Genomic DNA, 56086 nt, shown 5'->3' with positions numbered 1-56086 from the left:
TGCGGGGAGGAAGGCCCCATTGACAGGGCTACACGCGCTGGAAAGCACGTCCTTGGTCACAACTGGACGGCTACCGCTGACGTTCCACGCGAAAGCGTACTTGAGAACCGAGGAAACGCGCAACCTGAATATCCCCTTCGGGGAATCCTCGCCCTTTAGGGCGGGGAGGATGTCAACGTTGTTCTAGATTCTACGTCTGGGAGAGTCCGGACAAACCGTCAAACGCATTCCTGACCAGAGCCGGCAACAGATTTACTTTGTAAGCGTTGTAAGGATTGACCACGGTGTACCGAAAAAGGATGCTCGTGCGGCAGCGGGTATCCGAAAAAGGAAGCTGGCCATCGCCCCAGCGCGTTCAGGGTGAGAAAAGCACCCGAGTGGTGCGGTGATGGTAGAGCCAACGACGACGACGGAAACAAGCCAATGTCGAAAGCAGACAAGAGAATACCAGTAACCAAGGAACGATGGGAAGAACTGAACGAACTGAAATCGGCAGGCGAGACGTACGACGACCTGCTCGAAACGCTGATCCAGCAGCACAACCGGCGACAGCTCGCACAGAAGGCTCGGTCCGTCCGAGAGGCCGACTCCGAGGAGCTGACGCCGCTCGATGAGCTATAACATCCTACTGGGCGACGACACTCGGGACTACCTGAGCGTCCTCGATGAGAAGAGCCAGCGGATAGTGAAGGAGAATCTCCGGAAACTCCAAGACGACCCGTACCCGCGTCCAGGTGCTGGGTCGGGAGATCGGGAGAAGTTGGTCGTCGATGGCGAGGAGCTCTACCGACTCCACATCGGCCGGACCCACACGGCCTTCTACGACATCCTCGAAGAGGAGCAGGAAGTCCGCGTGGTCGAGATCCCGGACATCGACGAGGCCCACCGCCGGTACGGCTACGATTGACCAACACCGATTCTGGATCCGCGAACAGCAGCCAGCGTTACTGCTGTTCTGCTCAGGATACTGAATAGCAGTTCTAAAGACGGATGGTGCCGGGGCAGTGATTCGCGCGCTGGGGCACCGAGCCGAGACAGTCCAAGACGCGCTCGGTACCGCCTGGGACCGAGGCCGGCGGTACCTGTTGGACGCTCCTGCGCCGTCGGGGAGGCCCTACTGATGCGGGTCGCCGACCGCTACCTCGGCCATCGTGAGATGCCCGACATCGCCGCGCGGCTGTCCGACGCCGGCCCACTCCGGGTCGTGCTCTCCGACACCGACCGACGGCGGTCGCGGGTCCGGACCGAGACCGTCGACGGCGCCGACCTCGGGATCGTCGTTCCGGGGGAACTCGGCGACGTGCTCGAAACCGAAGACGGCGCGCTCGTCGTGGTGGAGTTGGCGGCAGTCGACGCGCTGGTCGTGGACTTCGGGGACGCGGACGTCGACGCGACCGCCGCCCTCGCGTTCGGCCACGCGGCCGGGAACCGACACTGGGATATGGCTGTCCGCGGCGACGAGGCGCTGTTCCCGGTGCCCGACACCCGCGACCGGATGCTGGATGCGCTGGCGGGTGAGGTCCCGGACGGCGTGACGACGCGGTTCGAGCAGGTCCCGCCGACGACCTTCGGGGACGCCCCAGCAGACCACAAGCACACCCCCGAGGAGAGAGCACACGACCACACGCACGGCGGGGGAGCGCACCAACACGGACACAGCCACGAGGAGAGAGCACACGACCACGGGAACCGAGCCACCGGGGAGGCGCCCGATGAGTGACAGCGCGACGCTCGAAGCGTTCCGGCTCGCGGACTCGTTTCTGCCCGTGGGGACGAACTCGCTGTCCTACGGGATTGAGCAGTTCGTCCAGGACGGGCGGGTTGAGGGGGTCGACGACCTTCGGGCGCTTGTGGCGACGTACCTCCGGAACCAGTTCGGGACGGCCGATCTGGTCGCGCTCCGGGCCGCACACGCCGCCGCCACCGAGGGCGACGTCGACGGGGTGTGTGACGCCGACCGCCGGCTTGTGGCGGTGACACTGGCCGCGGAGTTCCGGGAGAGCGCCGAACAGTCGGGGTCGCGCCTGCTGTCGCTCCAGCGCGACCTCGGAACCGGGCCGCTCGTGGAACGGTACGCCGAGCGCGTCGCGGACGGCGACGCCCCGGGTCACCACGCGGCGGTAGTGGGCGCCGTCGCCGGCAGCGCCGGCATCGACGAGCGAACGGCGTGTCTGGTGTGCTGCCACGGGTTCGTAACCGGGGTCCTCGGCGCCGCCCAGCGGATCATGTCCCTCGGTCACACCGACACCCAGCGGGAGCTCGACGACCTGCAGTCGGTGATCCGCGACGCGGTCGACGACAGCGCGGCGCGGACGATCGACCGGATGACGTCGTTCACACCGCTCGTTGACGTGCTCTCGGCGGACCACGAGCGCGCTGACCGCCGGCTGTTCCTGAGTTGATCGGCCGTCCGAGAGGAGCAGGGAGCCGTTCGCTCACCGCTCAACGACCAACAGCGCCACCCGCTCCAGAACCAACGCCTCCAGGTCGCCGTCGACCACGTCGAGTTCGACGTCGCCGATATCGAAGTACGCCCGGACGCGCTCGGGGTCGTAGTCGCCGAGTGTAGGTTCAACCGCGTCGAGGACCTGCGACCGGACCGCCTCGGCGGCGTCGGCTTCGGTGCGGTCGGCCGCCGCACCGTCGACTCCGAGTCCGGCATCGACGAGCACGACCACCCGGTTGCGTCCCTCCGAGACCCCGAGTTCCAAGGCGTCGGTGATCTGCCGGCGGCCCGCGGCGTACAGCAGGATCTCGACCGCGCGGTCCCGGGCGACGGTCCCGCCGCGCTCGGTCGCGCGGTCGGCCAATTCGACGGCGCGCTCTATGTGACGACGACTCGCCACGTACCGCGCGTCGAACGCCTGAATCGTGGTTCCGGTCTCCGACGCGACCCCGTCAACCTCGGCGACGAACGCGTCGACGTCGTCAACGTCGATCACGCCCTCGACCAGCCTCACCCGAAATCACCCAGGCTGGCCTGTTCGTCCGGGTCCTCGGGCGCACCGGGATCGGCGTCGCCCCCACTCGCGCGGCCGTCGGCCGACTCCGACGCGCTGTCGGACCCGGCGGTCGAGTTCGGGCCGGCGCCGCTCGCCGTCGCGACGCCCTCCATCGACGGGTCCTGCCGCCCGACGTTCTCGAGGATCTTCGCCGCGGTCTTCCGCCGGCCGCGGAGCGCGCGGAGCACAACCGACTTGTCGGCGTCGCGGAGGTCCGCGCGGGTCTCGATCCCGGCCTCGAAGAGCCGGCGGGCGCGCTTCCGGCCGACCCCGCGGACTCCCGCGAGCTCCAAGAGGTCGTCGCGGACGCCATACTCGACCCGCTTTTTCGCCTCCCGGACCGGGATCGGTGAGAGGTCGAGTTCGCCGGCGAGCCGTTCGGCCGCACCGAGCAGCCACTCGGCGGTGTCGACCTTCCCGCGAATGTCGCCGGGGCCGACACCGTACCGTTCTGTGATCCGATCCTCGTCGACCTCGCCGACCCAGTCTTCAAGGAGCGTCGCGGTCTTGAGCGCCGACAGCCACTCCTCGAACCGGACGTCCTCGTATTCGGAGGGCGTCCGCCCGAGGAGTTCGGACTCCCGCTCGTAGCAGAGATCGGTGAACCGCTCGCGGTCGCCGGACTTGAGGTACAGCTGGTACATATCCGGGGTCCGGGAGACGAGGTGGAACAGCCCGAGCGCGGTGGGGTAGGTGGGGGCGTCGGCGGAGGGTGTCGCGGGAGCATCGTCGGGGTCGTCGGCGTCGCCGCCGGGCGTCGGAGCGGGGGCGTCACCGGTCGACGCCAACTCGCTTGCCCGCTGGAAGCCGGCGGCGGGGGTACCGTTCGTCGCCGCCGGGTCCGTCTCGGCCGCGGCGCGGTCGGCGTCACTGCTCGCGTCGCCGTTCCCACCGCCGAGCGCGCGGACTGCCTCCGCGCGGTTGGCGTCGGCCCACTCCAGACCGTCGATGATCTCCGCGGCCGTCATCGGGTCGAGGTAGAGCCGCGAGACGGTGTGGCCCACGCTCGTCGCCGACAGCGATCCGTCGTCGCGGTCGAGAAAGCCGTTGCGGTCGAGGTACGCCAGCACGTCGTCGGTGACGGCCTCCAGTCGACCGGACTCGTCGGTCTGGGTGGCGTACAGGGTGCGATCGAGGAACTCCAAGAGCCCCTCGCGGGTGCGGGCAAACCCGGATGCGACCGTCGCGAGCACGTGGGTCCGGAGCGCGGGTTCGGCCGCGAGTTTCGACCGGACGGGCTCGGGGTCGGCCCACACGTACCGCTCGAATAACTCATCTCTCGTCTCGGCGTTCTTCGCGAGCAACACGGCCTCGCCGTAGGGGTCCAGCCCCGGCCGGCCCGCCCGCCCCATCATCTGGTGGACCTCGAGCACGTCCAGCGGCTTCATGCCGCCGTACTCGCCGTCGTACCGCCGCCAGTCACGGACGATCACCCGGCGGCTCGGGGTGTTGACCCCCGCCGCGAGTGTCGGCGTCGCCGACACGCATTTCACGAGGCGGTCGCGGAACGCCTCCTCGACCAGGGAGCGGTGCTCGGGTGCGAGGCCGGCGTGGTGAAACGCCGCGCCCTCGGCAACGCAGTCGGCGAGGGTGTCGCTGGTCTCGGTGTCGGAGACGTCGCGGATCGCCGCCGCGAGGTCGGCGAGTTGTCCACGCTCGTCGCGGGTGAGGTGGGTATCGGTGACCTCGCGGAGGCGTTTGGCCGACGCTTCGGCGTTCCGCCGGGAGTTGACGAAGACAAGCGAGGAGCCCTGGTCGTCGGCGGGGTCGTGCGTCGGGGCGTCGGAGCCGTCGGTGTCGGCCGACTCGGACGCGTCCCCGTCTCCCGCGAGCGCGTCGTCGACGAGCGCAGCGGTCGGGCGACCGCCGGAACTGACGGGCACCTCCCGCTGGCTGCCGTCGTCGAAGGTGACGGCGTTGCCGTAGTGGACCCCCGTCTTGAGGTCGATCGGCCGCCACTCGGCGTCGACGAGTTCGGCATCGAGCCACTCCGCGATGACGTCGGCGTTGTCGACGGTCGCCGACAGCGCGACCACCTGGAGCCCGGGATTGAGCGTGCGGAGTTTGCCGAGCGTGACTTCGAGGGTGGGGCCGCGACCCGCGTCGTCGACCAGGTGGACCTCGTCGGCGACCACGCAGGTCAGGTCGTCGATCCACGCCGCGCCGTTGCGAACCAAGGAGTCGACCTTCTCGGAGGTCGCGACCACAATGTCGCGGGCGGCCAGCCACTCGCCGTCGGCGTCGTAGTTGCCGGTGGAGACGCCCACGTCGAAGCCGAGTTCCTCCCACCGCTCGAATTCGGATTTCTTCTCGGACGCGAGCGCGCGGAGGGGGACGATATAGAGCGCCGTTCCTCCTCTGGCGACGCTCGACAGCATCGCGAGCTCCGCGATCAGTGTCTTTCCGGAAGCGGTCGGCACCGATGCCACGAGGCTCTCACCGCGGGTGACGCCCGCCTCGACGGCGGCGGCCTGCGGCGGGTAGAGGTCGTCGACGCCCCCCTCGCGCAGGCGCTCTGCGACCCCCTCGGGCAGTTCTGGGACCTCCTCCGGATGCATTGGTTGTGAGTAGGTCGTCCCCGGATTTAAACCGTCGGAGACCGGATCGGTCGCGAGTCGGTGAGCGGTGGTCGCGGTCGCACGGAGCGTCACCCGACGTGCCAACGGGGTCGGCTCAGTCGATCGTGTACGCCGTCGCGGTGTCCCCACCGAGCAGCAACACGCCGTCCGCGACGGCGATGTCGTCGCCGTTGACGGGCTTCGTCGATCGATGCACCAACGACCCGTCCTCGCGGTCGTGGGCCGTCAGTCCGATGTCCGTGTCCCCGACCCAGACGTGTGAGCCGGTCGTCTCGATCGCGGCGACGGCGTTCGTGATGCTGACTTCCCACCGTGTCTCGCCGGATTGGCGTTCGAGCGCGTACACGGTCCCGTCCCGGGTTCCGACAACCACAAGCGAGTTGTCGATCACAGGGGTGGTGTACACGCGATCGAAGTCCGCCTTCGACCAGGAGACGCCGTTGTCCCCGACTGGGTGTGCGTCGAACCCCCCTGGCCACGCCGTAAACAGCGTTTCCCCGTGGATCCGGGCCAGGGATTCGAGCCTGCCCGTCCCGGCGAGCCAGTTGTACGCCGCGATCGGTTCCCCCGTATCAGCCGCGAGGACCTGGACGGTGTCCGGCAGCCCGACGTACACGTCACCGTCGTAACTGTCGAGATATCTGACGTACGAGGGTGGAAGCACCGACTCGTCGACCTGCCACCGCACCTCGCCCGTCTCGACGTCGACGCCGTAGACGAGCGGATCCCGCTCGTCCCCGAGTCCGTAGTCCGAGACGGCGAGAACCGCGGTGCCGTCCACCACCGTCGCGCCCACAGCCTGGTTGTGTGTTCCGTCCGACGGCGCGGCGACGACCCACGCTTCCTCCCCGTCGTACCGCCGGTACGCGTGGAAGTGGGCGCCGTCGTCCTCGTGGTCCCCGTCCGGAGTGTAGCCGAAGATCACGTACCTGCGGTCGGCCGCGAACGCGTCGGCACCCAGGTTCTCGTCCACACCGTCGTGGGTCGTATCGGCCGACCACCGCACACCGTCACCGTGGGACGCCTCGGCAGCGTAATTGTAGTCGTTGTAGTAGAACGTTCCCTCCCGCGTCCAAACGTTGTCGACGCCGTTGTCGTCGGTCCAAACCTCGGTCAGCGTTACCGCTCCGGGTCCGTCGCTCGTCGGCGCCGCCTCTGACGTGGTCGCAGTCGACGGGTCTTGCAGCGTCTCGGATGCCGGCGGTGTTCCGGACGCCTGCGGCGTCGAGTCGCCCCCGTCCACCAGCCGGAGGCAACCGCCAGTCCCGGTGAGCCCGCCGCCGAGCAGAGCGAGAGCAGCTCGTCGTTTCACACGTTTCGGTTCGATGAATGACACATATATCTTGCGCAGAACGACCGTCGTGGTCCGAACGTGTGTGGCGCACCGCGCCGATCTGAGAGGGCGTCGGGAACACCGTCGACGCGACCGCTGATCGGGGAGCCGTCGTTCGATGCAGCCACGCCGTCGGCCGGGGCGGTCGACTCCTGCCGGGAGCCGTTCGCCGGATGGCGTCGCCACCGCTATGTGCCCGGTCGCCGAAGGGGGGGTATGCGAATCCGTTTCGACCGAGACACCTGCATCGGGATGTTCCAGTGCGTCGAGGAGTGGGACGCCTTCGAGCGGAACATGGACGCCGGCAAAGCCGATCTCGACGGGGCAACGGAGGTCGACCCCGAGGTATTCGAGGTCGAAGTCCCCGACGGCGCGGAACTCGACGCGGAGTTCGCGGCGCGGGCCTGCCCGGTGGACGCGATCGAACTCTACGACGACGACGGCGATCGGGTCGTGTAGCGCCGGGGTGACGCCGGAGCACCCGTCGCCGGTTCATCGTGTTTGGATCGGCCGCCTCCCGGATGCGGGGAACTAGCACAATCGTTATGGTCTCCGGTGAAAACCTTACGGCCGAAGGAGACATGAACGACCGAAACCACGAGCGGCCCCTCTCGGAGTGGGCGGCACTGACGGGCGCGTCGCTACCGGACTCCGTGGAGGACCGCACCGACGGGTCGGCGGGGTTCGAGACGCGGGCGGAACCGGACACCGCGGAGTCGTTCGACCGCAAGTTCGGCGACGGGGGCAGGTAGCGCGCTCGGAACACCGGACTCGCGGCCCGGGTCGTTCCGCGCTGAGTCCGGCGCCCCGCCGTAGCCGTCCCGATACGGCTGGTTTCACTTCCACCGTCGTCGGCGAACCCTTAACAGCGATGCCGCCCAATCGAGCGTGATGGCGGCCACCGACGACCCCGTGTACGTCGACCACCCGTTCTTGAACCCCGGGTTCATCGAGCGTCGGACGTACCAGACCCGACTCGCAGACGCCGCACGGGAATCTCACACGCTGGTCTGTCTCCCGACGGGGCTGGGCAAGACCACGGTGAGCCTGCTCGTGACCGCCGACCGGCTCGATTCGGTCGGCGGGACGGTGCTGTTTCTCGCCCCGACGAAGCCGCTGGTCCAGCAGCACGCGGAGTTCTATCGGGAGGCTCTCGACATCCCCGACGAGGAGATCGTGGTGTTCACCGGCGAGATCCGCCCGGAGGACCGCGCCGATCGGTGGACCGACGCGCGGATCGTGATCGCAACGCCGCAGGTCGTCGAGAACGACCTGGTGGGCAGCCGGATCTCCCTCTCGGACGTCACCCACCTCACGTTCGACGAATGCCACCGCGCGACCGGCGAGTACGCCTACGTCTACATCGCCGAGCGGTACCACGACGACGCAGACGACCCGCTGGTGACCGGGATGAGCGCCTCTCCCGGCGGTGACAAGGAGTCGATCCTCACGGTCTGTCGGAACCTCGGACTCGCCGAAGTCGAGGTGATGACCGAAGGCGACGCCGACGTGGCCGAGTACACCCACGACACTGCCGTGGAGTGGGAGCGGATCGAACTCCCCGAGGAGATTCTGGGGATCCGCGACGCGCTGAACGAGGTCATCACAGACCGGTTGCAGAAGCTGAAGTCGCTGGGCGTGACCAACACCACCCAGCCCGACGTCTCCCAGAAGCAGCTCAACCGGATGCGGGGGAAGCTTCAAGAGCTGATCGACGCCGACAAATCGGACGGGTACAAGGGGATGTCGACCCACGCGGAGGTGATGAAGCTCCGGCGGGCGGTGGAACTCGTCGAAACCCAATCTGTAGAATCGGTCCGGCGGTATTTCGAGCGCCAGCGCAACGCCGCCCGTTCCTCGGGGGCGTCGAAGGCGAGCCAGCGGCTCGTGGCCGAACCCCGGGTTCGAGAAGCGATGCGGCTGACCGAATCGTTCGACGGCACCCACCCCAAATTCTCCCGGGCCCGGATCTTGCTGGCCCAGACTCTGGGGATCGAGGGCGGCGACCGCGTGATTGTCTTCACCGAGTCCCGCGACACCGCCGAGGCCCTCACCGATTTCCTCTCTGCGTCGTTCGACACTCACCGGTTCGTCGGCCAGGGCGACAAGGAGACCTCCGAGGGCATGACCCAGACCGAACAGCAGGACACCCTCGACGCGTTCCGGAACGGGGAGTTCGAGGTGCTGGTGTCGACCTCGGTCGCGGAGGAGGGACTGGACGTGCCGGAGGTGGATCTGGTGCTCTTCTTCGAGCCGGTGCCGACCGCGATCCGGTCGATCCAGCGGAAGGGCCGAACCGGCCGGCAGGCGGACGGCCGGGTCGTGGTCCTGTTGGCGGAGGACACCCGCGACGAGGCGTACTACTGGATCTCCAAGCGCCGGGAGGACGAAATGGAGTCGGAGCTCCGGGAGCTGAAAGGCGTCGCCGGCGAGGTCGAGTCCGAACTCACCCCCCCGCAGGCGGCGCTGAACGCGTACGACGGCGCAGCGGCTGCGGGCGGAAAACATACCGCGTCGAAGCCGGAATCCGACGCTGACGCGGCCGCGACGGGCGCGGACGGGTCGAGCGACGACGAGGCCGACACGGCGGCAGCGAGCAACGGCCAGTCGGGGCTGGCGGAGTTCGGCGCGACCGACGCGGAAGTCGAGCGAGCCGAAGACGAGGGGGACGCGACCGCAGACGGCGACGCGACGGACGCGGACGGCGGCGGCGACGCCGAGGCAGCGCGCGAAGACGGGAACGGCGCTGAGGGCGACGACACCGACGACGGGAGCGTCGTTGCGACCGCCGGCGACGACGGCGAGGAGACCGAGATCGTCGTCGACCAGCGGGAACTCGACGCCGCGATCGCAAAGGACCTCTCGAAGCGCGAGGGGATCCGGACGCGACTGGAGACCCTCGCGGTCGGCGATTACGTCCTTTCGGATCGGGTCGCCGTCGAGCGGAAGTCGGTGGCGGACTTCCTCGACACCCTACTGGGCGGCGACCGGTCGCTGTTCGAGCAGATCGGCGACCTCTCGCGGGCGTACGCCCGGCCGATACTGGTTCTTGAGGGCGAGGGGCTCTACGAGGAGCGGAACGTCCACCCCGACGCGGTCCGCGGGGCGCTGGCGTCGCTGGCGGTGGACTTCGACGTGAGCGTGCTCCAGACCGGCGGCGAAGCCGAAACCGGGGAACTGCTCCGAACGATCGCGTCGCGGGAGCAGTCCGAGCGCGACCGGACCGTGAGCGTCCACGGTGAGAAGAGCGCGAAGACCCGCTCCGAACAACAGGAGTACGTGGTCTCTTCGATCGCCGACATCGGCCCCGTGACCGCCCAGTCGTTACTGCGGGCGTTCGGCAGCGTCGAACACGTGATGTGCGCGCAGAAAGCCGACCTCCGCGAGGTCGACGGCGTTGGCGAGGTGACCGCTTCGCGGATCCGGGAGGTCGTCGGGAGCGAGTACAAGGGCGCAGACCCCGAGTAGTCGCGGCCGGTCAGTTGGACGAGTGGAGGGGTGCCCCGGGATCGGGACTGGCCGCGATGACGCCGTCCCGGGTGATCTTGACCTCATACCGGTCGTAGTCGAACCGGACCTCTGAGACACCGCGGGCGGGAGAGTCCGGTTCCAGCGCGTTGAGTACGGCGTCGACCGCGACGTGGTCGTAGAGCACCGTTCCGTCCTCCGGGCCGAGCCCCGCGAGGGCGTCAGTGAGCCGGGTCAAGAGCCCATCGCCCGTCTCCCACCCGTCGTCGTCAAGTACCGCCCAGGAGCCGACGGCACCGGTCCCGGAGTTAATGGCTTCGGACATATATCCACGGTTGTGCATTATGTATGAAAAAAGTATCGCGCAAAATACCAGTCTTGATAGTTGCCGGCGTTTCGACGCGGGAGATCAAGACGAGTGTCGCGCGAGGCAACGCCGTGAGTACCGGTCCCGAGACACCATCGTTAAATACCACTCGGTGTAATAACCCGGTAATGAGACGGCGAAGCTTCCTTCGGGCCGCGGGTGCCGGCGGTGTCGCCGGGTTGGCCGGATGTACCGGCGGTGGCGGCGGCAGCGGCAGCGGCAGCGACAGTGGGAGCACCGAAACCGCGACGCCGACGGCGGAGGACACGGCGGTCGCGACGGCGACCGGGACAACGGCGTCGAGCACGCCGGAGCTCGTGGTCGCGACGTACGGGACGTTCGTCGACGCCCCCTCTACGAGCCCCGGTCGGTGGATCAAAGAGACCTTCGAGTCGGAGTTCGACGCGACGCTCACCTTCGAGACGCCGGACAGCGAGATCAACTACTACATCGAACGGGCGAACCGCGGAATCGACATCGACGCCGACGTCTACGCCGGGGTTCGCGTGCGGGATCTGATCCGGATCGACGAACAACTCGACGGCGGGCTGTTCACCACGGTTGAGGGGGTTCCGGGCCAGGAGAACGTCAAGTCCGACATCCAGTTCGACCCGAGCGGGCGTGTCGTCCCTTTCGCAACCGGATACGTCAGCCTGGTCTACGACAGGACACAGGGGGCGTACGGGGACTACTCGGCCCCAGAGACGTTCGAGGGGCTGCTGGAATCGGAGTACGAGGGCGACCTCCTCGCGCAGAACCCCGCATCGAGCACGACCGGGCGGCTGTTCCTGTTGCACACGATCCAAGAGTTCGGGCCGGACGGCTACCTGGACTACTGGGCGGACCTGCAAGACAACGGCGCCCGGGTGCTCGGCAGCTGGTCCGATTCCTACGGCGCGTATCAGGAGGAGCAGGCCCCGATGGTCGTGTCGTACTCGACGGACCAGGTGTACGCCGCGCGGTCCGATGAGAACCTCGATCAGCACCAGATCCGCTTCCTGAACGACCAGGGGTACGCGGACGCCGAAGGGATGGCGATGTTCGAGGGCACCGACACCCCCGACCTCGCCCGGTCGTTCGCCGAGTTCATGCTCCGTCCCGAGGTGCAGGGCGAGATCGCACAGCAGTGGGTTTCGTTCCCGGCGACGACGACCGCCGACCTCCCCGATTCGTTCGCAACCTACGCCCAGGAGCCACCCGAAGGGGTTGCATTCAATTACGAGATACTCCGAGACAACCTGAGTGAGTGGACGCGGGAGTGGGAACGGCAGTTCGCCAGCAAGTGACCCGATGGCGGGGTGGATCGGAGCGCCGGCGTCCGATTCGTCGACGCTCGGGGTGACACCGCTGTGAGGGCCGTTCCGCCCGATCCGGTCGCCCGGATCCGACGGCGGCTCCCCGGGACCGTCTCGGCCGCCGGGTCATGGGTCGAACGGCACGCCCTCGGCCTCGTCGCAGCGGCGACCGCAGCGATCCTGCTTGTGGTGTTCTACTTCCCGGTCGCGACCGTCTTCGTCGAGGCGGTCGTGGTCGACGGACGGGTTACGGCCGCCCCCCTGGTCGACGTGCTGACGTCGGAGTTCTACCTGGTCGACATCCTCTGGTTCACCGCCTACCAGGCGCTGCTATCGACGGTCGCGTCGGTGGTGCTGGGGTTGCCGGCGGCCTGGATCCTTGCGCGCTTCGAGTTTCCGGGGCGGGAGGCGCTCCGCTCGCTCACGATCCTGCCGTTCGTGATGCCGTCGATCATGGTCGCAATCGGGTTCGTCGCGACGTTCGGGCGGAATGGCACCCTCAACACCGTCTTGAGGGCGCTGGGGCTACCGACCGTGGAGCTACTCTTCACCCTCCCCGCGATCGTGATCGCCCACGCGTTCTACAACGCCCCGCTTGTGGCGCGGGTGACGACGGCGGCGTGGGAGAGTGTCGACGCCTCCGCGATCGAGACCGCACGGAGTTTGGGCGCGTCGCCGACGCGGGCGTTCTACGACGTGGTGGTCCCGCAGTTGCGCCCTGCGGTCGCGATCGGGGCGACCCTGACCTTCGTGTTCACGTTCGCGTCGTTCCCCATCGTGCTCGCGCTCGGGGGCTTCCAACTCGCGACCGTGGAGGTGTTCATCTACTCGCGGATCCAGAGCCTGGCGTACTCGGAGGCGGCCGCCCTCGCCGCCGTCGAGACCGTGATCTCGCTCGGGCTGACCTACCTCTACCTCCGGTACGAGGGCCGACAGCGCGGCGACAGCCAGGGCGCGAACCCGGAGTCCCGACGGAGGCTGTGGCCGTCGTCGTGGACGCTCCGTGAGGTCGGCATCCGGACGGTCATCGTCGGGTACGGCGTCGTCATCCTCGCGGTGTTCGTCGTCCCGGTCGCGTCGATGGTGCTGACCAGCGTCACCGGAGGGGGCGGGCTGACCCTCGAGCACTACCTGTTCCTTGTCGAGCGCCAGCAGACCGGGGCCTCGTATCAGGTCCGGCCGCTGCCCGCGGTCCGGAACTCGCTGCTGTTCGGTGCCGGGACGCTGCTGGTCGCGGTGCCGATGGGGGTCGTACTTGCGGTGTTGACCACGCGGAGGTTCAGGGGACGGGCCGCGATCGACGCCCTGACTATGGCGCCGCTTGCGGTCTCGGGGATCGTCGTCGGCCTCGGGCTGCTCCGGGGGCTCGTCTTCGGGGTCGAGGTTCTCGGGACGAGAATCCGGGTGACCGGCGCCGTCGCCGTCGTCGCCGCCCACGCCGTCGGCGCGTACCCCTTCGTGACCCGGAGCGTGGCGCCGCTGCTCGGGAACCTCGACGCCCGACTCGTGGAGTCGGCGCGGAGCCTCGGTGCGACCCGAGTGCGGGCACTCGTGGATATCGAACTTCCGCTCGTGGCCGCCGGGGTCGTCGCGGGCGCGGCGTTCGCCTTCGCGATCTCCATCGGGGAGTTCGACTCCACGATTGTCCTCGCGGAGGGGTCTTCGAGCTACACTATGCCGGTGGCTGTCGAACGGTACCTCGGCCGGCGGCTCGGCCCCGCGACCGCGATGGGGTGTCTCCTGCTCGCGGTCACGAGCTTGAGTTTCGTCGTGATCGAGCGCTTCGGCGGCCGGTACGGCGGACGGGGAGGGTTCTGAGGATGCGTCTCACAATCGACAACGTCCGGAAGGAGTACGGCGGCACCGTCGCACTCGGGTCTGGAGCGGACGGAGATGCGGCGAGAACGGAGAACGGCGGGGACGCACCCGCCGGAATCGACCTCGAGGTGGCCGACGGAGAGTTTTTCACCTTGGTGGGTCCGTCGGGGTGCGGGAAGACCACCACACTCCGGCTGGTCGCCGGGTTCGACTCGGCGACTCGGGGCGACGTGCGGTTCGACGGGCGGGCGATGGCGGGAGTGCCACCCGAAGACCGGGGCGTCGGGGTGGTGTTCCAGAACTACGCGCTGTTCCCACACCTCTCGGTCGCGGAGAACGTGGCCTACGGCCTCCGGTTCACCGACCCGCCCGGCGGAGAGACGAGAGACAAACGGGTGGCGTCGCTCCTGGAGCTCGTCGACCTTCCCGACGCTGGGCCGCGGGATCCGGGGGCGTTGTCTGGCGGGCAGCGCCAGCGGGTGGCGCTTGCGCGGGCGCTGGCTCCGGGGCCGGACCTCCTGCTGCTCGACGAGCCTATGAGCGCGCTCGACGCCAGACTCCGGGAACGGCTCCGGCTCCAGATCAAGCGGATCCAGTCGACGCTGGGGATCACGACCCTCTATGTCACCCACGATCAAGAGGAGGCGCTCGCGGTTTCCGACCGGGTCGCGGTGATGTCCGACGGTGCAGTCGAGCAGGTCGGACCCCCCCAGGCGGTGTACCGACGGCCGGAGACCCGGTTCGTCGCGGAGTTCGTCGGCGACAACAACGTGTTTGAGGGACGAGTGGAGTCGAGCCGGACGGGAGACGAACCAGACGGTTCGGACGATCCAGTAGGCGATTCCGGGCGATCTCCACTCGAAACAGCGGGGGTTCGGTCGGGGAGCGGAAGCGACCCGGCACCGGGGGCGGGGGGCGGCGGGGGTCGGGACCGCACCAGCGAGGACCGGGACCGTACCGTGTTCGTCGACGTGGACGGAACGACGGTACCGGTGCAGACGAGTCGGCGGATCCGGCCGGACGCGAGGGTGACGTTCTGCGTCCGCCCCGAGCGGATGTGGGCCCTCGAAAGCGGGGGCGACGGAACCGGCGCCGGTGTCGGCTCGGCGGAGGGTGGAAGCGACGCGACGGTCGCGCTCGACGCGACGGTGTCGAACGCCGAGTTCCTCGGAGAGTCGACGCGGACGTATCTCCGGTGGAAGGGTCGCGAACTGACGGTCCGGACGGCGGACCCGCTGTCGGGCGACGTGCGGGTCGGGTTCGACGGGGGCGATGCCCACGTGATCGGGGTGGCGTCGGGAGGGGCCTCGGCGTTCGAGTCGGGCCGAGATTGACGCCCGTCCGCGGTCGACCACGTGGGTGTGCATCCCGATATCGGCGTCAGCGGGTGGAGACGGGAGTCCGGGCGGCGTCAGCGGGTGGAGACGGGAGTCCGGGCGGCGTCAGCGGGTGGAGACGGGAGTCCGGGCGGCGTCAGCGGGTGGAGACGGGAGTCCGGGCGGCGTCGGTCGGGTGTCGAGCGCGGAGTTGGCGCCGCAGTCCGTCGCTGTTGCGGGGCTGTTCGCCCGACTCGGTCAGGACCTGGCCGGCCCCGTCCGCGCTCAGGCGGTACTCCCGTTCGAACTCCCGGCACGAACGGATGACCGTCCGGTCGTCAGGGCCGTCGGAGTCCGGGTGCGTGGATGTGGTGTCGTCCGACATACGGGTCACCGCCGGGGTTCGACCGTCAGGTCGGTGGCGATCCAGCCATCGCGGTTCGCGGACTCGACAAAGACCGACCGCCCGGGGCAGGTCTCACAGACCACGACGTCGGGAGCGTCGTCGAGTGTCGAGTCCGTTCGGCCGCCCAGGGAGGGGTGTGTGCCAGTGCTCATCGCGATTATTTAGGGTGGCCTAAATTGAAAAATGTGTGGGTTTCGCACCGGAGCCGGCACCGGGTGACGAAACTTAAATACCACCGGCGACGAGGGTGGATACCGAATGCCGGACGCCGACATCGACCGCTCGACGGTCACGGTGCTCGATCTGTTCTGCGGCGGTGGCGGGCTCTCGGAGGGGTTTCTCCAGGCCGGCTACGACGTCGTCGCCGGGGTTGATGTCAGCGAGGACTTTCTCGCGACCCACAGCCACAACCACGACGACGCGCTCGCGATCCGAGCGGACCTCTCGCAGGTCGGCCCCGAGGAGTTCTTCGACACTCACCCGGTCGATCCCGAGACCATCGACGTGGTGATCGGCGGCCCGCCGTGTAAGGGGTTCAGCATCGCAGGCCACCGCGACCCCGACGACGAGCGGAACTACCTCGTCGGGAGTTTCATCGACTACGTTGCGTTCGTCCGGCCCGACGCGTTCGTTATGGAGAACGTCCCCGGAATCAAGTCGATGGCGGGCGGCGACACCCTTCGGTCGATCCTGGAGGGGTTTCGGCAGGCGGGCTACGAGAAACCAGCCTACGAGACGCTGAACGCCGCGGACTACGGCGTCCCTCAGAACCGCCGGCGCGTGATCTTCCAGGGCCGCCGCGACGGGTCGCTGCCGACCTACCCCGACCGGACCCACGGCCCCGCCGAGCAGACCACGCTGACGGGCGAGCGGCTGAAACCCCACGTGACTGTCGGGGAGGCGCTCGCCGGCCGGGACGTGGAGTCGCTCCCGAATCACGAGGTCACCGACCACTCCTCGGACATAGTCGAGCGGATCGCCGGCGTCGACCCCGGCGAGAGCTTGTATGAGAGCTACGGCGACAGTTGGCGCCGGCTCCCGTCGGATGAACCCGCGATCACGATCAAGGAGAACCACAACGCGCCGTTCATCCACCCCGAGGCCGACCGGGTGGGCACGGTCCGGGAGTGTGCGATTCTCCAGTCGTTCCCCGACGACTACGTCTTCCAGGGGCCCAAAAGCACGCAGTTGAAAGTCGTCGGCAACGCGGTTCCGCCGGGGCTCTCGAACGCCGTCGCGGAGGCGCTCGCGGACGACCTCGCGGCGATGCGGGAGGCGGCCGTCGCCGACGGAGAGTGACCCGCGTCACTCCGTTGGCTCCGTCAACGACCCGGTAGTTCAGTTCGGACAAGCACAGAGGTATGGATGGCACCATCGTTCGGGATCCGACCCACAGCGGCGGTGCCCCGGCGAGAGGCTACTCCCGCCGAATCACGTTGTGACTCTCCAGCAACGTCCCCAGTCGCGGCATCGACGCCACCACCGCGTCGCAGGCGGGGCGGACCGCGTCTTTCGGGAGGTAGCCGATCGACAGTCCGGCGACCTCCAGCATCGGGAGGTCGTTGGCGCCGTCGCCGACCGCGATGGATCGAGGGAGCGGGACGTCGAGGTCGTCGGCGAGCGATGCGAGCGCGTCGTCTTTGGTGCCCGTGATGAGCGCCCCCTCAACGCCGCCGGTGAGCCGGCCGTTCTCGGTCGGCAGTCGGTTGGCGACGATGGTGTCGACCGCGACATCCTCGTGCTCCAGTGCGCGCTCTACCCCGCGCTCGAACCCGCCGGTCAGGATCGCGACGTGGTGGCCGGCGTCGCGGAGTCGTTCGATCACGTCGGCGGCGCCGGGGCGCAGCCGCACCTTGTCGAAGGCGGCGTCGGCCTCGGACTCGTCGAGTCCCGCCAGCAGCGACGCCCGCTCGCGGAGGCTCTCGGCGTAAGAGAGCTCGTCGTTCATCGCGCGCTCTGTGATGTCGGCCATCCGGCCGGCGACGCCGGTTCGTTCGCCGAGGAGGACGGTCATCTCCGAGTCCGAGAGCGTCCCGTCGAAGTCGAACGCCACAAGTCGCATACGAGGGGGTGGTCGGCGGAGGGTTTCAAACCACCTATCCCGACCACGCGAGTCGCTAACAGGCCACAGGTGGCCGTATACGCCGAGGAAGAAATGTTTAACCACGGACCACGGAAGGTGAACATGTGAAGGTGGTTATTACTGACCCGATTGACGACGCGGGGATCGAACGCCTCCGCAAGTCGGGTCACGACGTCGAGACGGCCTACGACCTGACCGGCGAGTCGCTGCGGTCGGCGGTCGGCGACGCCAACGCCTTGATCGTGCGCTCCGGAACCGAGGTCACCGACGGGTTGTTTGAGGCCGCTCCGGACCTAGTCATCGTCGGCCGGGCGGGGATCGGCGTTGACAACATCGACATCGACGCCGCTACCGACCACGGTGTCATCGTCGCGAACGCGCCCGAGGGCAACGTCCGGGCGGCCGCCGAGCACACCGTCGCGATGGCGTTCGCCGCCGCGCGGTCGATTCCGCAGGCTCACGCCCGGTTGAAGGCCGGTGAGTGGGCAAAATCCGACTACCTTGGAACCGAACTCAACGGCAAGATCCTCGGGATCGTTGGGCTCGGTCGTGTCGGCCAAGAGGTCGCCAAACGGCTCGACGGGCTCGGGATGGATCTGGTCGCCTATGACCCCTACATCAGCCAGGAGCGCGCCGGCCGGCTGGGCGCGGAGCTCGTTGAGCTGGATGCGTGTCTCGAGTCGGCGGACTTTCTGACCGTCCACACGCCGCTCACGCCCGAAACCGAGAACATGATCTCGACCGACGAACTCGACCTGATGGGTGGGGGGTTCGTGATCAACTGCGCCCGGGGTGGCGTCGTTGACGAGGACGCCCTCGCAGCGGCGGTCGAACGCGGCACGCTCGACGGGGCGGCGATCGACGTCTTCGCCGAGGAGCCGGTCTCGCCGGATAGCCCGCTTGTCGACGTCGACGAGGTCATCGTGACCCCGCACTTGGGGGCGTCGACGGAGGCTGCCCAGGAGAACGTTGCGACCTCGATCGCCGACCAAGTCGACGCCGCGTTCGCGGGTGAGCCGGTTATGAACGCGCTGAACGCCCCCTCGGTCGACGAGAGCGCGTTCCCGCGGATCCGGCCGTATATCGGGCTCGCCGAAACGGCGGGCATCATCGCCGCACAGCTGCTCGATGGCCGGATCTCCGAGATCGAGGTGGCCTACGAGGGCGAGATCGCCGACGAGGAGGTCGACCTCGTGACCGCCTCGGGGCTAAAGGGCGTCTTCGAGCCGCTGGAGTGGCAGGTAAACGCGGTCAACGCCCCACAGATCGCGACGGACCGCGGGATCGACGTCACCGAGTCCAAGCGCCTCCAGTCCGACGACTTCCAAAGTGTCGTGACCGTCCGGGTCGGCAACGACGACGACTCCTTGGAGGTCTCGGGCACGCTGTTTGCGGGCGGGGACCCGCGGATCGTCCGGATCGGCGGCTACCGGGTCGACGCGGTTCCGCACGGGAAGATGCTGGTCGCGCGCAACGCCGACAAGCCCGGCGTTTTGGGCTTCATCGGGTCAGTACTGGGCGATCACGACATCAACATCTCGGGCATGTTCAACTCCCGCCGTGACGAACCCGGCGGGGAGGCGCTCACCGTCTACAACCTCGACGACCCCGTCCCCGACTCGGCGGTGGAGACAATCCTCGACGACGACCGCATGATCGACGTGCGGTATCTCACGCTGAACGGCGACGAGTAGCGAGCGGCGGTCGCGGATCGCTGGGAGCGTCGGCGGGTGCGCCGTCGTCGCGCTGTCCGTCCTGGGTCGCCATCGCGGCGTCCGCCTGCGAGTCCCGCGGCTCCTCGTACTCACACAAGCGACACACCCACGGATCGGCCTCCGTGTGCATCAGCGAGCCACACTCGTCGCAAAGTTTCAGATGCGCCAGAAGTACACGGCTGTCGGATATCTATTGGTTCCCGATCCGTCACGGATTCCACCCGACGGGTCGTACCGATCGGACCGCGGTAGACGGAGCGAGCGGGTCAGGGTCGGTGTGGCGCGTCCGAAGGCAGACACGCCTACTCCGCGCCGATGTGTTCGAGCACCGCAGCAGTGTCGTTCGGGACCGGTTCGGGCTTGTTACCCGCCTCGTAGGCGGCTTCGGGATCCTTCAGGAGGTGGCCGGTGGTGAGACACACCACGTCCTCGTCGGCGTCGACGACGCCCTTGTCGCGGAGCTTCTTCAGCCCGGCAATCGAGGTGGCCGAGGCGGGCTCGACACCGATGCCCTCCTTCGCGAGGTCGCGCTGGGCCTCGGTGATCGCGTCGTCTTCGACCGCCACGGCGGTGCCGCCGGTGCCGCGGATTCCGGGGAGGGCCTTCGGCGCGTTGACGGGGTTGCCGATCCGGATTGCGGTCGCGATGGTCTCGACCTCGTCCCACCGCTCGGTGTCCGCCCACCCGTGTTCGATCGCCTCGACCATCGGCGCCGACCCCGCGGCCTGTGCGCCCGTGAGCTTCGGGACCTCCGCGGGGTCTAAGGCGCCCGACTGGACGAGTTCGCGGAACGCCTTGTACAGCGCGGAGGTGTTGCCCGCGTTGCCGACGGGCAGGACGATCCGGTCGGGGAACCGGCCGTAGTCGTCGCGGAACTGTTCGAGTATCTCGATGCCGATCGTCTTCTGGCCCTCCAGCCGGAACGGGTTCAGCGAATTGAGGAGGTAGACCTCGCCCTGCTGGGCGAGGTCCTGGACGATGTCGAGACACGAATCGAAGTTGCCATCGACCTCCAGGATCCGGGCGTCGTGAAGCGCGGCTTGGGCGACCTTCCCGGCGGCGACCTTCCCGGCAGGCAGGAGCACCAGGGTCTGCATCCCGCCGCGGGCGCCGTACGCCGCCAGCGCCGCGGAGGTGTTCCCGGTCGAGGCACACGCCAGCCGGCCGACGCCGAGTTTTTGGGCGACCCGGACGCCGACGGTCATCCCGCGGTCTTTGAACGACCCGGTTGGGTTCATACCCTCGTGTTTGATCCGGAGGCTCCGGACGCCGGCCGACTCCCGGAGCCGCGGAGCCCGGTGCAGCGGCGTGTCGCCCTCCGGGAGAGAAACCCCCTCGTCGAACGGGAGCGCGGCGTGGTACCGCCAGACGCCGCGGCCCTGTCCGTGGAAGTCCTCAAAGGTCGGTGGGTCGGCGTAGCGGACTTCGAGCAGGTTGCCGTCCGCGCCGGTGTACCGGATCTCGTCGAAGGGGGCGTAGGTCTCGCCCGTCTCGATGTCGGCGAGCCAGACGCCGTCCTCGGCGACGTCGGGCGCGTCGGGGGTCGGCGCGGTGAGTTCGAGGCTCATTGTGGGAAATGTGGCGTTGGGCGGTGAAAAACCGGGCGGTTCGAGTACGGGCCCGCGGGGGCCGGCCAGTGTAGACCCCGTGGCCTCACGACGCCGCCTCCTCGCCATAGTCGTCGATACTCCGGTGAACGCGTTCGACCCACTCGTCTAAGGCGTCGTGGAGCATCGATTTCGCCTCCGGGAGCTCGGTGCCGGTGTACTGGTAGATGTATCCGCCCGAGTCGAGCAACCGGCGCTCACGTTCGGCCAGTCCCTTCTCTATCAGCGTTGTCAACGACCGGTTGATGTTGCTCCGATCACGGTCCAGCACGTCTGCGAGTTCCGCGACGGTGCTCCCTGGGTGGTCCAGCAGGGTGAGGTACGTCCGGCTCTCGTGGGTCTTGATGCCGAACACACACGAGAGGACCTGCTGGAACCTCGGGTCCTCGGCGTCGAGGAGGTCGCTCATCTCCGGCGTGTCGCTCATACCCGGGTATCGCCCCCCGGACGACAAAAATCCGCGGGCGGCGGCAGTTCCGGGCGGTCGGATCCCACGGACGCGAACGCGGTCGTCGCGTTGCCGGGCTACGCCTCGCGGGCATACCCCATCCGCTCGATACACCCGATCATACCCTCGGGATCGGGGTGTTTGTGGAGCGTCGTCGGGGTGTCGCAGTAGTACGTCTCGCCGTCGTGACGAAGCGAAACCTCGTGGGTCCCACCCAGGAGTTCCGCCTCAACCACGATGCGGCGCCCGTCACGGAGCGTCTCGACGATCTCCGCTGCGGTCAGCTCACCCGATTCGACCCGGAGTGGCGTGGGCATACCCGCCGGTTCGTTGCCGATGAGTATGATACTGTTGTGTGTCGGAGGGCAAGCGGGTGCCACTGTGCGTGGCCGAGTCCTCGTGAGCGGTGAGCGGTAGCCGACCGCAGTGCGCCGTCTCAGTTCGTCGTCGACCGGGACCGGTCGTCGGATTCCGGGGGTTCGACGCCCTCTGCGGCCTCCGCGGTCCCGGTCTGTTTTTTCGTGTCGACGTGCCACCGCGTCACCGTGTCGTCGAACTCGCCGAGACGGGTGCTGACCTCGTCTTTGAGGTCGTCGTCGTTGATGTTCACCTCGAAAATGAACGCAACGCCACCTTCTCCGCGGGTTGACTTCTGGATGTTGGCGCTCACGAGTTCGTTGTCGAAGTAGTACGGGGCGATCTGGGTCATCACCCGCTGGTAGACCGTGTTCTCGACGCGGCGGAGCGCTCGGCGGCCGGCCGAGTCGGCGGCGCGGGCGACGTACCCCAGCGACTCCGACCACCGCTCGACCGCCTCGTCGCTGTCGCCGTTCTCGACGTGCTCATACGACTCCGAGAGGCGCTCGCCCGCGGTCTGGAGGTCCTCATCGGGTCCTTTCCCCGCCTTTTCGCCTTCGCCCTCGGCGACGCTGGCCTGCTCGGCGGTCTTCTCGCCCACGTCCTCCCGGAGGCGTTCGTGCGACTTTGGCCGCCACTCGTCCCATTCCTCGAATGCGTCGCTGTCGACATCGGCGTCGCGGAGCGCGCGGGTGATCCGTTCGCCGTGCTCGACAACGTCACCCCACGCGCCCCGAATTTTGAACCCGGAGACACTCTCTTCCATCGTCTCAGGAAACGTACGAACGGCGGAATATAAAGATCTACCCCGAGTGTCGGCGTCACACAAAGGCGTGACTCGGTGGGGGTGGTGTCGGCGTGGAACCGACGACGAAAGAGCGTTGACCGCACCCGGGAGGCTTTTACTCCGACCCGGAATGTAATCCGGTATGGGATACGACGTAGTGGACAGCCAAGCGGTGCGCCCTGCGGATGGTCGGCCGTGTGAACTCCGCCGGCTGACCGCGGCGACCGACCTGTCGGACCTCGCGGTCAACCGCTACCGCGCGGAACCGGGCGAACAGCTCCCTCTGAACTACCACTACCACGACGAGCAGGAGGAGGCGTTCTACGTCCTCAGCGGGACGCTCGCTGTGGAGACACCCGGCGGGACACACGTCGTTCCGTCGGGGTCGGTGTTCGCCGCGACGCCGGAGTCGCCCCACCGGGCGCACAACCCCGCCGACGCCGACGCGGCGGTCGAGGTGCTGGCGGTCGGCACACCCACCGACGACGCCGTCCATCAGTACGAGCCGGCTGCCGACGGGCCCGACAGCGGCGGCGACGGGGGTGCCTGACGATGCCCATCGAGGATCGTGACGACGCGTACCTCATCACCCACGCGCTGGCGAAAGACACCCTTTCGCGGCTCCGCGACACCGACACCGAGCAGGTGGCGTTCCGGAAGGGGCTGGTGAAACTCGGCCGGATCTGCGGCTACGAGATCATCGACGGAGCCATGGAGACCGAGTATGTGGCCGTGGAGACGCCGCTCACCGAAACCACCGGCGAGCGCGTCCGCGGACTGGGGAACGTCGTCATTATCAACGTGCTCCGCGCGGCGACGCCGTTCGTGGAGGGGCTGCTGAAGGCGTTCCCCCGCGCGAAACAGGGCGTCATCTCGGCCGGCCGGGACGAGAGGGCTGGAATGGACGACGACGGCGGGTTCCCGATCACCATCGACTACGTGAAGCTCCCGGAGATCTCCCCCGAGGACACTGTGATCGTGGCAGATCCGATGCTCGCGACTGGATCGACGATGACGGCGGTCCTCGATCACGTGCTCGGCTCCTCGGACGTCGACCCCACCGACGTATTCGTGTTGTCGGCGGTCTCGGCGCCGGACGGGCTGCTCCGGGTGGACAAGGAGTTCCCGCAAGCGGACCTCCTGACGGTCGCGATCGACGAGTACCTCGACGACGACGGCTACATCGTCCCCGGGTTGGGCGACGCCGGGGATCGGGCGTTCGGGACGAAGTAGTCAGGCACCGGACACGAACACCTTTGATGACGCGTGACACACGGAGACGTATGGCCGGAACCGAGCCCTGCGACGGCTGCGGCACGCCAACGGAAGACCCGCTCGCGCGGACGGTCCAGCTCCGGGTCGACCGCTCGGAGGTCGACAGCCAGCGGCTGTGTCCCGAGTGTTTCGCCGATTGGATCGAGGAGTACCGGACGCGGATGCAGCCCGGAGCAAAGAAACCAACAGTCGACACCGACGCGGACATCATCGTCGACTGATCCGGGAACCCGGGCGGATGGATCCTCCGAGTCACCCGGGTTGGGAGGTCGGGGTCAGACCGCGACCGGGGCCCGATACCGACGGTCGGTGTTCTCGTAGATCGCGACGTACGGCTCCCCGGTGTCGTCGGCGGGGCACGCCGACGTGCGCTCGACCGCGACGGTCTCACCGGTGGCGTTGGCGGCGTTGAGGTACAGATGGGGCGGGTAAGTTTTCGAGGAGAATCCCAGGACGTGGCCGTTGTATCCGTCGTCGACGTTCAGGTTCGCTCTGACCGGCGGGCGTTCCGTCGCCCCCGGTTCGGCGGGACGGTGATCTCGCTCCAGTCACCCGCAGCGCAGGCCTCGTAGTGTGGGGTGTCGACCCGCTCGGGCAGCGGGGTCGGGTTGGTGACCACGACCGAGGCGGCGACGGGGTTCTGTCGTGCGTTGTCGGTGACCTCGATCCGGGTCTCGGGGCTGAGTTCGTACGCGAGGCCGCCGGTGACCACGTCAACGACGAGAATCGCGATTGCAACTGTCGTGAGCACACCGAAGAGCGCGGTCGCGGTTCGACCGGAAACCGGCCGGTTCGCGTTGTCGAGGCGAGCCCGAAGCCCGAACAGCGCGGCCGCGATCCCGAGGAAGCCGAGCACCGCCGCCCCGCTACCGAGGTCAAGGGTGTTCACGACGTCGACGAAGACGCCGACTATCGAGACCACGACGACGCCGTAGCCGAGGAAGGTCTGCTGGCGGTCGTGGGTGCGCTGGGTGATCGCGACGACCCGGACAGGAACGCCACGACGACCGCAAACTCCGTGACCGGGGAGTGGCCGAGATCAACGTTGAAAACGAACACCAACACGGCGACGGTCGTGAGCACCGCTACCGCGGTGTTGAACAGCGTCTCGGAGTCGATGTCGACTATGCGCTCGGGTTCGGCAGCCACCCGCAAATATCCGGGGGAGGAACAAAGCGACACGCTGGTCTCGTTCCGAACCGCAACCGCGTCAGCGTTCGATCGTCGCCCGGCCGCTGGTGGCGCTCCGGATCCGGTCACGGATCTCCGCGGCTTCGTCGACTGCGACCCGGACCGCGAAGGAGACATCGGCCTCGTAGGCCGACTCGAACTCGGTGTCGGCGCTCTCCAGCAACCCGCGGACAACCCCGGAGTCGTCGTAGGTGACTGTCACCTCGAAGCGTTCGTGGGGGACCGCCTCAACCACGCCCGCGTCGTCGACAGCGTTTGTGATGGCTCTGGCGTACGCGCGGGCCAGGCCGCCGACGCCGAGGTTGGTCCCGCCGTAGTACCGGACCACGACCCCCGCAACGTTCCGGAGGTCCCGCTGGACCAGGACGTTCAGCGCCGGGTTGCCCGCCGACCCCGTCGGCTCGCCGTCGTCCGACTGGTACTCCCGGAGCATCGGCGAACCTCGCTCGGATCCGGTTGTTGTCGCGACCCCGCCCGCTTTGATCCCGCCCGTTCCGCTGCCGTCGGCCGGGACCCGATATGCGGGCACATGATGGGTCGCATCGGGGTGTTGCGACCGGACCGATTCCAGGAGTGATTCGGCGTCGTCGGGGCCGGTCGCGGGGGCGACGTAACCGATGAATTCGGACCCGCGGACCTCGAACGCCGCCTCACCCGGGGCGTCGACGGTCCGGAAGGAGGTTGGAGAGTCTGGGTTCGTAGGTGGGTCGCTCACAACCGGTGGTAGTCGACGGAGCGGTCAAAAGGGTTCGCGTCGCGGTGGGTCCGGAGTCCGTCCCCGCGGTTACGGAAGTGCGAGGAGAACGCCCTGCGCTTCGGGGCGGGGATGAATCCGACACTCGATAACGCAATCCGCTGACGATAGCACGGCCTGATATTCAAACAGAGAGTCCCATAGCGTATCCGTTACATTAGTAACGGTCACGTGACCGTCACCGCGAAGTTCCGCGATCCCCCCTCCCCCTCTCACGGAGACAAGGGTGGCAACACGCCTCTCGGTTCTACAAATAATCAAGATGAGTGCCTCAGGGCTTGACCCCGAGGCGATTTATCGGTCGATCGTGGTCAGCGACCGGAGGATGTCGCCGTACGCCGGCCGGGTGATCAAGACTCCCACCACTACGCCGAGGATGGTGAAGATCGCAAAGCCCTGGAGGTCGCCGAGCGACAGGATCGCGAGCGGCGACATAGCGATGATGGTGGTCGCGGCCGCGGCGCCGATCACCCAGAACGCCTTCCGGAACCGCGATTGGAACACCCGCCTGGAGTTGATCTTACCCTCCGCCATCACTTCGTCGGCGATGATGATGAGGTCGTCCACCCCAGTCCCGATGACGGCGATGAACCCCGCGATCACCGACAGATCGAGTGGGTAACCGATCCCCGCCGCAAACCCGAGCAGGATCACGACCTCCGAGAGCGCGGTCACAACCATCGGCGCGGCGACCTTGATGTCCCTGTATCGGACGAACACCGTGGCGCTGACCGCGAGCACCGCGATGATCCCGGTGATGAGCGAGTTGGTCCGGAAATCCGACCCCTGGCTCGGAGAGATGAACGACGTCGTCCCGCCGCTCTCCTCGGAGAAGTCGAGTTGTGCCGGGAGCGCGCCGGCGCGGAGGTTGATCGAGACCTCCTGAGCCTCCGAGACGTTTGTGGTCTGCAGCTGGAACACGGGGCTATCAGCCCACCCACCGGTCCGCAGGTTCTCCGCGAGGCCAGGGCTCATGCCGAAGGCGTTGGTCACCTCGCCGTTGACCACGAGCAGCAGACACGGCTCGGTGCTGCTCGGATCGACCTGGTAGGTACACCGCGTGCCGCCCTGCTGTGCGAGCCCTGAATCGCGCATCGACTGCTGAAACTCCGGCGCGACCGACTCCGAAACCGTCACGGGGACGTACGGGCCACCCGATCCGTCCTGTGCGGTCCCGATGCTCTGGAAGTCCTCCTGCTGGAGGACGGTGTCGCGGGTGTAGTTCCCGTCGTTCGCGGGGTAGTACGCCTCGATTACGACCGTCCCGCGCTCGCTGACGAGTTGGCGGACCGACGAGGCGTCCTGGTTGGGTGCCTCGACGAGGACGAAGTTGTCACCCTGGGCGGTGGTGACCTCCTGGACGGTGCCGCCGGAGAGCCCCGCCTCGTTGATCTTGTTCTCCAGGATCCGCACGACCTCCTGCCGTGTGGTCTCGGTGACGCCCTCGCGGGTGGTCTCGTAGCCGTAGCCGGCGGCGTTGAGTGCGGCAGCCAACTCGTCGGTGGTGAGGCCTTCGGCGGTCACCTCGACGGTGTCGCTCGTCTCCGACCCCGGTTGTGGTTGGGCGGTGTCTTGGCCCCCGGCCGGCCGCCCGCCGAAGCGGGCGATCACGTCGGCGGGGCCGGCGCCGTCGATCTCCGCAGCAACCTCCTGTTCGACGACTCGTCGGTCGGTTCCGCCGAAGTCGACGCCCTCGGCGGTGACGCCGACCAGCGGCGCCCGCACGCGGGTGCCACCGGAGAGTTCCAGCCCGTACTGGAGGTTCGTCACGCTCCCCTGCGCGGCGACGTCATCGCCGGAACCAGGGTCGTCGGGCCCCAGCGTGGGCGAAAAGAGCGCGAACACCGAGATCAGGAGGAACACGACGAGCAGGATCACCCGCCAGTTTTCCCTGATCGCCACCATCAGCGGGCGACCCCCCTGAACTTGTACCATCGAAGCAGACTGAGGTTCAGCATGTACGTGTTCATGAGGTCGGTCACGAGTCCGAAGACCAGCACCGTCCCGATCGCGGCCAGAAGCTGAATCCCGAACACCGTCGCGGCGATCGTCATCACGATCATGGCCGTGATCGACGTCAGCGTCATCGTCACACCGGTCCGCATGGCGCGGTCGGTCGACTCGTAGAAGTCACCCGACCGCCGGAGGATGTGGTTGTTCAACAGGATGTCGGAGTCGACCGAGTACCCGATCAACATGAGGAGCGCGGCGACAGTCCCCAAGGAGAGTTCGATCCCGAGGAGGTTCATGAGCGCTAAGGGGACCACGATGTCGGAGAACGCCGAGATCACGACCGCGATCGACGGGACGAACACGCGGAACATGGCGAAGACGAGGAGGCTCATCCCGAGGAACGCCACCCCGAGTCCGCCGAGCGCCAGGGTCTGGGTGTCGGCGCCGAAACTGGCCGACACCGACGAGATCGACCGCACGTCGAGCCCGGCGGCATCGGCTTGTTGCTCCAACTCCGCGGCCCCGCCGGACTGGAAGGTGATCACGTAGACGCTCTGCGCCGGGACCGACCGGATGGATTCGGGCTCGGCGTCGAACGCCGTCCGGATCTCCTCTTCGGCCGCCGCCTCGGGGCCGTCGATCGCGACTTGGACCTCCGTGCCGCCGGTGAACGCGATCCCCTGGTTCACCGGGACGCCGGTCATCACGAACCAGCCCGCGATGATGAGGATCGCAACCGCCAGCACGGCCAGCGGGATCGCCGCGAGCTGACGGTTCGTGTACCGGGTGTAGTCGACCTCCGGTACGGTGAACTCGATCATAACCACCGGTGGAGAGTCCCGCCGAATAAGCCTTCTTATGACGTTCGCGCGGACGAGCGGTCGCACACCCGGCAAACACCCGTCGCCGGCGGCGTCCGCCTCAACGCCTGGAAGCTATTTATGTACTGACCCGCGTGTGTGACACAATGGCAAGCGGGACCGAGACCCAACTGGAGCGGACGCTGGGATTCAAAGAGGCGTTGATGATCGGCGTCGGGACGATGATCGGCGCCGGAATCTTCGTCCTACCGGGTGCGGCGGCCGGACTGGCCGGGCCAGGGTCGTCGATCGCGTTCGTCGCCGCGGGCGCGATCGCGATGCTGACCGCGCTGTCGGCCAGCGAACTCGCGACCGCTATGCCGGCCTCCGGGGGGCCGTACCATTTCATCAACAAGGGGCTGGGACCGCTGTTCGGCTCCATTGCGGGGCTGGGGAACTGGCTCGGGTTGGCTTTCGCGACCGCCTTCTACGCGGTCGGGTTCGGCAACTACGTCGACCCCCTGGCGGCGAGTCTGCATCTGGACCTGGGTGTCGTGGCCGCGGTGCCTCTGAGCGGGCCGCAGATCGGTGGACTAGCCGCCGCGACCGCGTTCATCGCGCTCAACTACCTCAGCACCGACGGAACCGGCGACCTCCAGAACGTGATCGTGATCGTGCTCCTCGGCATCCTCGGGGCGTTCATCGCGCTGGGGGCGACTCAGGTGCAACTCTCGGAGGTCACCCCCATCTTCCCGCAGGGGTCGGGGCCGGGCGCGGTCCTGCCGACGACCGCTCTGGTGTTTGTCTCGTACCTGGGCTTCGCGCAGGTGGCGACCGTCGCGGGCGAGATCAAGGAGCCGGGGAAGAACCTCCCGCGGGCCATGGTCGGCGGGGTGGTGCTCGTGACGACCATCTACGCGGTGTCGATGCTGATTCTCCTCGGTGTGGTCCCGCTTGAGGCGGTCGCGGGCGAGGGGACCGCGATCGCGATCGGTGCCCGCGCCGTCTTCGGCGGGTTCGGCATCGGCGTGATCGGGGTGGGGTTGCTGACGTTCGGCGGGCTGTTGGCCACGGCGTCGTCGGCCAACGCGTCGGTGTTGTCGGCCTCGCGGATCAACTACGCCATGGGCCGCGACGGCCTGATGGACACCCGGCTCTCGGAGATCCACGACCGGTACAACACCCCCTATCGCTCCATCGTGCTGACCGGCGCACTCATTCTGGTGTTCATTGTCGCCGGCCGGGTCAACGCCCTCGCGAAGGCCGGGAGCGTCCTCCACCTGCTCGTCTACGGGCTGTTGAACGTCTCGCTCATCGTGATGCGGGAGACCGACGCGACGGGGTACGACCCCAGCTTTGCGGTGCCCGCCTACCCCGTTGTGCCCGCCCTTGGGGCGCTGCTGTCGTTCGCGCTGATCGGGTTCATGGACCCACAGCAGATCCTGCTGGCCGGTGGGTTGGTGGTCGGCGGCATCGTCTGGTACTTCGTGTACGTCCGGAAACGGATCGACGACACCAGCGCCTTAGCGCGGTACCGCTCCCCGCCCGCCGTCGAGGTTGAGGTTGATGTCGACTTCGACATCGGCGCGGGCGACGACGCGCCGGCGACCCGCGGCGGTGACACCGATGACTGATACGGCTGGCTGCCGTCGGCGAAACAACCACGAGCGGCCGACGCGGCTCGGAGGGTCCCACACATGCTAGACGATCCCACACTGCTCATCCCGGTCGACGCATCGGAGCCCGACGACCCCGCTCTGGAACTGGTGGAACTGCTCCGCCCGCTCCGGATCGTGGTCCTGGGATACTACCCGGTTCCCGACCAGGCGGCGCCCCAACAGCTCAGCGAGGAGTACGAGGACGAGGCGACGGCGGCTCTGGAGGCGTGTGCCCGGCGGTTCGCCGACGCGGGCGTTGAGGTCGAGTCGGTGCTCGTGTTCACCCGCGACCGGGTCCAGACCGTCGACCGGGTCGGAAACGAGTACGGGTGCGACGCCGTGCTCACCACCGGCGCGGTCGGGTCGCTGAACCACATCCTGGTGTCGCTGAAGGACGAGACGAACATGTTCCGCGTGCTCGAGGTGGTGCGACTGGTGATGATGGCGGGCGACCCCGAGGTGACGCTGTTCCACGCCGAGAGCGTTGAGCGGGGCAGCGCACGCTCCGAACTCTACCTCCGGGGGGCGACCGACTGGCTGGTCGATCGGGGGCTCGACCGCGACGCCATCACCTGGGTGGAGCCCACCGCCGAGACCCAGGAGAGCGAACTCCGTGAGCTGGCGGGCGACCACGACTTCATCGTGCTGGGCGAATCCGAACCGAGCGTCCGCGAGCGCGTGGTCGGTGATCTGTCGAACCGGGTCCACGACCGAACCGGCAAGCCGGTTCTCACGGTCCGGAGGGAGCGGTGACAATGCGAGAGTCCGCGCCCACGGTTCTGGTCCCGGTCGACGTCTCCGGCGACGAGCGTCCGGATCCCGACCTGCTTGCGCTGCTTCGCCCCGCGAAAGTCGTCCTCGTCGGGTGGTACCCCGTCCCCGACCAGACCGCCCTAGAACAGATGCAGGCCGAACACGAGGAGGCGGCCGTCGCGCGCATCGAAGACGTCGCGGCCGAGTTCCCCGAAGACACCGACGTGGAGACGCTCGTGGTGTTTACCCGCGACCGAACGGAGACGGTCGACCGCGTCGCCGACGACTACGGCGCCGCGGTTGTGGTGATCCCGGAGGAAGTCCGGGTGGTCGAGCGGGTGCTTGTGCCGGTCCGCGGCGACGTAAACCTCGACCGGGTCCTGTCGGTCGTGGCGGCGCTTCTACACGAGAGCGAGGCGTCGGTCACGCTGTTCCACGCCGCCCCCGCCGGCGACGAGGACCCGAGCGTCGGGACGACGCTGCTCTCGGGCGCGGCCGACCGACTCGCGGATGCTGGTATCGACGACAACCGCATCGACACCGTCGCCGTCGAGAGCGACACGCCGATCGACGACATCGTTGACGCTGCCACGAACCACGACGTGCTCGTCCTCGGCGAGTCCGAGCCGTCACTCGTGGCGCAGATCCTGGGGGACGCGCCGTCGAGGATCATCCGGGAATCCGGGCGGCCGGTCCTGGTCGTTCGGGACGTCGAGTAGGCGGCCGAACCGCCGGTTCGACGGCGTGTCACGACGAGTCCTCTCACGATCTCCCGCCGAACGCCACCCCCGTTGGCGGCGCCCGGGGGTAAGAGACGGGAGTACGCATCAGGGCATGTACCGCACCGAGACCACGCCCGGTTCCGACCGGATCTCGACCCGATCAACCCCGAGTCGGGCGGCCCGTGCGCGCAGTTGGTCCGCGTCGTCGAGGACGTCTTCGACGGCGTCGTCGGTGCCGTCCTCGGGGACGGCCAGCACGTGCACCTCGCCCGTGCCGGCCCGTGGCTCCCGTGTGAGGTCGCCGACAGCCTGGTCGGCCGCGAGGTCGACCGAGTGTGCGGTCGGCGGCTCGGGGCTCCGGTCGACCGGCACCGACCACCGGGAGTCGATCTTGACCAACTGATACGAGACGTTCATCGGCGGGTCGGGCGCGACGACCCCCTCAACGACGTCGCCGTGTTCGACGCCCGGGTTCGACGAGAGGGTGTGCACCTGGCCGGTATCGACGTTCCGAAGCACCGCCGACGACTCCTCGGCTGCCGTGACGAGAAAGAGCCCCTCGGTGCGGTCGTCGCCGTCGGAATCGGCCGGATTAGAGCCGTCGGAATCGGCCGGATTAGAGCCGTCGGAGTCGGCCGGATTAGAGCCGTCGGAATCGGCCGGATTAGAGCCGTCGGAATCGGTCATCACCGCCGGATAGACCGTCACATCACTTCGGAGTTTCGTCGAGTGCGCCGGCGTCGTGGCCCGGCCGGTGCGTCGGCTCAGTCGAACAGCCGGTGTGCGACGCCGACGAGTGCCGCGCCGACGAGCGGGACGGTCCACGCGAACACGGGAGGAATCGCATAAAGCGCGGCGACAACCGGCGCGAACGCGCCGCCCGGCGGCGGCCGGGTCACCGTTTCTGAGTCGAGGGTGAACGTCTCGGGCATAGACGCCACGATGCCGAGGTAGATCGAGAGGAGAAACACGAACCCCGCGGCCGCGAGCGCCGCCTCGTGGCGTTTCGAGCTGTTGCTCCCGCGTCGGCGCCGGCGGGCGACGAGCAGGATCGGCGCGATCGCGGGCAGGACAACGAGGAGGCCGACCACGACGTAGAACGACCGCGAGAGGGTGAGCGACCCGCCCTGGACCGCGGCGGTCTGGCCGATCAGCACAATCAGAGCGGCGCCGACGAACAGCGCGATCAGTACGATTGCGAGCGCGCTCGCGACGACGTAGAGCTTGAACAGCCGCGATTCGCTCTCGCGGAACGCGTAGGGGAACGCGCCGAAGACGCCGTCGTACCCGGATGCCATCGCCCGGCGTTGGAGCCGGGGCGGTTTGAACGGAGCGATCCGGGGCTGCGACGGATCGGGCGTCGGCGGTCCCCGACCGACCGCTTTTTGCCGGGGCGCGCCGGTGCTGTAGCCATGTATGTCGACCTCGGCAGCGCTCTCGACGCCACGCCGGGCGTCTCGCGGGACTCGTTGGAACGACTCGACGACCAGGTGGCGACCGCCCACGACCGGATCGAGGCGGGTCGAAACGACCACGACCACGGCTACGCCGCGCTGAACCTCCCCGCGCGTGTCGACCTCGACGCCATTCGGTCGGCGGTCGCGCCGTTCGCCGACGCCGAGGCGGTCTTGACCGTTGGGATTGGCGGGAGCGGCTTGGGCGCGGCCACACTCGCGAACGCACTCGCCGGGCCCGACGACCCCGACGCGTACGTCCTCGACAACGTCGACCCCGAGCACGTCGCGCGCCTCCTCGACTCCCTCCCGTTAGCGCGGACCGCGGTCAACGTCGTCTCGAAGTCCGGCACCACCGTCGAGACCCTGTCGAACTTCCTCGTGGTCCGTGAGGCGATGGCCGACGCCGGGGTCGACTGGACCGACCGGACACTCGTGACCACCGGCGAATCGGGGAACCTCCGGCAACTGGCCGACGCGCACGACCTCCCGTTGCTGTCCGTCCCGGACGGCGTCCCCGGACGGTTCTCGGTGCTGTCGTCGGTCGGGCTGGCGGTCGCGGCGATCCAGGGCCACGACCTCGACGCGATCTGCGCGGGCGCCGCTGACACCGCCGACGGGCTGTCCGGGTCACTGTTCGAGACGCCCGCGTACGCTTACGGAGCGGCCACGTACGCGCTCGCGGCCCGCGGCGCGACCACGAACGTTATGATGCCGTACGCCGAGCGGCTGGAGACGTTCGCGGAGTGGTTCGCCCAGCTGTGGGCCGAGAGCCTGGGGAAAGACGGGCTCGGACAGACCCCGGCGCGGGCGCTGGGCGCGACCGACCAGCACTCCCAGCTCCAGCTTTACCGCGCCGGTCCGCGGGAGAAGGTGGTGACGCTGCTGCGACCCACTCACCGACCCGACCGGCCGATCCCCGAGACCGACCTCGACGGCCTCTCATACCTTGGGGGATCGACGTTGGGCGACCTCATTGACGCGGAGTTCGGGGCGACCGAGGCGAGCCTGGCGGCGTCGGGTGTGCCGGCGATCAGGGTGGAGATCGATGGCGTCGACGAGCGGAGCCTCGGTGCGCTGCTCTACGGGATGGAGGCGGCGTGCGTGCTCTACGGGGAGCTTGCGGGAGTCTCGACGTTCACACAGCCGGCGGTCGAGTGGGGGAAACGCGCCGCCCGCGGACTGCTCGGCGGCGGCGACGTCCCGGCGGCCGAGGCGGTTGAAGACCGGGCGAGTCTGCGTATCGACCCTTGACATCCTCCCCCGCTAAACCACGGGGCTTTCTCCTTGATTTTCCGTAACTCGGATGTCGTGGTCGGAGCCAGCGATCTTCGACTGCCGGCCGATCCGCTGCCTCCGAGAGCCGACCGGGCCCCGATCCGCGGTGGCCGACCCACCCAGCCACGGGCGGGGCTGGAAGGGGCCGAGCGGTCGCGGGCGGGCTTTCGGAGCCTCCGTCTCGGTCACAGTAGCACGGTCGCCGGAACAGCTTTAATACCGAGGCCCCTTGGAATAGCCAACACGGGCGTCAGAACACCCCGTGACGGTGAGCCGCGCTTTTCAGATCCGCGGTTGGCAAGGGTTAAATGGCTCCTCCCACAACGGGTCTGTAGTATCCCGTGACAACTTCTTCCCCACCAACCACCGCTCACACCCAGACATGGTAGACGTAAGCCAACACGAACTCGTCCCGGAGCACACGCTCGTCGAGGAATCGGAAGTCGAGTCGGTGTTGTCCGAATACGACATCAAGCGCGCCGAACTCCCCAAGATCAAGCGCACGGACCCGGCGATGCCCGACGAGGCGGCGGTCGGCGATGTCGTCAGGATTGTCCGCGACTCCCGGACCACCGACAAAGCCGTCTCCTACCGGCTGGTGATCGAATGAACCGAGAGGACCGACGCGTTGTCTCCAGGGAGTATTTCTCGGAGGAACGCCTCGCAGAACACCACTTCCGCTCGTTCAACAACTTCCTCGAGCGGGGAATGCAGGACGTCGTCACCGAGAAGGAACGCATCGAGACCGACATCGGCGACAAGGAGGGCGAAGAGCCCGTTTTCGTCGAACTCGGTGACGTCCGTGTCGAGACCCCGCGCGTCAGAGAAGCCGACGGCTCCGAGGAACTGCTCTTTCCCCAGGAGGCCCGGCTCCGGAACATCACCTACGCCGCGCCGGTGTTCATGGAGATGTCCATCGTCCGCGGCGGCGAGGACGAAGAGGAGATGGTGGTCGACACCACCGAGACCAAGGTCGGTCGGATGCCGGTTATGGTCGGCTCTACGAAATGCAACATCGCGGGGCTCACCGACGAGGAGCTCATCGAGATCGGCGAGGACCCCGTTGACCCCGGAGGGTATTTCATCGTCAACGGGTCCGAGCGGGTGCTCATGACGAGTGAGGACCTCGCACCCAACAAGATCCTCGCCGAATACGACTCCAAATACGGCGACGAGATCCAGGTCGCAAAGACCTTTTCCCAGCGGCGTGGCTACCGCGCGCTCGTGCTGTGCGAGCGGAACCGCGAGGGGCTATTGGAGGTGTCGTTCCCCTCGGTTTCGGGCTCCGTGCCGTTCGTGACGCTCGTGCGGGCGCTCGGGCTCGAATCCGACGAGGAGATCGTCCACCGCGTCTCCGACGACCCCGAGATCGTGAAGTTCATGCTCGAGAACCTGGAGGAAGCCGACGTCCAGACTGAGCAGGCCGCGATCGAGACCCTTGGTGAGCGCGTCGCCGGCGGTCAGGGCAAGAACTACCAGCTGAAACGCGCGAACTACGTCATCGACCGGTACCTCCTGCCGCACCTCCACGAGGACGGCGTCGACGACGAGGACGTCCGGATAAACAAGGCGTACTACCTCTGCCGGATGGCGGAAGCGTGCTTCGAGCTCGCGTTGAACCGCCGCGAGTCCGACGACAAGGACCACTACGCCAACAAGCGGCTGAAGGTCTCTGGGGACCTCATGCGCGACCTGTTCCGGACCGCGCTGAACAAGCTCGCACGCGATGTGAAATATCAGCTCGAACGGGCGAACATGCGGAACCGCGACCTCACGGTCAACACGGTGGTTCGCTCGGACGTGCTGACCGAGCGGCTCGAGCACCCGATCGCGACGGGCAACTGGGTCGGCGGCCGCTCGGGCGTCTCCCAGCTGGTCGACCGGACCGACTACATGGGCGTGCTCAGCCACCTGCGTCGGCTTCGGAGCCCGCTGTCGCGGTCGCAGCCGCACTTCGAGGCGCGGGACCTCCACGCGACCCAGTGGGGTCGCATCTGTCCCTCCGAGACCCCCGAGGGGCCGAACTGCGGGCTGGTGAAGAACTTCGCGCAGGCGATGGAGCTCTCACAGAACATCGAGGACGAACAGGGACTCAAGCGCGAACTGGCGTCGATGGGCGTCGAAGGCATCCCCGGTATCGAGGGGACGACGGCGGCGGACACACCCGCGGACGACTAACATGGCTCAGGCACAACGAGAGGCGAAAGTCTACGTCAACGGCAGTCTGATCGGGACGCACCCCGATCCAGAACAGCTCGCAGAACAGATCCGGGAGGCGCGCCGCCGCGGCGACGTCTCGGAGATGGTGAACGTCTCGGTGAAGGATCGGACCCGGGAGGTCATTGTCAACGCCGACGCCGGCCGTGCGCGTCGCCCGCTGATCGTGGTTGAGGACGGCGAACCCCTGCTCGGCGACAGCGAGATCGAGGCGGTCGAATCCGGCGCGGTCGACTTTGAGGATCTCGTCGAGCGCGGCTACGTAGAGTTCATCGACGCCGAGGAGGAAGAAGACATCTACGTCGCCGTCGACGAGGCCGAAGTGAACGAGGACCACACCCATCTTGAGATCGACCCGCAGTTGATCTTCGGGATCGGCGCGGGCATGATTCCGTACCCCGAACACAACGCCTCCCCCCGGATCACGATGGGCGCGGGGATGATGAAGCAGTCGCTTGGGCTGCCCGCGGCCAACTACCGGATCCGGCCGGACACTCGCCAGCATCTCCTTCACTACCCTCAGCTGTCGATGGTCAAGACCCAGACCACAGAACAGATCGGGTTCGACGAGCGGCCGGCGGCACAGAACTTCGTCGTCGCCGTCATGAGTTACGAGGGGTTCAACATCGAGGACGCGCTGGTGATGAACCAGGGGTCGGTCGACCGCGCGATGGCCCGCTCGCACTTCTTCCGGACCTACGAGGGCGAAGAGCGACGCTACCCCGGCGGCCAGGAGGACCGCTTCGAGATCCCGAGCCAGGACGTCCGCGGCGCCCGCGGTGAGGACGCCTACACTCACCTCGACGAGGACGGCCTCGTCAATCCTGAAACTCGTGTCGACGAGAACTCCGTGCTGCTCGGCAAGACGTCGCCGCCGCGGTTCCTCGAAGAGCCCGACGACATGGGCGGGCTCTCCCCGCAGAAGCGACGGGAGACTTCGGTCACGATGCGCTCGGGCGAGTCGGGCGTCGTCGACACCGTGACGCTGATGGAGGGCGAGGACGGCTCCAAGCTAGCGAAGGTGTCGGTGCGGGACCAGCGGGTCCCCGAGCTCGGCGACAAGTTCGCGTCCCGCCACGGCCAGAAGGGGGTCGTGGGCCACCTCGCGCCCCAGGAGGACATGCCGTTCACCGAGGAGGGCGTCGTGCCCGACCTCGTGTTGAACCCCCACGCGCTGCCGTCACGGATGACGGTCGGCCACGTCCTGGAGATGCTGGGGGGGAAAGTCGGCTCTCTGGAGGGGCGCCGCGTCGACGGCACCGCCTTCCAGGGCGAAGACGAGGAGGAACTCCGGGGGGCCCTGGAGGATCGCGGGTTCAAATCCTCCGGGAAGGAGGTCATGTACTCGGGCGTCACCGGCGAGAAGATCGATGCCGAAATCTTCGTCGGGACCATCTTCTACCACAAGCTCTACCACATGGTGAGCAACAAGCTGCACGCCCGCTCCCGCGGGCCGGTGCAGGTGCTCACGCGCCAGCCAACCGAAGGTCGCGCCCGCGAGGGCGGCCTCCGGCTGGGCGAGATGGAGCGCGACACCGTGATCGGCCACGGCGCGGCGATGGTGCTGCAGGAGCGCCTGCTCGACTCCTCCGACAAGGAGACGGTGTACGTCTCCGCCGACACCGGGATGGTCGCGGTCGAGGACCGCGGCCAGCGCCGGATCTACGACCCCGTCACCGGCGACGAGGACGACATCCACGAGATCGAGATCAGCTACGCGTTCAAGCTCCTGCTCGACGAGATGATCGCGCTCGGCATCCGGCCGCGACTGGACCTCGAGGACGCAGTCTAATTCAACAATGTCAACACAGACACCAAAGGAGATCGGATCCATCCAGTTCGGGTTGATGGACCCGGAGACGTACCGCGACATGTCCGCCACGAAGATCATCACCGCGGACACCTACGACGACGACGGCTACCCCATCGATATGGGGCTGATGGACCCCCGGCTCGGCGTCATCGACCCGGGGCTGGAGTGCCGCACCTGCGGGTCGCACTCGGGGTCGTGCAACGGCCACTTCGGCCACATCGAGCTTGCGGCGCCGGTGATCCACGTCGGGTTCACGAAGCTCATCCGGCGGCTCCTCCGGTCGACGTGTCGGGAGTGCGGTCGGCTGTCGCTCACCGCCGAGGAGCAAGCGGAGTTCCGCGAGGGACTGCAGCGCAACGCGGAACTCGGCGAAGACTGGACCGACGTGCTCAAAGCCGCGGTCCGACAGGCCCGGAAGGCCAGCCGGTGTCCCCACTGCGGCGCACCGCAGCACGACATCAAACACGAGAAACCGACCACGTATTACGAGGTCCAAGACGTGCTCGCTGGCGATTACTCCGAGCGGATCGCCTCCGCGATGCAGCCCGACGACGACGGCGAGGGCGGGCGCTCCCCGCAGGCGCTCGCCGAGGAGTCCGGCCTCGACGTGAGCCGGGTCAACGACATCCTCTCGGGGGAGTTCCGGCCGGTCGGCGACGACCGGAAGAAGCTCGAAAAAGCGCTCGATCTGGATCTGACCGAGGAGGACATGAACAAGCTCATGCCCTCGGACATCCGCGACTGGTTCGAGGACATCCCCGACGACGACATCGAGAGCCTGGGGATCGACCCCGAGCGGTCCCGTCCCGAGTGGATGATCCTCACCGTGCTTCCGGTGCCGCCGGTCACCGCGCGGCCGTCGATCACGCTGGACAACGGCCAGCGCTCCGAGGACGACCTGACCCACAAGCTGGTCGATATTATCCGGATCAACCAGCGATTCATGGAGAACCGCGAGGCGGGCGCGCCCCAGCTGATCATTGAGGACCTTTGGGAACTGCTCCAGTACCACGTCACCACGTTCGTCGACAACGAGATCAGCGGGACGCCGCCGGCGCGGCACCGCTCCGGCCGGCCGTTGAAGACGCTCTCACAGCGCCTCAAGGGCAAGGAGGGACGGTTCCGCGGGTCGCTGTCGGGCAAGCGCGTCAACTTCTCCGCCCGGACCGTGATCAGTCCGGACCCGACGCTGTCGCTGAACGAGGTCGGGGTGCCCGAGCGGGTCGCCCGCGAGATGACCCAGACCATGAACGTCTCCGAACGGAACGTCGACCAGGCCAGACAGTACGTCCAGAACGGCCCCGAGGGCCACCCCGGCGCCAACTACGTCAAGCGGCCGGACGCTCGCCGGCTGAAGGTAACCGAAAAGAACTGCGAAGAACTCGCCGAGAAGGTCGGCCCCGGGTGGGAGGTCAACCGCCACCTGATCGACGGCGACATCGTGATCTTCAACCGCCAGCCGTCGCTCCACCGGATGTCGATCATGGCCCACGAGGTGGTCGTGATGCCGTACAAGACCTTCCGGCTCAACACCGTCGTCTGTCCGCCGTATAACGCCGACTTCGACGGCGACGAGATGAACATGCACGCCCTACAAACCGAGGAGTCGCGGGCGGAGGCCCGCGTTCTGATGCGGGTCCAAGAGCAGTTGCTCTCCCCCCGATTCGGCGAGAACATCATCGGTGCGATACAGGACCACATCTCCGGAACCTTCCTCCTGACCAACGGCAACCCCGAGTTCACGGAGACACAGGCGCTCGACCTCCTGCGGGCGACGAGCATCGACACGCTGCCGGCGCCCGCCGGCGAGACCGAGGCGGGCGACCCCTTCTGGACCGGCCGCCAGCTGTTCAGCGAACTCCTGCCGGACGACCTGAACCTCGAGTTCACGTCGTCGGCGGGCGACCAAGTGGAGATCGTGGACGGCCAGCTTAGGTCGGGCACCATCGACGAGGACGCTGTCGGGGCGTTCGGCGGCGAGGTCGTCGACACGCTCGCGAAGCTCCACTCGAAGACGCGGGCTCGCGTGTTCGTTAACGAGGTCGCGTCGCTCGCGATGCGGGCCATCATGCACTTCGGGTTCTCGATCGGCATCGACGACGAGTCGATTCCGGACGAGGCCGTCGGGCTCGTGGACGAGGCGATCGGCAACGCCTACGCGGACGTTCAGGAACTCATCGAGATCTACGACGCCGGTGAACTGGAGTCGCTACCCGGCCGGACGGTCGATGAGACCCTGGAGATGAAGATTATGCAGAAACTCGGGAAGGCACGCGACTCCGCCGGCGAGATCGCCGAAGACCACTTCCAGGACGACAACCCGGCGGTGGTGATGGCCCGCTCCGGCGCGCGTGGGTCGATGTTGAACCTCACCCAGATGGCCGGGTGCGTCGGCCAGCAGGCGGTTCGCGGCGAGCGGATCAACCGCGGGTACGAGGACCGCACCCTCAGCCACTACCAGCGCAACGACCTCTCGGCGGAAGCCCACGGCTTCGTGGAGAACAGCTACCGGGGCGGGCTCACCCCGCGAGAGTTCTTTTTCCACGCCATGGGCGGCCGCGAGGGGTTGGTCGACACGGCGGTCCGGACCTCGAAGTCCGGCTACCTCCAGCGGCGGCTGATCAACGCGCTCTCGGAACTCGAAGCGCAGTACGACGGCACCGTCCGCGACACCTCGGGGACGGTCGTGCAGTTCGAGTTCGGCGAGGACGGCACCTCGCCGGTGAAGGTTTCCTCCTCGGAGGACAACCCGGTCGACGTCGAGACCGTCGCCGACCGCATCCTCGACGCGGAGTTCGACTCCGAGGTCGAGAAAGAGCAGTTCCTCGGCCGGCAGGAGGATCCGACCAACATTTCGGAGTACGCCGGGCCGGGGCTTGACAAGGCCCAGAGCCTGGAGGTGGAGTCCGATGACTGAGGCGTACGACTACGTTGACGACGACATCGAGGCGATCGTCCGCGATTACAACCTCCCGGAGAGCCTCAGACACCGGATCTACGAGACCATCGAGGAGCGCGAGGGCGTCACCCTCGACCAGGCCGACGAGATCGCGCAGGCGATCTCCTCGCGCTACGAGGACTCCCGCGTCGACGCCAACGACCCAGTCGGGACGGTGTCGGCGCAGTCGATCGGGGAGCCCGGTACTCAGATGTCGATTCCGGCGGACGAGGGGGTCGTCGTCCGCCGTGATGGCGAGACCGATATCGTCGAGATCGGTCCCTTCGTCGACACGCTGCTCGATGGACGGGAGATGCGCGCCTTCGACGACCACGAGGTCGCACTCGCCCCCGACGGGATCGAGGTTCCGAGCCTCGGATCCGACGAGCAGGTCCGGTGGCAACCCGTCGAGGAGATCAGCCGCCACGAGACGCCCGACGAACTGCTTCGGTTCGAGCTGGAATCCGGACGGACGGTCCGGGCGACGAAAGCCCACTCGTTCGTGACGCGACGGGACAACGAGGTCGTTCCCGTCGAAGCCGACTCGCTCGGGTGCGGTGATGTACTCCCGACCATCGGGTCTTTCGACAGAACGGCCGGGAGCATCGAGCTTCCGCTCGGCTCCGATTGGACGTTCGCGTCGGACGGCGGAATCAAGACGGGATCCACGAGCGAACCCGACAACCGAATCGGTGGTGCTGTTTGGGACCGCATCGAATCCGTCGAGACGATCGAGAGCGACTACGGGCACGTCTACGACCTCTCGGTCGAGGGGCTGGAGACGTTCACGACGGCTGAGGGCGTGATCACCCACAACACGATGAACACGTTCCACTACGCGGGCGTCGCCGAGATCGACGTCACCCAAGGCCTACCGCGACTCATCGAACTGGTGGACGCCCGGAAGACCCCGGACACGCCGATGATGACCGTTCACCTCGAAGACGAGTACGCCACCGAGCGCGAACGCGCCCACGAGGTCGTCTGGCAGATGGAGGCGACCAAGATCCTCGCGCTGGGAGACATCTCCACCAACGTGGCGGACATGATCGTCCAGGTCGACCTCAACGACGAGACGCTCGCGGAGCGGTGGCCGACCGTCGACGACGTCGATGTCGTCGCCCAGGAGATCGCCGAGATCACCGAGGACGCCCTCGGCGTCGACACCCGCCGGGACGGGATGCTCGTCGAGTTCGGCCCCGAGGAACCGAGCTACCGCCGGCTCCTCCAACTGGTCGAAGAACTCAGAGAGATCGTGTTCAAAGGCTTAGAGGACATCTCCCGGGTGGTCATCCGGAAAGAGAACAACGAAGACACCGACGGCGAGGAGTTCGTGCTCTACACCGAGGGGTCGGCGTTCGGCGACGTGCTCTCGATCGAGGGGGTCGATGCCTCCCGCACGACGAGTAACAACATCCACGAGGTCTACCGGAACCTCGGCGTCGAGGCCGCCCGCGAGACCATCATCAACGAGACGATGGAGACGCTGCGGGAGCAGGGGCTCGACGACGTGAACATCCGGCACCTCATGCTCGTCGCGGACATCATGACGAACCGCGGCGAGATCGAGTCGATCGGCCGTCACGGCATCTCGGGGTCGAAAGACTCCGTCCTGGCGCGCGCAGCGTTCGAGGTGACGGTCAATCACCTGCTGGACGGCGCGGTCCACGGCGAGGAGGACGACTTAGACGGTGTCATCGAGAACGTTATCGTGGGCAAGCCGGTCTCGATCGGGACGGGCGACGTCGACCTCCGGATGGGGTCGATCGAGGCCGACGGCGGCGAGCCCGAACCGTCGGACGACTGATTCGATGCGAGTCACGCTGTCGGACGAGGCGCTTCGGCACATCGCCCGGTTTGAGGAAGAGACCGGCGCGACGGCGCGAGACTGCCTGCTGTTCGAAGATCGGGTCGTGATCTTGGTCACCGCCGGTGAGATGGGTGCGGCCATCGGCCCCGGGGGTGCCCACGTCGACGGGGTCGAAGACGCCGTCGGCCGTCGTGTCGACCTCGTTGAGAACGCAGACACCCCGACGGCGTTCGTTGAAAGCGCCCTTGCGCCCGCGGCGGTCCGGCACGTGACGCTCTCCGAACAGGGCGGTGACGTGGTCGCGTACGTCGAAATCCCGGAGGGCGACCGTGGCGTCGCGATCGGGGCCGACGGACGAAACATCGAGACCGCACGCCGGCTCGCGCGGCGGCATCACGACATCGACGACATTCAGTTGACGTAGCCGTCCGGGTGCGAGCGGAACGACTCGGTCTCCGTGCCGCTCAGCCCGTCTCCGACCGCGAGCCCGCGTCGTCGTGAGCAAACGACGGACGCAGAGCCCGTTTTAGGGGTCGTTACTCCGACCTGCGCCCGTTTCGGCGCGCGCGAAAAGGGAGTCTTAAGTGGTTCCGACGGGAACACACTCTCACTATGGCGAACGGCAAATACGCCGCGCGGAAACTCAAGCAGGACCGGCAGAAGCGGCGCTGGTCCGACTCGGAGTACGCGCGGCGCGAACGCGGCCTCGGCGCGAAGTCCGACCCCCTTGAGGGGGCCCCGCAGGGACGCGGGATCGTCCTCGAGAAGGTGGGAATCGAAGCGAAACAGCCCAACTCCGCGATCCGGAAGTGTGTCCGGGTCCAGTTGATCAAGAACGGCAAGCAGGTCACCGCGTTCTGTCCGGGCGACGGTGCGATCTCGTTCATTGACGAGCACGACGAGGTCACCATCGCCGGGATCGGCGGCGCGAAGGGTCGCGCGATGGGTGACCTCTCGGGTGTGAACTACAAAGTCGAGAAGGTCAACGGCGTCTCGATGATCGAGCTGGTCCGCGGTAACGCCGAAAAGCCGGTGCGCTGAGATGTCGGAAAGCGAAGCCACCGACGCCGACGCCGACACCGAGGCTGACGCCGACGTCGAATCCGAGGACGCCGGAATGGAGCACGAAGCGCTGCTTTTCGGCACCTGGAACGTCTCCGAGACCGAGTACGCTGATCCCTCGACGGAGCGGTATATCACCGTCACGCCCGTCGCCCACACGATGGGTCGGCACGCCTCAAAGCAGTTTCAAAAGTCCGAGATCAGTATCGTCGAGCGGTTAATCAACCGGCTGATGCAGACCGAGGAGAACACGGGGCACAAACAGAAGACGATGAAGATCGTCCGGGAGTCCTTCGAGATGGTCCACGATCGGACCGACGAGAACCCCGTGCAGGTGCTGGTCCGCGCCGTCGAGAACGCCGCGCCCCGCGAGGAGACCGTCCGCCTGAAGTACGGCGGGATCTCGGTCCCGCAGGCGGTCGACGTCGCCCCGCAGCGCCGCGTCGACCAGGCGCTGAAGTTCATCGCCGACGGCACCCAGGGCGGGTCGTACAAGAACCCCAAGAGCGCCGCGGAGGCGCTCACCGACGTCCTCGTCGGGGCCGCCGACTACGACGTCCAGTCGTACGCGATCGGACAGAAAGAGGAGTCTGAGCGCGTCGCCGAGGCCGCGCGGTAATCCGTTCGTCGCCGGCACCTGCGGTTTCTCTTCTCCCTTCTCAGTCCGCAGCCACGGCACCACCCGAGTCGACGACGTACGCACGGGTCGCATCGACCAGCGTCTTCCGGTAGTCGCTCGCGGAGGGGTCTGCCCCCAGCGACCGGAACCGGCGTTTGAACGCGTCGAGATCAACCTCCGGCGCATCGTCGGCGGCGGCGTGTGCCAGGTCGTAGAGTCGGTGAGTCTCGTCGACGATGTCGTGGCGCTCAACGAGTCCCAAGGCGAACGCCGCGTTGACCGCGGTGATCTCGGGGTCCGACCCGGTGGTGACCCGGCGGGAGTCGGGCCACGGCGACGGGTCCGACCGGTCCGACACCGCCCGCGCGAGTTCGGACTCGAAAAACGACACCAGTTTCTCCGGCGGCGTCACCGAGAGGGTGATGTCGTCGGCGTAGATGTCTTTCATATGGTTCGCGATCTGGTAGCAGTGAGCGATCTTCCGGCGCTCGACGGATTCCCCGGAGAGCGCCAGAAACAGCGCCTCCTCCGTCCGGAAGTGATGTGAGGCGTGGCCCTCCTCGTTGCGAGCCATGTGCGCGAGTTCGTGGACGATCAGCTCCCGCGCCATGGCGCTGGTCGCCGCCTGCTCGGAGATGTTCAGGACGTGTCGGTCGTCGTAGTGGGCCGCCCAGGTTCGTTCGTCGGGATCCTCACGGACGTTGGCGTGGACCGGACGGTCGAGGTTGTGCTCGGTCTCGAAGAGGTCCGCCGCGCCGAGAAACGGGTCGGCTGGGACGGCTCCGCGCACTCTGATATCCATGGGTGTATTTACCACGGTTCGGGCTGATAAAGACTCTTACCCCCGTGGCGCGGCCCGTCACCGGGTCGAAAACGCGTCAGCCCCGTCACGCGATCCCCAGCCCGCCGGTCACCAGCCGGACACCGACGAGCGTGAGGAGGCCGAGCACCACCAGCCGCCGGGCGCGTTCGCTCACCAAGGTTCGGAGGCGCTTGCCGACCGCGACGCCCGCGACCGCCGGCACGACCGCGACGAGCGAGGCCGCCGCGACCGCCGTGCTCGGGTAGAGCCCGAACGCGCCCGCGATCGCGACCCGGATCCCGTTGAGTCCGAGAAAGACCAGCGCGACCACCCCGACGAACAAGCCGTGAGAGAGGTCGAAGCTCCGGAGGTACGCGATCAGCTGGACTCCCACGTTGGTGCCGCCGAACAGCACCCCCGAGACTCCGCCGACGCCGACCATCCCCAGCCGAGATTTGAGCGCCGCCCCGTCGAACGAGTCCATCCCTGGCACCGGAACGGCCCGCTGGGCGGTCGCGACGAACCCCAGCGTCAGGACGCCAAGCCCGACCCGGAGCGGCGCCGCCGGCACCCGCTGGAGCGCTGCCATCCCGACCACGGTCCCGACGAGCGCGGCGGCGATCAGCGGCCAGAACCGCGCGCTACACGACCGGAGCTCCGTCCGAGAGAGGTCGCTCACCAGCGAGACGTTCACCGCAAAGATGGGGACAATCATGAACACCACCGCGGTCGCGGGGTCGACCAGCGTCGCGAGCGCCATTGTCCCGACGACCGCGAACCCGAAGCCCGCGACGCCGTTGGTCGCGCCGGCCACAAGGACCACGCCTGCGACGACCGCGACCGTCGCCGGCGGGAGGCTCGCGAGCGTCACCGGCCGGGCTCCTGGACGAGTTTCATCGCCGACACCGTGTCGGAGTCGGGTGTGGTGTGTCCGTCATGATGTCTGTGGTGTGGACCCGTGACAATTGCCGACCGTATCAGAACGTGATGATCTCGTAGTCGTCGTCGACCAGCGAGCGGACGCTGGGGTGGCCGTCGTGGTCGTCGAGCGTCACGAGCCCGGAGTCGGCGACCGCGTCCTCAACGCCGAACGCGCTGGAACAGTAGTCACACACCGCGGTATCGTCACGGACCGTCTGGTAGAGGTCGTGGTAGTCGTTGTCCTCGGCTTCGAGCTCCGGGATCCACTGCGTGCCCGCGCCGTCGAAGACGAGTTTGAGGTCGTCGTCGTCGTTTTCGGCGAACTCCTTGGCGGCTTCAAGCCCGTTGGCCAGCCGACCGAGGTTCTCGTGTCCGTCCGTGCCTGCGAGGATGATGACTGCTGCCTTCGCCATTACGTCTCCCCGTAGGTGCGCGGATGGTTTATACACCGGGTGCGTGTGCGACCGGAGCACCCTCACGGCGAAAATTTAGGATTCACCACCCGACGGCGCGGGACCCGGATGAGTAACCACCGCCGGTCACAGGTCGTAGGTCTCGCCGTCGACCGCAAGCGGCTCTTCGAACGCCTCCGCGGCGGGGTAAAAGTGCGCGGAGTGGACCAGCCGGGTCTCGGCCGCCGAGAGGTCATCAGCGAGATCAAGCGCGCCCTCGCGGGTCATGTGTTTCGTGCCGAACGTCCGCGGCACGCCGTCAGGGCCGTGGTGGTCGCCGCCCAGCGGGTGGTGTTCACACAGCGACGCCGGGACGATGGCGTCCGCGAGCAGCAGGTCGGGACCGGCGAGCACCTCCCGGGACCGCGCGGGGATATCGTAGGCGGTGTCGCCCGATAGCGACAGTTTCGCGCCGGTTTCGGGGTCTTCGATCGCGAGCCCGTAACAGCGCAGTGGTGGGTGGTCGACCGGCACCAGCGTCGCCTCAAGCCCGCAGACCTCGAAGGGTTCGAACGGCGCTTGCGGCCGGGATTCGACCTGGTCGAGGTAGTCGTACTTCCGGGCGACCGTGTCGGCGACGCTCTCGGCGGTCGCGGGGTCGGTCTCGTTTGCAGCGTAGACCGAGAGGTCGTCGAACAGCCGGTAGGCGTTGCCGAGGCCGTCGAGGTGATCGAAGTGGATGTGGGTGACAATGCCCGCATCGGGGAGGTCGACCGCCTGTGTCAGGAACTGGTGTCTGAAGTCGGGACTGAAATCAACCAGCACCGACTCGCCGGTGCGGTCGTTGCGGACGTGGACCGAGAATCGCGTGCGCTCGACGCCGCGGCGGCGCGCCTCGGCGCAGGTGTCACAGTCGCAGTCGACGGTGGGCGTGCCGGTTGTGTCGCCGGTGCCCAACAGGGTGACCCGCATCGTGCTGTGTTGCGTCCCGGCGAGGCATAAAGAACCCGAGCACGAGGCGGGTCAGTGGCCGCCCGCGGCGTGGAGCCCGACGATGCCGAGGACGATCAGGCCGATGAATCCCATCCGGAGGATGGACACCGACTCGTCGAAGAGGACGATCCCGAGCGACGCCGTCCCGACGGCACCGATGCCCGTCCAGACGGCGTACGCCGTGCCGATGGGAAGGTCTTCGACGGCCTGTGAGAGGAGTACCAGACTGACGATCATGGCGACAGCGGTGCCGAGCGTCGGGATCGGCTTCGAGAACCCCTCGGAGTATTCGAGTCCGATCGCCCACCCGATCTCGAAGAGCCCCGCGAGTATCAGGAGATACCACGACATCGTGGCGTGGGCTACTCCCAGGAGGCGTCTATAGCTTCGGTTGTCGGTCGGGGCGGGGTTGTCCGTTCCCGTCAGTGGAGCGAGGCGACCAACCTCACCGGAAGCCGGCGCGGAGCGAACCCAACGGGATAAAACGGTGGATCAGCTGCTCTTCTCGATCCCGTGTGAGTGGTCGTGATCGTGGGTGTCGGAGTCCGGATTCTCCCCGGGCGACCCCTCCCAGTTGTCGAAATCGTCCATGTTCTTGAGGTTGTCCCGCTCCTCGAAGTCCTCGACGGCGGCGACGATGTCCGCCTGAGTTAGGGTGGTCCGCTCCTCGGTCAGCGCCTCCAGAACGGCCTCCCGGAGCACCATCCGGAGGTCCGACCCGGTGAGCCCCTGTGTCAGGTCCGCGACCGCGGTGGGGTCGAAGTCGTCGATCTCCATCCGGCGGGTGATGATCCGAAGGATGTCAGCGCGCATGTCCCGGTCGGGTTTGGGGAAGTTCACGATCTCGTCGAACCGGCGCCACGCCGCCGAATCCAGCTGGTCGGGGTGGTTGGTGGCGCCGATGAGGATCACCTCGTCGCGGATCAGAGAAATGTCGTCGATGCTTTTGAGCAGGGTGTTGACCGCACGCTTCAGCGCGGCGTGTTCGTCCGACCGGCGGGTCTTCGCCACCGAGTCGAACTCGTCGATAAACAGGATACACGGCGAGAGCCGCTTTGCGACCTCGAAGGTCTTCTCGACGTTCTTTGCGGTTTCGCCGAGATACTGGCTGGTGATCATAGACAGCTTCACTTCGACGAACGGGAGCCCGAGTTCGTGGGCCAGCGCCCGCGACACGGTCGTCTTTCCCGTGCCTGGCGGGCCGACGAACAGGATCTTCCCGATCTCCCGGAGCCCGATCTCAGCGAGGTATTCGCGGTGTTCGATCGCCTGCATTAGCTTCTGGATCTCGCCTTCCTGGTCGCCGGTCAACACCAGGTCCTCGAGGGTCATCTCGATCTCCTCGGGGGCGCGGACCTGCACGAGGTCAAGCATCTCCGCGTCCTCGTCGGCGTCGAAGTACTCTTCGAGTAGGCTGTCGATCCAGACCCGGTCGGCCTGGATCGGCCGGGTGTGGTCCCTGGCCTCGGCGTGTGTCACCTCGACGTCGTCTCGGCCTTCGGCAGTGGCGGCGACTGTGGGGTTCGTCGACAGCCGGTTGCGGTCGGCGCGGTCGAGATACCACTCCAGCGCCATATCGGGCTGGGTGACCGACACCCGGCCCGAAAAGTCCTCGCGCTGGGTGAAAAGCAGGTCCGAAACCGCGTCCCAAGGGTGCTCGACACCGGTCGCTTTCCGCGCGACGGTGTCGGTGACGACGAGCGGGCGTTCGATGTCGACCACGTCCGGGTCGCCGTCGCCCGACTCTTCCTCCTCGGACGGGGTCGTCCAGAACACCCGCCGGTACCGCGGCGGCAGATCGTTCGCGTCGAGGTCGCGATTCTCGGTGTAGAGGTGCGCCGTGAGGAGAAACTCGACCACCTCGAGAGCCCGGTCACTCATCCCCAACAGATTGCCGTCCAACCCGCATAAGCGCGTCGAAACCGCGCGGTCGGGGCATCCGGGCAGCACGGAACGAGGGTCTGACAGGAGCCGGTTTCCCGGGGTCACCCCGGCGCGGACGTGGTCTCCGCCGCGCCCTGCTCGATCACCTGTCGGGGTGGACGAACTGTAACGCCTCGTGGACCTCCTCGCGACCCCCGATGATGGTGAGGCGGTCGCCGTGTTCGAGCCGCAGTTCCGGCTGCGGGACGCTCGTTTCCCCGTCCCGCTGGACCAGCGCGATGAGGGTGTCCTCGGGGAGTTCCGGGCCGATCTCGCCGACAGTCCGCCCCGCGATGTCCTCGGAGGTGATGTCGATCTCTTGGATCTCGCCGGTGTGGCCGACCTCGGCCATCCAGTCCATCATCGAGGGGCGCTCGATGTAGTTGTCCATGGCCTGGGCGGTCGCGAGCGTCGCGGAGATCGCCCGGACGCCGAGTTCCTCGAACGCCTCCGCGTTGTCGGGGTCGTTCACCCGCGCAAGGATGGTCTCAGGGTCGAACTTCGAGCGGGCGAGCTGTGAGACCAGTAGGTTCACGTCGTCGTCACCGGTCGCGCCGACGACGATCCGCGCGTTGTCAACGCCCGCCGACCGGAGCACCTCGGTGTCGGTGCCGTCCCCGTGGTGCGCGGTGAACCCGGCGTTCCGCGCAACCTCAACTGTTTGCTTGTTCTGTTCGACGATCACGACGTTTTCGCCGCGGTCTTCGAGGCGTTCGGCGAGCGACCGTCCCACCCTCCCGCCTCCGATGATGAGTACACGCATTGGGATGATGTCGAAGTATTCCGCGATCCGTCTGGCGAATCCCCCCTCGAAAACGACGGTCACGAAGATGACCAGAAAGACGGTCCCCACGAGGAGGTCGGCGGCGGCGGCCTGCCCCGCGCTTCGGAGCTGGATCGCAAACAGCGTCGCCACCGACGCGGGGATGATCCCGCGGGGACCCACCAGGCTCATGAACCACCTTTCGCCCGTGGTGAACCGGTCGCCCGACGTCGAGACGAACATCAGGATCGGCCGGAGCACCAGTGCGACGACCACGGCGACCACGAACCCACGGAGACCGATGTCGACCAGGATGTCGAACCGCAGAAGCGCCGCAAGCGTAATGAAGACGAACGACAACACGATGAGCGTCACGTCGCCTTTGAACGCGGAGATCTCTTCTTCGTACGGGATCTCGAGGTTGCCGAGCAGGATGCCCGCGGTGGCGACGGCAGCGACGCCCGCCTCCGTGTCGATGGTGTCGGCGACGCCGTACGCCACGAGCGCCCCCGCGAGCACGAGGAGTCGCGCGTTTCGGGGGGCGCTCCCCGGCGAGAGGTCGATGTACCGGAGTCCGTAGTACAGCGCCGCCGCGACCAACCCGCCGATGAGGATCCCGACTCCGAGCCGCTCGGCGAACAGGGTGAGGAGTTTGAGCGGGTCAGTCGTCCCGAGGCTGACCGCCTGAAAGATCACAACCGCCAGAATCGCCGCCGTCACGTCGTTGACGATCCCCTCAGTCTCCAAGGCAGTCTCTACGCGGTCGCGAGCGGGCACTACCTCGAGGATCGGGGTGACGACCGTCGGCCCGGTTGCGACCAACAGTGCGCCGATCAGAAACGCCACGTCCCACGCCGCGCCGAGCAGGAACCGCACCGCGACGGCCGTGCCGATCAAGGCGATTGCGGCCCCGACCGTAATCAGCTTCAGGGTTGGCCCGGGCGACTCCTGGAGGTCGTCTATCCGGAGGTGGAACGCGCCCTCGAAGACGATGATCGCGACCGAAAGCCCCACGATCGCACCGAGCGCGTTCCCGAAGGAGTCGGGACCGACGACGCCGAGCACTTCCGGACCGAAGAGCACGCCCGCCAGGATCAGGAACACGACGCTCGGGACCTGAAACCGGTCCGAGAGGACCTGGGCGACAACGCCGATCCCGATGATCGCGGCCACGATCGCGATCAGGTTCGGTCCACCGGTGGCGGCCACTATGATACCTCCACGTGCGGTGTGGGGCAACGGAACGATATAAAACCACAGATAGCGACGTGGAGGCCGCTGGCGGGTGCGTGCCGCCGCCGAAGCGAACTCGGACCGACCCCGACCGGTCGACCCGGACGACTCCTCCGGGTCACCGAGGTAGTTGTACTCCTCTTCGAGCAGCTGGTTGACCTCTTCGTCCGCGTGAACGCGGAGGAACCACGCCACGGGGTTTCAGGCCGAGTGTGGCGGCCTGGTAGTTTCAAGACGCATACGTTCCACGCGTCACCTGCTGAGTTTCAGCATCGTCCCCAGAAATCGAAGATTTCCGGTGTGCGGACGAGACGCGAGCGTCTCGTCAACGTCGGCAAAACGCAGACGATGGAGGCGCACCCGTAGACGTGCGCTTGCATCGCGGGACGCTGGACGTGAACGGCGAATATTCGCCTCCCACTGTTAGTGGGTAGAACGGGAGTCCACGCGAAAGCCTCGGGGCTTGACCCCGAGGCGGTGCACCCATCTCGGCGTTGTCTGCGTACACCGCTTCGAGCCACTCCCGCTATTCGGGATTGGCGCGTGCCGGAATCCAGAGGTGGTAGTCCTCGTGGTGGAGGAGTTTGACGTACCATCCGATAGCGTTCTGTGATTGGTGGTCGAGTTGCAGTCCCTCGTTGGTGGAAGTGAAACGGTGGGAAATCCAGCACCGCAATAGAATGGTGGGTTGTCGCACTATACCATCCACTCGACCCCCGCCTGTTCGCTCCTCGGTTCCGACAGGCCGGAACACTCGTCACTCACGAAAAGGCGGGGGTATGCGCTCGTGTCTTTATTACGTCGCCAACAACAGGGACCCCCGTCTATCCCACCGTCGGCGGTTGCATACTGTTGGTCGGCTTCATCCCCGCCCTGAAGGGCGAGGCTTTCGTCCCGAATTTTCCGTAACTACACACGACCCCGACGCAGAGGGAGAGTTTCTTACCCTCCGGCCGACTATCCGCGGTCGATGGACGCGCCACTCTGGACCGAGACCCACGCCCCGTCGCTGTCGGAGCTTCCCCAGTCGGCGGTTCGCGAGCGGCTCTCTCGGACGGTTGATGAGCCCATGAATCTCGTGGTCCGCGGCCCGTCGGGCGCCGGGAAGACCGCGGCAGTGCGCGCGCTGGCGGCCGAAGCCCACGCCGACCCCGACGCCGACCTGGTCGAAATCAACGTTGCCGACTTTTTCGAGCGGACAAAAAAGCAGATCCGGGAGGACCCCCGGTTCTCGCGGTTCCTCCAGGGCCAGACCGCGTTCTCGAAGCAGTACCGCCGCGGCGACGGCCGGAACAAGTACAAACGCAACTGGTCGAAGCGGGACATGATCTCTCACATCCTTCAGGAGCTGTCGTCGTACCAACCTGCCTCGGGGTCGTACAAGACGGTGTTGCTCGACAACGCAGAAACCATCCGGGGGGACTTCCAGCAGGCGCTCCGCCGGGTGATGGAGCGGTACCACCGGAGCACCCAGTTCGTGATCGCGACCCGCCAACCCTCGAAGCTCATCCCCGCGATCCGGTCGCGGTGTTTTCCGATTCCAGTCCGCGCGCCGTCGACCGACGAAACCGAGGCGGTGCTCGCGGCCATTGCAGACGCCGAAGGGGTCGACGCCGAGTCGCTGGCGTTGAACCTGATCGCGTCGAAGGCGGGTGGGGACCTCCGGTACGCCGTTCTCGCCGCACAACACGCCGCGACCGAGGGCGGCGGCGAGATCACCGCGTCGGCCGCCGAGACCGCGCTGTCGGACGTCGGCCACGACAACGCGCTGAGAGCGGTCCTCGACGACGCCGCGGCCGGGGAGATCCGCGACGCTCGGAAGACGATCACGTCGCTCCTGGACGACGAGGGATTTGGCGGCCAGGAACTGCTCGCGGGACTCCTCCAGGTGGCAGACACCTACCCCGAAGAGTTCGGCTCCACGAATATCGTGCGGCTCCACCGCCTCGCCGGGAGCGTCGACGTGGACCTCGCCGAAGGTAACGACCCCCGGCTTCACCTCACCCACCTGCTCTCGGCGTGGGCGGGCGGGCAGTCGGAACTCGACCGGGAGGCGGTGGCCTGACCGATGCGGTTTGCGCCCGGTGTCCGGCGGTTCGCGCTCCCGGCGTTCGGGGCCGCTGCGGCTTTGAGCATCTTCGCCCCGCCGCTCGCAGTCGTGGCGCTCGCGGCCGGGGCGTTCGTGGCGTGGTTTTTCCGGGACCCCGACCGTCGACCCTCCGGACCGGGCGTGGTGTCGCCCGCCGACGGCCGTGTCTCGGTCGTTCGCGAAGAGGGCGAGCAGCTCCGCGTCGGGGTGTACATGAGCGCGACCGACGTCCACGTGAACCGCGCGCCGTTCAACGGGACCATCGAGCGCGTGACCCACCGGCCGGGCGCGCACAAGCTGGCGTTCTCGAAGGACTCCGAGCGGAACGAGCGGGTCGACATCGACATCGCCACCGACGACGGGCCGGCGGAGGTGTCGTTGATCGCCGGGGCGTTCGCCCGGCGGATCCACCCCTACGTCGCCGCGGGCGACGACCTCTCGCGGGCCCAGCGGCTCGGACACATTGACTTCGGGTCGCGGGCGGACGTGTTGCTGCCGCCGGCGTACGACCGCGACGACCTCATAATCGAGGAGGGCGACACGCTCCGGGCGGGCGAATCGATCGTCGCGAGTACCGAGCGGTAGCAGGTCGGGATCGACGACCGCCGCCGGCTACGCCCGCCGCAACACGTGAACGTGTCGTGTCAGTGATCCGTGGACCCGCCGCTCGAACCGCGCCTCGACCGTCCACCCGGCGTCGCGGGCGGCCGCCTCCCACGGCCCGTCGGCAACGAGGACACACGCCGGCGCGACCCGCGCGGCCTCCCCCAGGGCACCGCCGACGAGTGCTTCGAGTTCGTGGCCCGCGATCTTCGACTGCCGGCCGTACGGCGCGTCGAAGACGACCGCGTCGGCGATACCGTCGTCGAACGGGAGCGCCGTAGCGTCGCCGCGGACGACGTCCCACCGCGCGTCGGGCAGGTAGTGTGCGAGGTTCTCCGCGGCCCCGCGGGCCATCTTCCACTGGGCGTCCGAACCCAGGGAGCGGGCGCCGATCAGGCCGGCCTCGAGCAGGAGTCCGCCGGTGCCGCACATCGGGTCGAACACCGTGGCCTCGGGGAGCGCCGGTCCGGCGGCGAGGTTGAGGTAGGCTCGGGCGTCGACCGGGGCCATACTCCCCGGCTGAAAGAACGGCCGGTCGGTGGGTGCCCGCGACCCGAACTCCGCGTCGCGTTCGGCGACCTGCCATCCCACCAGGCAGACGTCGTCGGCGAACACCGCCCGGAGTTCGTGGTCGGGGTCGTCGAGGTCGATTCCGAACCCGCGGTCCACGAGGACGCTCCCCAGGTCGCGCTCGGCGGCCGCGGTACTCACGTCGGCGGTCGACCGGACGTTCCGGGCCCGAACCGCGACGCTCCCGGTTCGATCGATCGACGCGGCTTCGAGCACCGCGACCGCCCCGCCGACGTCAGCGGTCGTGCGCCCGATGAGTTCCGAGGCGCGCCGCGTGTACGCCAGCGTCGGCGCGCGATCGATCCGCAGCCCACGGGCGGTCGCGAGTCCCGGTGCGACCCGTTCGACGCCGGAGGCGGCCGCTCGCTCGGCCTCTAATGCCGCCATCGGCTCGTCGACGGCATCGCCCGCGAACTCCAGGCAGTACACGTCCGAATCTGGACGTCCGGTCAAATCAGCGTGTCGAATACGTTCGCGGTCTTGCACCAACCTTTTTAAATCTTAAATACGTCGTTTAAGTCGATATATGAGCGACCCCAAGGATACAATCAACATCGAGAACGTCGTCGCCTCCACCGGGATCGGGCAGGAACTCGACCTCCAGAGCGTGGCGATGGACCTCGAAGGCGCCGACTACGACCCCGAGCAGTTCCCCGGGCTGGTCTACCGGACCCAGGAGCCCAAGTCGGCGGCGCTCATCTTCCGGTCGGGCAAGATCGTCTGTACCGGTGCGAAATCCACCGACGACGTCCACGAGAGCCTCCGCATCGTCTTCGAGAAGCTCCGGGAGCTGAAGATCCCGGTCGACGACGACCCCGAGATCACCGTCCAGAACATCGTCACCTCCGCCGATCTCGGCGAGAGCCTCAACCTCAACGCCATCGCCATCGGGCTCGGCTTAGAGAACATCGAGTACGAA

55 protein-coding genes and 4 pseudogenes (1 of these 59 only partly in view) are annotated in these 56086 nt (G+C 67.5%); 31 read left to right on the top strand and 28 right to left on the bottom strand.

Features of this window, described 5'->3' with window-relative positions:
* Window positions 1–423 precede the first annotated feature (423 nt).
* The 4 genes from IEX72_RS08720 to IEX72_RS08705 all read left to right on the top strand — a co-directional run bounded on the left by IEX72_RS08720 (window position 424) and on the right by IEX72_RS08705 (window position 2402).
* Window positions 424–621 carry a hypothetical protein gene (locus IEX72_RS08720; protein ID WP_188786987.1) on the top strand — a complete coding sequence of 66 codons (198 nt, stop codon included), beginning with the start codon at window positions 424–426 and terminating at the stop codon, window positions 619–621.
* The gene (locus IEX72_RS08715) at window positions 611–907 is read left to right on the top strand and encodes a type II toxin-antitoxin system RelE family toxin (protein WP_188786986.1); all 297 of its coding nucleotides are present in this window, start codon (window positions 611–613) and stop codon (window positions 905–907) included. The genes IEX72_RS08720 and IEX72_RS08715 overlap by 11 nt, the downstream gene beginning before the upstream one ends.
* A 213-nt stretch (window positions 908–1120) precedes the next feature.
* Window positions 1121–1720 carry an urease accessory protein UreE gene (locus tag IEX72_RS08710; RefSeq protein ID WP_188786985.1) on the top strand — a complete coding sequence of 200 codons (600 nt, stop codon included), beginning with the start codon at window positions 1121–1123 and terminating at the stop codon, window positions 1718–1720.
* Window positions 1713–2402 (top strand): urease accessory protein UreF, encoded by a 690-nt coding sequence (locus tag IEX72_RS08705; RefSeq protein WP_188786984.1) that lies wholly within the window; start codon window positions 1713–1715, stop codon window positions 2400–2402. Before IEX72_RS08710 ends, IEX72_RS08705 begins: the two co-directional genes overlap by 8 nt.
* Before the next feature lie 33 nt (window positions 2403–2435).
* On the opposite strand, the gene cgi121 is transcribed toward IEX72_RS08705, so the two are convergent.
* The 3 genes from cgi121 to IEX72_RS08690 all read right to left on the bottom strand — a co-directional run bounded on the left by cgi121 (window position 2436) and on the right by IEX72_RS08690 (window position 6893).
* Window positions 2436–2960: a KEOPS complex subunit Cgi121 gene (cgi121, locus tag IEX72_RS08700; RefSeq protein WP_188786983.1), complete on the bottom strand. Its 525-nt coding sequence runs from the start codon at window positions 2958–2960 to the stop codon at window positions 2436–2438.
* Complete coding sequence (locus IEX72_RS08695; protein ID WP_188786982.1) at window positions 2957–5560, bottom strand: ATP-dependent DNA helicase; 2604 nt, start codon at window positions 5558–5560, stop codon at window positions 2957–2959. The genes cgi121 and IEX72_RS08695 overlap by 4 nt, the downstream gene beginning before the upstream one ends.
* A gap of 115 nt (window positions 5561–5675) precedes the next feature.
* Window positions 5676–6893, bottom strand: a complete 1218-nt coding sequence (locus tag IEX72_RS08690; protein WP_188786981.1) for an outer membrane protein assembly factor BamB family protein — start codon at window positions 6891–6893, stop codon at window positions 5676–5678.
* A gap of 237 nt (window positions 6894–7130) precedes the next feature.
* On the opposite strand from IEX72_RS08690, the gene IEX72_RS08685 reads away from it, so the two are divergent.
* The 3 genes from IEX72_RS08685 to IEX72_RS08675 all read left to right on the top strand — a co-directional run bounded on the left by IEX72_RS08685 (window position 7131) and on the right by IEX72_RS08675 (window position 10382).
* Complete coding sequence (locus IEX72_RS08685; protein ID WP_188786980.1) at window positions 7131–7373, top strand: ferredoxin; 243 nt, start codon at window positions 7131–7133, stop codon at window positions 7371–7373.
* A 122-nt stretch (window positions 7374–7495) separates the two neighbouring features.
* On the top strand, window positions 7496–7666 hold the full coding sequence (locus tag IEX72_RS08680; RefSeq protein ID WP_188786979.1) for a hypothetical protein: 171 nt from the start codon (window positions 7496–7498) through the stop codon (window positions 7664–7666).
* A 139-nt stretch (window positions 7667–7805) separates the two neighbouring features.
* A complete protein-coding gene (locus tag IEX72_RS08675; protein ID WP_188786978.1) occupies window positions 7806–10382 on the top strand; it encodes a DEAD/DEAH box helicase in 2577 nt (858 codons plus the stop codon).
* A gap of 10 nt (window positions 10383–10392) precedes the next feature.
* On the opposite strand, the gene IEX72_RS08670 is transcribed toward IEX72_RS08675, so the two are convergent.
* Entirely contained in the window at window positions 10393–10707 is a 315-nt protein-coding gene (locus IEX72_RS08670; RefSeq protein ID WP_188786977.1) for a HalOD1 output domain-containing protein, read from the bottom strand.
* A gap of 170 nt (window positions 10708–10877) precedes the next feature.
* Here IEX72_RS08670 and IEX72_RS08665 point away from each other — a divergent pair, with 170 nt between their 5' ends.
* The 3 genes from IEX72_RS08665 to IEX72_RS08655 all read left to right on the top strand — a co-directional run bounded on the left by IEX72_RS08665 (window position 10878) and on the right by IEX72_RS08655 (window position 15196).
* Window positions 10878–12035 carry a thiamine ABC transporter substrate-binding protein gene (locus IEX72_RS08665; RefSeq protein WP_188786976.1) on the top strand — a complete coding sequence of 386 codons (1158 nt, stop codon included), beginning with the start codon at window positions 10878–10880 and terminating at the stop codon, window positions 12033–12035.
* 96 nt (window positions 12036–12131) lie between these two features.
* Entirely contained in the window at window positions 12132–13862 is a 1731-nt protein-coding gene (locus IEX72_RS08660) for an ABC transporter permease (RefSeq protein ID WP_188787005.1), read from the top strand.
* A 2-nt stretch (window positions 13863–13864) separates the two neighbouring features.
* Window positions 13865–15196, top strand: coding sequence for an ABC transporter ATP-binding protein (locus tag IEX72_RS08655; protein WP_188786975.1), 1332 nt, complete (start codon window positions 13865–13867; stop codon window positions 15194–15196).
* Between the two features lie 139 nt (window positions 15197–15335).
* On the opposite strand, the gene IEX72_RS08650 is transcribed toward IEX72_RS08655, so the two are convergent.
* On the bottom strand, window positions 15336–15563 hold the full coding sequence (locus IEX72_RS08650; RefSeq protein WP_188786974.1) for a hypothetical protein: 228 nt from the start codon (window positions 15561–15563) through the stop codon (window positions 15336–15338).
* Between the two features lie 5 nt (window positions 15564–15568).
* A complete protein-coding gene (locus tag IEX72_RS08645; protein WP_188786973.1) occupies window positions 15569–15736 on the bottom strand; it encodes a hypothetical protein in 168 nt (55 codons plus the stop codon).
* 106 nt (window positions 15737–15842) lie between these two features.
* Here IEX72_RS08645 and IEX72_RS08640 point away from each other — a divergent pair, with 106 nt between their 5' ends.
* Complete coding sequence (locus IEX72_RS08640) at window positions 15843–16883, top strand: DNA cytosine methyltransferase (protein WP_188786972.1); 1041 nt, start codon at window positions 15843–15845, stop codon at window positions 16881–16883.
* Window positions 16884–17001: 118 nt separating this feature from the next.
* Here the strand turns inward: IEX72_RS08640 and serB are convergent, their stop codons facing one another.
* Window positions 17002–17646, bottom strand: coding sequence for a phosphoserine phosphatase SerB (gene serB, locus IEX72_RS08635; RefSeq protein WP_188786971.1), 645 nt, complete (start codon window positions 17644–17646; stop codon window positions 17002–17004).
* A gap of 125 nt (window positions 17647–17771) precedes the next feature.
* Between serB and serA the strand changes: the two genes are divergently transcribed.
* Window positions 17772–19361, top strand: a complete 1590-nt coding sequence (gene serA, locus IEX72_RS08630) for a phosphoglycerate dehydrogenase (RefSeq protein ID WP_188786970.1) — start codon at window positions 17772–17774, stop codon at window positions 19359–19361.
* A gap of 16 nt (window positions 19362–19377) precedes the next feature.
* Here the strand turns inward: serA and IEX72_RS08625 are convergent.
* From IEX72_RS08625 to IEX72_RS08605, 5 genes and pseudogenes are all read right to left on the bottom strand, one after another.
* Window positions 19378–19542: pseudogene (locus IEX72_RS08625) on the bottom strand (DNA-directed RNA polymerase subunit M); the annotation flags it as partial.
* Between the two features lie 142 nt (window positions 19543–19684).
* Window positions 19685–20950 carry a threonine synthase gene (gene thrC / locus IEX72_RS08620; protein WP_188786969.1) on the bottom strand — a complete coding sequence of 422 codons (1266 nt, stop codon included), beginning with the start codon at window positions 20948–20950 and terminating at the stop codon, window positions 19685–19687.
* An 85-nt stretch (window positions 20951–21035) separates the two neighbouring features.
* Complete coding sequence (locus IEX72_RS08615; protein ID WP_188786968.1) at window positions 21036–21416, bottom strand: helix-turn-helix domain-containing protein; 381 nt, start codon at window positions 21414–21416, stop codon at window positions 21036–21038.
* A gap of 98 nt (window positions 21417–21514) precedes the next feature.
* The gene (locus tag IEX72_RS08610; RefSeq protein WP_188786967.1) at window positions 21515–21754 is read right to left on the bottom strand and encodes a hypothetical protein; all 240 of its coding nucleotides are present in this window, start codon (window positions 21752–21754) and stop codon (window positions 21515–21517) included.
* Window positions 21755–21873: 119 nt separating this feature from the next.
* Window positions 21874–22560, bottom strand: coding sequence for a DUF5828 family protein (locus IEX72_RS08605; RefSeq protein ID WP_188786966.1), 687 nt, complete (start codon window positions 22558–22560; stop codon window positions 21874–21876).
* Window positions 22561–22723: 163 nt separating this feature from the next.
* Between IEX72_RS08605 and IEX72_RS08600 the strand changes: the two genes are divergently transcribed.
* Genes IEX72_RS08600 through IEX72_RS08590 form a run of 3 tightly spaced genes read left to right on the top strand, consistent with a single transcriptional unit; the run spans window position 22724 to window position 24077 of the window.
* Complete coding sequence (locus IEX72_RS08600; protein ID WP_188786965.1) at window positions 22724–23131, top strand: cupin domain-containing protein; 408 nt, start codon at window positions 22724–22726, stop codon at window positions 23129–23131.
* Window positions 23132–23133: 2 nt separating this feature from the next.
* The gene (gene upp / locus IEX72_RS08595) at window positions 23134–23814 is read left to right on the top strand and encodes a uracil phosphoribosyltransferase (protein ID WP_188786964.1); all 681 of its coding nucleotides are present in this window, start codon (window positions 23134–23136) and stop codon (window positions 23812–23814) included.
* Window positions 23815–23864: 50 nt separating this feature from the next.
* Window positions 23865–24077, top strand: coding sequence for a DUF7569 family protein (locus tag IEX72_RS08590; protein WP_188786963.1), 213 nt, complete (start codon window positions 23865–23867; stop codon window positions 24075–24077).
* A 260-nt stretch (window positions 24078–24337) separates the two neighbouring features.
* Here IEX72_RS08590 and IEX72_RS08585 read toward each other — a convergent pair whose 3' ends face one another.
* The 5 genes from IEX72_RS08585 to secF form a co-directional block, all read right to left on the bottom strand.
* Entirely contained in the window at window positions 24338–24778 is a 441-nt protein-coding gene (locus tag IEX72_RS08585) for a hypothetical protein (protein ID WP_188786962.1), read from the bottom strand.
* Window positions 24766–25005 carry a hypothetical protein gene (locus IEX72_RS08580; RefSeq protein ID WP_188786961.1) on the bottom strand — a complete coding sequence of 80 codons (240 nt, stop codon included), beginning with the start codon at window positions 25003–25005 and terminating at the stop codon, window positions 24766–24768. Before IEX72_RS08580 ends, IEX72_RS08585 begins: the two co-directional genes overlap by 13 nt.
* A gap of 61 nt (window positions 25006–25066) precedes the next feature.
* Complete coding sequence (locus tag IEX72_RS08575) at window positions 25067–25762, bottom strand: IMPACT family protein (RefSeq protein WP_188786960.1); 696 nt, start codon at window positions 25760–25762, stop codon at window positions 25067–25069.
* A gap of 333 nt (window positions 25763–26095) precedes the next feature.
* Entirely contained in the window at window positions 26096–27706 is a 1611-nt protein-coding gene (locus IEX72_RS08570) for a preprotein translocase subunit SecD (protein ID WP_188787003.1), read from the bottom strand.
* Complete coding sequence (gene secF / locus IEX72_RS08565; RefSeq protein WP_188786959.1) at window positions 27706–28575, bottom strand: protein translocase subunit SecF; 870 nt, start codon at window positions 28573–28575, stop codon at window positions 27706–27708. The genes IEX72_RS08570 and secF overlap by 1 nt, the downstream gene beginning before the upstream one ends.
* A gap of 146 nt (window positions 28576–28721) precedes the next feature.
* On the opposite strand from secF, the gene IEX72_RS08560 reads away from it, so the two are divergent.
* The 3 genes from IEX72_RS08560 to IEX72_RS08550 all read left to right on the top strand — a co-directional run bounded on the left by IEX72_RS08560 (window position 28722) and on the right by IEX72_RS08550 (window position 31684).
* Window positions 28722–30188, top strand: coding sequence for an APC family permease (locus IEX72_RS08560; protein WP_188786958.1), 1467 nt, complete (start codon window positions 28722–28724; stop codon window positions 30186–30188).
* A 63-nt stretch (window positions 30189–30251) separates the two neighbouring features.
* The gene (locus IEX72_RS08555; protein WP_188786957.1) at window positions 30252–30965 is read left to right on the top strand and encodes a universal stress protein UspA; all 714 of its coding nucleotides are present in this window, start codon (window positions 30252–30254) and stop codon (window positions 30963–30965) included.
* Window positions 30966–30967: 2 nt separating this feature from the next.
* Window positions 30968–31684 carry a universal stress protein gene (locus tag IEX72_RS08550; protein WP_229663794.1) on the top strand — a complete coding sequence of 239 codons (717 nt, stop codon included), beginning with the start codon at window positions 30968–30970 and terminating at the stop codon, window positions 31682–31684.
* A 108-nt stretch (window positions 31685–31792) separates the two neighbouring features.
* Here the strand turns inward: IEX72_RS08550 and IEX72_RS08545 are convergent, their stop codons facing one another.
* Both IEX72_RS08545 and IEX72_RS08540 read right to left on the bottom strand, forming a co-directional pair.
* Window positions 31793–32374, bottom strand: a complete 582-nt coding sequence (locus tag IEX72_RS08545; RefSeq protein ID WP_229663793.1) for a DUF5812 family protein — start codon at window positions 32372–32374, stop codon at window positions 31793–31795.
* 77 nt (window positions 32375–32451) lie between these two features.
* Entirely contained in the window at window positions 32452–32985 is a 534-nt protein-coding gene (locus IEX72_RS08540; RefSeq protein WP_188786955.1) for a hypothetical protein, read from the bottom strand.
* Between the two features lie 114 nt (window positions 32986–33099).
* Between IEX72_RS08540 and IEX72_RS08535 the strand changes: the two genes are divergently transcribed.
* The 10 genes and pseudogenes from IEX72_RS08535 (at window position 33100) to IEX72_RS08495 (ending at window position 44878) form a co-directional block, all read left to right on the top strand.
* Complete coding sequence (locus IEX72_RS08535; RefSeq protein WP_188786954.1) at window positions 33100–34395, top strand: glucose-6-phosphate isomerase; 1296 nt, start codon at window positions 33100–33102, stop codon at window positions 34393–34395.
* Window positions 34396–34801: 406 nt separating this feature from the next.
* Entirely contained in the window at window positions 34802–35029 is a 228-nt protein-coding gene (locus IEX72_RS08530; protein WP_188786953.1) for a DNA-directed RNA polymerase subunit H, read from the top strand.
* Window positions 35026–36597, top strand: a complete 1572-nt coding sequence (locus IEX72_RS08525; protein WP_188786952.1) for a DNA-directed RNA polymerase subunit B'' — start codon at window positions 35026–35028, stop codon at window positions 36595–36597. Before IEX72_RS08530 ends, IEX72_RS08525 begins: the two co-directional genes overlap by 4 nt.
* 1 nt (window position 36598) lies before the next feature.
* Window positions 36599–38428: a DNA-directed RNA polymerase subunit B gene (gene rpoB / locus IEX72_RS08520; RefSeq protein WP_188786951.1), complete on the top strand. Its 1830-nt coding sequence runs from the start codon at window positions 36599–36601 to the stop codon at window positions 38426–38428.
* A 7-nt stretch (window positions 38429–38435) separates the two neighbouring features.
* Window positions 38436–41366: a DNA-directed RNA polymerase subunit A' gene (locus tag IEX72_RS08515; RefSeq protein ID WP_188786950.1), complete on the top strand. Its 2931-nt coding sequence runs from the start codon at window positions 38436–38438 to the stop codon at window positions 41364–41366.
* Window positions 41359–42174: pseudogene (locus IEX72_RS15660) on the top strand (DNA-directed RNA polymerase subunit A''); the annotation flags it as partial. The gene IEX72_RS08515 and the pseudogene IEX72_RS15660, both read left to right, overlap by 8 nt.
* 21 nt (window positions 42175–42195) lie before the next feature.
* Window positions 42196–43194: pseudogene (rpoA2, locus tag IEX72_RS15655) on the top strand (DNA-directed RNA polymerase subunit A''); the annotation flags it as partial.
* A 4-nt stretch (window positions 43195–43198) separates the two neighbouring features.
* Window positions 43199–43621 (top strand): NusA-like transcription termination signal-binding factor, encoded by a 423-nt coding sequence (locus tag IEX72_RS08505; RefSeq protein WP_188786949.1) that lies wholly within the window; start codon window positions 43199–43201, stop codon window positions 43619–43621.
* Window positions 43622–43809: 188 nt separating this feature from the next.
* Entirely contained in the window at window positions 43810–44238 is a 429-nt protein-coding gene (locus tag IEX72_RS08500; protein WP_089768796.1) for a 30S ribosomal protein S12, read from the top strand.
* Window position 44239: 1 nt separating this feature from the next.
* Window positions 44240–44878: a 30S ribosomal protein S7 gene (locus tag IEX72_RS08495; RefSeq protein ID WP_188786948.1), complete on the top strand. Its 639-nt coding sequence runs from the start codon at window positions 44240–44242 to the stop codon at window positions 44876–44878.
* Between the two features lie 40 nt (window positions 44879–44918).
* On the opposite strand, the gene IEX72_RS08490 is transcribed toward IEX72_RS08495, so the two are convergent.
* The 8 genes and pseudogenes from IEX72_RS08490 to IEX72_RS15560 form a co-directional block, all read right to left on the bottom strand.
* Entirely contained in the window at window positions 44919–45680 is a 762-nt protein-coding gene (locus tag IEX72_RS08490) for a DUF5781 family protein (protein WP_188786947.1), read from the bottom strand.
* Window positions 45681–45765: 85 nt separating this feature from the next.
* A complete protein-coding gene (locus IEX72_RS08485) occupies window positions 45766–46551 on the bottom strand; it encodes a TSUP family transporter (protein ID WP_188786946.1) in 786 nt (261 codons plus the stop codon).
* A gap of 106 nt (window positions 46552–46657) precedes the next feature.
* A complete protein-coding gene (locus tag IEX72_RS08480; protein ID WP_188786945.1) occupies window positions 46658–47014 on the bottom strand; it encodes a DsrE family protein in 357 nt (118 codons plus the stop codon).
* 126 nt (window positions 47015–47140) lie between these two features.
* Entirely contained in the window at window positions 47141–47965 is an 825-nt protein-coding gene (locus IEX72_RS08475) for an MBL fold metallo-hydrolase (protein ID WP_188786944.1), read from the bottom strand.
* 51 nt (window positions 47966–48016) lie between these two features.
* Window positions 48017–48337 carry a quaternary ammonium compound efflux SMR transporter SugE gene (gene sugE / locus IEX72_RS08470; RefSeq protein WP_188786943.1) on the bottom strand — a complete coding sequence of 107 codons (321 nt, stop codon included), beginning with the start codon at window positions 48335–48337 and terminating at the stop codon, window positions 48017–48019.
* A 141-nt stretch (window positions 48338–48478) separates the two neighbouring features.
* A complete protein-coding gene (locus tag IEX72_RS08465; protein ID WP_188786942.1) occupies window positions 48479–49867 on the bottom strand; it encodes an ATP-binding protein in 1389 nt (462 codons plus the stop codon).
* 145 nt (window positions 49868–50012) lie between these two features.
* Window positions 50013–51881, bottom strand: coding sequence for a cation:proton antiporter domain-containing protein (locus IEX72_RS08460; protein WP_188786941.1), 1869 nt, complete (start codon window positions 51879–51881; stop codon window positions 50013–50015).
* 553 nt (window positions 51882–52434) lie between these two features.
* A pseudogene (locus IEX72_RS15560) lies at window positions 52435–52563 on the bottom strand (RNA-guided endonuclease TnpB family protein); the annotation flags it as partial.
* Window positions 52564–52875: 312 nt separating this feature from the next.
* Here IEX72_RS15560 and IEX72_RS08455 point away from each other — a divergent pair.
* Window positions 52876–53970, top strand: a complete 1095-nt coding sequence (locus tag IEX72_RS08455) for an AAA family ATPase (RefSeq protein WP_188786940.1) — start codon at window positions 52876–52878, stop codon at window positions 53968–53970.
* Window positions 53971–53973: 3 nt separating this feature from the next.
* Window positions 53974–54579 carry a protein sorting system archaetidylserine decarboxylase gene (locus tag IEX72_RS08450; protein ID WP_188786939.1) on the top strand — a complete coding sequence of 202 codons (606 nt, stop codon included), beginning with the start codon at window positions 53974–53976 and terminating at the stop codon, window positions 54577–54579.
* Between the two features lie 27 nt (window positions 54580–54606).
* Here IEX72_RS08450 and IEX72_RS08445 read toward each other — a convergent pair whose 3' ends face one another.
* Window positions 54607–55587: a methyltransferase domain-containing protein gene (locus tag IEX72_RS08445; RefSeq protein ID WP_229663800.1), complete on the bottom strand. Its 981-nt coding sequence runs from the start codon at window positions 55585–55587 to the stop codon at window positions 54607–54609.
* Between the two features lie 106 nt (window positions 55588–55693).
* Here IEX72_RS08445 and IEX72_RS08440 point away from each other — a divergent pair, with 106 nt between their 5' ends.
* Window positions 55694–56086: the 5' portion of a TATA-box-binding protein gene (locus IEX72_RS08440; protein WP_188786938.1), read on the top strand. Its footprint extends 171 nt past the window's final position; only the first 393 of its 564 coding nucleotides appear in the window; it begins with the start codon at window positions 55694–55696; its stop codon lies off the right edge, out of view.

This window comes from Halobellus salinus, assembly GCF_014646875.1.
Taxonomy (GTDB): domain Archaea; phylum Halobacteriota; class Halobacteria; order Halobacteriales; family Haloferacaceae; genus Haloquadratum; species Haloquadratum salinum.
This window is presented reverse-complemented; position numbering and strand designations above follow the sequence as displayed.

Bases quoted from the DNA above. Each gene is read 5' to 3' on its own strand.
- IEX72_RS08705 (WP_188786984.1), top strand. From the start codon at position 1,713: ATGAGTGACAGCGCGACGCTCGAAGCGTTCCGGCTCGCGGACTCGTTT.
- IEX72_RS08670 (WP_188786977.1), bottom strand. From the start codon at position 10,707: ATGTCCGAAGCCATTAACTCCGGGACCGGTGCCGTCGGCTCCTGGGCG.
- IEX72_RS08590 (WP_188786963.1), top strand. From the start codon at position 23,865: ATGGCCGGAACCGAGCCCTGCGACGGCTGCGGCACGCCAACGGAAGAC.
- IEX72_RS08490 (WP_188786947.1), bottom strand. From the start codon at position 45,680: ATGGATATCAGAGTGCGCGGAGCCGTCCCAGCCGACCCGTTTCTCGGC.
- IEX72_RS08695 (WP_188786982.1), bottom strand. From the start codon at position 5,560: ATGCATCCGGAGGAGGTCCCAGAACTGCCCGAGGGGGTCGCAGAGCGC.
- rpoB (WP_188786951.1), top strand. From the start codon at position 36,599: ATGGCTCAGGCACAACGAGAGGCGAAAGTCTACGTCAACGGCAGTCTG.
- IEX72_RS08640 (WP_188786972.1), top strand. From the start codon at position 15,843: ATGCCGGACGCCGACATCGACCGCTCGACGGTCACGGTGCTCGATCTG.
- IEX72_RS08515 (WP_188786950.1), top strand. From the start codon at position 38,436: ATGTCAACACAGACACCAAAGGAGATCGGATCCATCCAGTTCGGGTTG.
- IEX72_RS08710 (WP_188786985.1), top strand. From the start codon at position 1,121: ATGCGGGTCGCCGACCGCTACCTCGGCCATCGTGAGATGCCCGACATC.
- IEX72_RS08600 (WP_188786965.1), top strand. From the start codon at position 22,724: ATGGGATACGACGTAGTGGACAGCCAAGCGGTGCGCCCTGCGGATGGT.
- IEX72_RS08720 (WP_188786987.1), top strand. From the start codon at position 424: ATGTCGAAAGCAGACAAGAGAATACCAGTAACCAAGGAACGATGGGAA.
- IEX72_RS08475 (WP_188786944.1), bottom strand. From the start codon at position 47,965: ATGCGGGTCACCCTGTTGGGCACCGGCGACACAACCGGCACGCCCACC.
- IEX72_RS08530 (WP_188786953.1), top strand. From the start codon at position 34,802: ATGGTAGACGTAAGCCAACACGAACTCGTCCCGGAGCACACGCTCGTC.
- IEX72_RS08450 (WP_188786939.1), top strand. From the start codon at position 53,974: ATGCGGTTTGCGCCCGGTGTCCGGCGGTTCGCGCTCCCGGCGTTCGGG.
- IEX72_RS08570 (WP_188787003.1), bottom strand. From the start codon at position 27,706: ATGGTGGCGATCAGGGAAAACTGGCGGGTGATCCTGCTCGTCGTGTTC.
- IEX72_RS08610 (WP_188786967.1), bottom strand. From the start codon at position 21,754: ATGCCCACGCCACTCCGGGTCGAATCGGGTGAGCTGACCGCAGCGGAG.
- IEX72_RS08540 (WP_188786955.1), bottom strand. From the start codon at position 32,985: ATGGCATCCGGGTACGACGGCGTCTTCGGCGCGTTCCCCTACGCGTTC.
- IEX72_RS08535 (WP_188786954.1), top strand. From the start codon at position 33,100: ATGTATGTCGACCTCGGCAGCGCTCTCGACGCCACGCCGGGCGTCTCG.
- IEX72_RS08495 (WP_188786948.1), top strand. From the start codon at position 44,240: ATGTCGGAAAGCGAAGCCACCGACGCCGACGCCGACACCGAGGCTGAC.
- IEX72_RS08645 (WP_188786973.1), bottom strand. From the start codon at position 15,736: ATGAGCACTGGCACACACCCCTCCCTGGGCGGCCGAACGGACTCGACA.
- IEX72_RS08505 (WP_188786949.1), top strand. From the start codon at position 43,199: ATGCGAGTCACGCTGTCGGACGAGGCGCTTCGGCACATCGCCCGGTTT.
- serB (WP_188786971.1), bottom strand. From the start codon at position 17,646: ATGCGACTTGTGGCGTTCGACTTCGACGGGACGCTCTCGGACTCGGAG.
- upp (WP_188786964.1), top strand. From the start codon at position 23,134: ATGCCCATCGAGGATCGTGACGACGCGTACCTCATCACCCACGCGCTG.
- IEX72_RS08665 (WP_188786976.1), top strand. From the start codon at position 10,878: ATGAGACGGCGAAGCTTCCTTCGGGCCGCGGGTGCCGGCGGTGTCGCC.
- IEX72_RS08550 (WP_229663794.1), top strand. From the start codon at position 30,968: ATGCGAGAGTCCGCGCCCACGGTTCTGGTCCCGGTCGACGTCTCCGGC.
- IEX72_RS08675 (WP_188786978.1), top strand. From the start codon at position 7,806: ATGGCGGCCACCGACGACCCCGTGTACGTCGACCACCCGTTCTTGAAC.
- secF (WP_188786959.1), bottom strand. From the start codon at position 28,575: ATGATCGAGTTCACCGTACCGGAGGTCGACTACACCCGGTACACGAAC.
- IEX72_RS08555 (WP_188786957.1), top strand. From the start codon at position 30,252: ATGCTAGACGATCCCACACTGCTCATCCCGGTCGACGCATCGGAGCCC.
- IEX72_RS08500 (WP_089768796.1), top strand. From the start codon at position 43,810: ATGGCGAACGGCAAATACGCCGCGCGGAAACTCAAGCAGGACCGGCAG.
- IEX72_RS08525 (WP_188786952.1), top strand. From the start codon at position 35,026: ATGAACCGAGAGGACCGACGCGTTGTCTCCAGGGAGTATTTCTCGGAG.
- IEX72_RS08545 (WP_229663793.1), bottom strand. From the start codon at position 32,374: ATGACCGATTCCGACGGCTCTAATCCGGCCGATTCCGACGGCTCTAAT.
- IEX72_RS08455 (WP_188786940.1), top strand. From the start codon at position 52,876: ATGGACGCGCCACTCTGGACCGAGACCCACGCCCCGTCGCTGTCGGAG.
- sugE (WP_188786943.1), bottom strand. From the start codon at position 48,337: ATGTCGTGGTATCTCCTGATACTCGCGGGGCTCTTCGAGATCGGGTGG.
- IEX72_RS08615 (WP_188786968.1), bottom strand. From the start codon at position 21,416: ATGAGCGACACGCCGGAGATGAGCGACCTCCTCGACGCCGAGGACCCG.
- IEX72_RS08605 (WP_188786966.1), bottom strand. From the start codon at position 22,560: ATGGAAGAGAGTGTCTCCGGGTTCAAAATTCGGGGCGCGTGGGGTGAC.
- IEX72_RS08650 (WP_188786974.1), bottom strand. From the start codon at position 15,563: ATGTCGGACGACACCACATCCACGCACCCGGACTCCGACGGCCCTGAC.
- IEX72_RS08680 (WP_188786979.1), top strand. From the start codon at position 7,496: ATGAACGACCGAAACCACGAGCGGCCCCTCTCGGAGTGGGCGGCACTG.
- IEX72_RS08655 (WP_188786975.1), top strand. From the start codon at position 13,865: ATGCGTCTCACAATCGACAACGTCCGGAAGGAGTACGGCGGCACCGTC.
- IEX72_RS08465 (WP_188786942.1), bottom strand. From the start codon at position 49,867: ATGAGTGACCGGGCTCTCGAGGTGGTCGAGTTTCTCCTCACGGCGCAC.
- IEX72_RS08480 (WP_188786945.1), bottom strand. From the start codon at position 47,014: ATGGCGAAGGCAGCAGTCATCATCCTCGCAGGCACGGACGGACACGAG.
- IEX72_RS08685 (WP_188786980.1), top strand. From the start codon at position 7,131: ATGCGAATCCGTTTCGACCGAGACACCTGCATCGGGATGTTCCAGTGC.
- IEX72_RS08560 (WP_188786958.1), top strand. From the start codon at position 28,722: ATGGCAAGCGGGACCGAGACCCAACTGGAGCGGACGCTGGGATTCAAA.
- thrC (WP_188786969.1), bottom strand. From the start codon at position 20,950: ATGAGCCTCGAACTCACCGCGCCGACCCCCGACGCGCCCGACGTCGCC.
- IEX72_RS08715 (WP_188786986.1), top strand. From the start codon at position 611: ATGAGCTATAACATCCTACTGGGCGACGACACTCGGGACTACCTGAGC.